Source organism: Saccharothrix sp. NPDC042600, assembly GCF_040647305.1.
Lineage (GTDB): Bacteria > Actinomycetota > Actinomycetes > Mycobacteriales > Pseudonocardiaceae > Actinosynnema > Actinosynnema mutabilis.
This window is the reverse complement of record NZ_JBEZBW010000046.1, coordinates 1-56,283: the sequence shown is the minus strand read 5'-3', so window position 1 is coordinate 56,283 and position 56,283 is coordinate 1. Positions and strand designations below refer to the sequence as shown.

Sequence of the window (56,283 nt, the reverse complement as noted above, 5' to 3'; positions counted from 1 at the left end):
TCGGCGTGGGCCTGCTCGGCGTCGGCACGCTGAAGGACCTGGCGCTGGTGCAGCTGACCGGTATGGCGATCGGCGCGCTGTCGTCGATCTTCATCGCCACCCCGGTCGCGGTGGACCTGAAGATGCGCGACCCGAAGTACCGGGCGCAGGCGGCCCGGGTCCGGGCCCGCCGGGACAACCTGGCCCGCAAGGCCTCCGGCGAGGCCGTGACCGGCGGTGACGTGGTCGGGTCGACCGACGACGAGTCCCTGAAGGCCGAACTGCGGCACGAGAAGGCCCTGGCGGCCGCCGCCGGCGCCCCGTCCCGCACGGCGAAGGCGGGCGACGCGCGCCGTCGCCCGACCGGCAAGAAGCACCGTTGAAGCTGGACAAAGCCCTAGGGCTGCTGCGTGAGGTCCCGGACTTCCCCCAACCGGGGGTCGTCTTCCGGGACCTCACGCCCGTCCTGGCCGACCCCGACGCGCTGCGGGCGGTGGTCGACGCCCTCCAGGACAAGATCCACCCGGACACGCAGGTGGTGGCGGCCATCGAGTCGCGCGGCTTCCTGCTGGGCGCGGCGCTGGGGTACGGGTGGCGGTACGGGGTCGTGCCGCTGCGCAAGCCGGGCAAGCTGCCGGCGGTGGCGCACCGGATCTCGTACGACCTGGAGTACGGGACGGCCACGCTGGAGCTGCCGGCGGAGTCCATCACCCCTGGTCAACAGGTTGTGGTGGTGGACGACGTGCTGGCCACCGGTGGGACCGCGGCGGCTGCTTGCGCGCTCGTGGAGCGTGCGGGCGGGGTCGTGACCGGGGTGTCGGTCGTCCTGGAGATCCCGGGTCTGGGTGGGCGGGAACGCCTGGCCGGCCGTTCGGTGAGCGCCCTGCTGGCCGTCTGACCCGCGGGGTCGGGCGACCGGTCGGGGCTAAGCGGCCGGTGCTGTTCGTCGTGTGAAGTTCGCCGCTCATCGGGTCGGCGCCGGAGTGTGGTCGTCTGCGGAGTTATCCTCGGTTCCTAGACCCGAGGAGCGTGGTTGAGCCAGGACATCGAGCCCGCCCAGACGACGCAGCCCGTGCCCGCACGGCCTCCGTCGGCCACCAGGCGCGTTCGCGCGCGCCTCGCCCGGCGCATCACCGCGCAGCGGGCCGCGCCGGTCAAGCAGGTGCTGGAGCCGCTCGCGGCCGTGCACCGCGACCTGCACCCCAAGGCGGACCTCGCCCTGCTCCAGCACGCCTACGACGTGGCCGAGGAGAAGCACCGGCCGCAGCGGCGCAAGTCCGGTGACCCCTACATCACCCACCCGCTGGCCGTGGCGACCATCCTCGCCGAGCTGGGCATGGACACCACGACCCTGGTCGCCGCCCTCCTGCACGACACGGTCGAGGACACCGACTACTCCCTGGACCAGTTGCGCGACGACTTCGGCAACGAGGTCGCCCTGCTGGTCGACGGCGTCACCAAGCTGGACAAGGTCAAGCTGGGCGCGGCGGCCGAGGCGGAGACCATCCGCAAGATGGTCATCGCCATGGCCAAGGACCCCCGCGTCCTGGTCATCAAGCTCGCCGACCGGCTGCACAACATGCGCACCATGCGGTTCCTGCCGCCGGAGAAGCAGGCCCGCAAGGCGCGCGAGACGCTCGAAGTGCTCGCCCCGCTGGCCCACCGGCTGGGCATGGCCACGGTCAAGTGGGAGCTGGAGGACCTGGCGTTCGCCATCCTGCAGCCCAAGAAGTACGACGAGATCGTGCGCCTGGTCGCCAACCGCGCGCCCTCGCGCGACACCTACCTCAGCGGCGTGATCAACGAGCTGTCCACGCAGTTGGAGTCGGCGCGGATCACGGCCAAGGTCGAGGGCCGGCCCAAGCACTACTACTCGATCCACCAGAAGATGATCGTGCGCGGTCGCGACTTCGACGACATCCACGACCTGGTGGGCGTGCGCATCCAGGTGGACGAGGTCCGCGACTGCTACGCCGCGATGGGCGTGGTCCACGCGCTGTGGCAGCCCATGCCCGGTCGGTTCAAGGACTACATCGCCCAGCCCCGGTTCGGCGTGTACCAGTCGCTGCACACCACGGTCATCGGCCCGGACGGCAAGCCGCTGGAAGTGCAGATCCGGACCTACGACATGCACCGCACCGCCGAGTACGGCATCGCGGCGCACTGGCGGTACAAGGAGACCCGGGGCACGCACAGCGGCAAGGGCGTCGAGGTCGACGAGATGGCGTGGATGCGCCAGCTTCTCGACTGGCAGCGCGAGGCGGCGGACCCGGGCGAGTTCCTGGAGTCGTTGCGCTTCGACCTGGCCGCGCGGGAGATCTTCGTCTTCACGCCCAAGGGCGACGTGGTGACCCTGCCGACCGGCTCCACACCCGTCGACTTCGCCTACGCGGTGCACACCGAGGTCGGTCACCGCTGCATCGGCGCCCGCGTCAACGGCCGGCTCGTCGCCCTGGAGCGCAAGCTCGAAAACGGTGAGGTCGTCGAGATCTTCACCTCCAAGGCGGAGGGGGCGGGCCCGTCGCGCGACTGGCTGTCCTTCGCCGCCTCCCCGCGCGCCAAGGCCAAGATCAAGCAGTGGTTCGCGAAGGAGCGCAAGGAAGAGGCCATCGAGGTCGGCAAGGACGCCATCGCGAAGGAGGTCCGGCGGGTCGGCCTGCCGCTCCAGCGCCTGGTGTCGGCGGACTCGATGGGCGCGCTGTCCAAGGAACTGCACTACCCGGACGTGTCGGCGCTGTACGCGGCGGTCGGCGAGGGCCACACCTCCGCCCGGCACGTCGTCCAGCGCCTGGTTGCGCAGCTCGGCGGCGTGGAGCACGCCGAGGACGAGCTGGCGGAGCGCTCCACCCCGTCCACGGTGGCGCGCCGCCGGGTGACCGGCGACGCGGGCGTGATCGTCAAGGACGCGGCCGACGTGTGGGTGAAACTGGCCCGCTGCTGCACCCCGGTCCCGGGTGACGACATCCTGGGCTTCGTGACCCGCGGCGGCGGCGTCTCGGTGCACCGGACGGACTGCACCAACGCCGACGAGCTGCTCAAGACGCCCGAGCGCCTGCTGGACGTGGAGTGGGCCCCGTCGTCCTCGTCGGTGTTCCTGGTGGCGATCCAGGTCGAGGCTCTGGACCGGCACCGCCTGTTGTCGGACGTGACGAAGGTGCTGGCCGACGAGAAGGTGAACATCCTGTCCGCGTCGGTGACGACGTCGCGCGACCGGGTGGCCGTGAGCCGCTTCTCGTTCGAGATGGGCGACCCGAAGCACTTGGGTCACGTGCTGAAGGCCGTGCGCAGCGTGGAGGGCGTGTACGACGTGTACCGCGTGACGTCAGCGTCTTGACCGGCGCCGGCGACTCGCGCGCTTGCTTTGGGGCGCGTAGCGCGTTGTCTTTGGGGCGCGCGTAGCGCGCCTGCTTTTGGGCTTTTCCGTCATCCCCGTATGGCCTGCCCGAAGGGCTACCACAGATTCGGCCGGGTGCAGCCGAAAAGTTTTGCGAGGAACGAGCAAAAGTTTTTAGCGGCACCCGACCGAATCTGTGGTCGGCTCCGCCAGGCCATACGGGGATGACGGAAAAGCCCCCTCTTTTGCTCTTCCGTCATCCTTGGTGGTCTGCCCGCCGGCGAGGCTCTTTTAAGCTTTTCAAGATCTTCATGACACGCTTCGCGCTTTCGGGAAGACGCGCTTCGCGCTCTCAGGAAGGCGCGCTTCGCGCTCTCAAGAAGGCGCGCTTCGCGCTCTCAAGAAGGCGCTCGCCGCGCGGCAGGCCCCCGGGGGGAAGGGCGTCGGTTCGTTCCCCGCACGGCCTGCCGGAGGCAACCACAGGTTTCCGGTGCTGTCCAGAAAACTTTTGCTCGTGCCTCGCAAAACTTTTCTGGACAGCACCGGAAACCTGTGGTTGGGCTGCGCCCAGGCCGTACGGGGAACGAACCGAGGCCCTTCCTGTGGGCTGGCAGCGCGGCTGGCGCTGTCCGCGCTTCGCGCGTAGAGGGGTGGGGCGTCAGCGAAACGTCAGGTGGCGCTGCGATCATCGCGACTGCCGGTCACCTCACGGCCGGCGGGGAAGACGAAGGGGCCGGCTCCAGCACTCCTCTCCCGAGTGCGTGGGCCGGCCCCTTCGGGTTCGTCCTGCTACGCGACCGTGACGGTCTCGAACTTCACTTCCTTGTTCGGCTTGCCGCCGCCCGGGGACGGGTCGAAGGAGCCGTCGTGGCCGCCGCGGGCCACCTCGTCGATCAGCTTCAGGCCGGCCTCGTCGACGCTGCCGAAGACCGTGTAGTCCGGCGAGAGTTGGGCGTCGCCGTAGACGATGAAGAACTGGCTGCCGTTCGTGCCCTTCTGCGTCTCCTGGTCGATGCCCGCGTTGGCCATCGCCAGGTAGCCGCGGCCGTAGGTCAGCTCGGGCCAGGTCTCGTTGTCGAACGCGTAGCCGGGGCCGCCGCGGCCGGTGCCGGTCGGGTCGCCGCACTGCAGCATCTGCAGGCCCTCGGTGCCGATGCGGTGGCACGTGCTGCCGTTGAAGTAGCCCTGCTTGGCCAGGCTCACGAAGCTGTTCACCGCGCACGGCGCGAGCGCCTTGTCCAAGGTCAGCTTCAGCTCGCCGATGTTGGCCTTGATGGTGGCCGTCGCGGTGCCGGTGGCGGACACGCCCGTCGCCTCGGGGGCCTTCGTGCCCTCCTTGGAGGACGGCTCCTTCGACTGCCGGTACTCGCAGGTCGCCGGGTCCGCGATCGGGGTCGGCCGCTTGGGCAGCGCCTTGACCTCGGTCGGGATCTCGATCGGCTTCGGGGTGGTCGAGGTGGCCGCCGTGTCGTCCGAGCCGCCGAAGTCGGCCGTGGAGATGAAGTAGACGCCACCGGCGACGGCGACGACCGCGATGACGGTCACCACCACCGAGACGATCCGGCGCCGCTTCGCGCGCTCCGCCCGGCGGGCGAGCTGTCGTTCCAGCTTCCGCTTGGCCTGCTCGCGGCGCTGCACGTTGGTCGGCACCTGCAACCTCCCTGTTCTCGCGTCGACCGGCGACGATCGGTGTGCAGTCTAGGGGGCACGCATATGGCTGGTGTGTGCCGGATAGGCTGGTAGCGCGGTCCACAGCGATCCGTTGCCGTTCTGTTGCCGTCGATAGCCGTCGAGGAGTGTCCGCGTGCTGGTGATCGGGTTCCCCACCGGCGCCCTCCAGGCCAACTGCTTCGTGCTGGCCGTGGAGGCCGGCGGGCCGTGCGTCGTGGTCGATCCCGGCCAGGACGCCGCCGAGCCGCTGGCGCGGGCGCTGCGCGAGCACCGGTTGACCCCGGTCGCCGCCCTGCTCACGCACGGCCACTTCGACCACTGCTTCTCCGTCGCGCCTGTGTGCGACGGCAACGACATCCCGGCGTGGGTGCACCCCGACGACCGGGCCCTGCTGTCCGACCCGCTCAAGGGCATCAGCGCCGAGTCGCGCGCGTTCTTCGGCGGGGACCTGGAGATGCGCGAACCGCGCGAGGTGCGCGAGCTGTCCGACGGGGCCGAGCTGGACCTGGCGGGCCTGCGGCTGACCGTCGACCACACACCGGGCCATACCGGCGGGTCGGTGATGTTCCGCGCCGGCACCGAGGAGGGCGGACGGCTCGTGCTGTCCGGCGACACCCTCTTCGCCGGCTCCATCGGACGCACCGACCTGCCGGGCGGCGACCACCGCGCCATGCTGGCGTCACTGCGCACCAAGGTGCTGACGCTGCACGACGACACGGTGGTCCTGCCCGGCCACGGCCCGACGACCACCATCGGCCGTGAGCGCGGGAGCAACCCGTTCCTCCTGGAACTGGGCGACGACGCGCCGGCCGCACCGCACCGAGGACTGTGAACCCCGTGACGACGTTCTCCGCCCCCAAGGGCGTGCCCGACTACTTCCCGCCGGTCTCCGCGACCTTCGCCGCGGTCCGCGACACCCTGTTGGACTCCGCCCGCCTGGCCGGCTACGGCTACATCGAGCTGCCCGTCTTCGAGGACACGGCGCTGTTCGCGCGCGGCGTCGGCGAATCGACCGACGTCGTGACGAAGGAGATGTACACCTTCACCGACCGCGGCGGCCGGTCCATCACGCTGCGCCCCGAGGGCACCGCGGGCGTGATGCGGGCGGTCATCGAGCACGGCCTGGACAAGGGCCAGTTGCCGGTCAAGCTGGCCTACGCGGGCCAGTTCTTCCGCGCCGAGCAGCCGCAGGCCGGCCGGTACCGGCAGTTCCACCAGGTCGGCGTCGAGGCGATCGGCGTGGACGACCCGGCGCTGGACGCCGAGGTCATCGCCATCGCCGACGAGGCGTTCCGGCGGATGGGCCTGACCGGCTACCGGCTGGAGCTGACGTCGCTGGGCGACTCGTCGGACCGGCCCGCCTACCGGGAGCTGCTGCAGGCGTTCCTGGCCAAGCTGCCGCTGGACGAGGAGACCCGCCGGCGGGCCACCATCAACCCGCTGCGGGTGCTGGACGACAAGCGGCCCGAGGTGCGGGCGCTGGTGGAGGACGCGCCGCTGATGCGCGACCACCTGTCCGACGCCTCCCGCGCGCACTACGAGCAGGTCAAGGACGCGCTGAACGACCTGGGCGTGAAGTTCGTGGAAAACCCGCGGATGGTGCGCGGCCTGGACTACTACACCAAGACGTGCTTCGAGTTCGTGCACGACGGGCTGGGCGCGCAGTCCGCGATCGGCGGCGGTGGCCGCTACGACGGGCTGATGGAGCAGCTGGGCGGGCAGCCGCTGTCCGGGGTCGGTTTCGGCCTGGGTGTGGACCGGTCGCTGCTGGCGTGCCAGGTTGAGGGCGTGCAGCCGGGTGACGTGGCGCGGTGCGACGTGTACGGCGTGCCGCTGGGCGACGCGGCGAAGTCGCGGCTGGTGGCGCTGTCGGCGGCGCTGCGCGGTGCCGGGGTGCGCTTCGACATGGCGTACGGCGGCAAGGGCCTCAAGGGCGCCATGAAGGGCGCGGACCGGTCCGGCGCCAGGTTCGCGCTGGTGCTGGGCGAGCGGGACATCGAGGCGGGCGTCGTGCAGCTCAAGGAGCTGGCGTCGGGCGACCAGCGCGAGGTGCCGCTGGTGGACGTGGTGATCGCGGTGCGGGAGGCGTTGGGCCGGTGAGCGACGACGAGCGGATCCCGCTGGACCTGCTGGACCCCGCGGCGGTGCGCAAGCGCGCCCGGACGGTGGCGATCGGCGCGCTGCTGGTCGCCGCCGCGTTCGGCGGTCTGCTGGGTCTGCTCGCCGGTCGCACGGCCGGTCTGGTGACGGCGGCGGTGTTCGCGCTGCCGTTGTTGCTGCTGGCGTGGTCGGAGGCGCGGCGGCGGGTGTGGCTGTCGGGGCACGTGCTGACGGTGCGGGCGTTCGGCGCGCGGTCGGTGGACCTGCACACGGCGGACCAGCTGGACCTGCTGGTGACGGACATGCGCGGCAGCCGCACCGTGGGGTTGTTCGTGCGCGGCGGCGGCAAGGCGATCAACCTGGCGCTGGCGATCTACGCGGGCACCGGTGGGCGCGAGCAGGGCGTGCTGGCGCTGCGCAAGCTGGCCGACGTGCTGGCGGGCCGCGGCGACGCCCCGGGCCTGGTGTTCTCGGAGCTGCTGGTCGCACAGCTGCGAGCGGAGGCCCGAGGCCTGGCGGCCGCGGACCGGCCGCTCTACCAGCTGGGCTCCCTGGCCCCGTCGGGCCGCTTGGCGCAGAAGCTCAACCCGGACGCCATCTCCCGCTTCGTCTCCACCCTGGACTGACCGCCGGGACGTGACGCGCCCCGGTCCCTCCCCGTGCCGGCACTAACGGTTCGGGCGGTGGTGCGACTTCTCCGGTATGAGGTCGCGTCCGGTGGTGGTGGGGCTGCTCGCGGTCGTCGTCGTGTTGGGCGCGTGGCAGTTCCGGGTCCGTGGCGACGTGCCGTCGGCGTACGGCGCGTGGCTGTGGTTGCGGTCGTGGTGGCCTGCCGTGGGTGGCGGGCTGGTGCTGCTGGTCGTGCTGGGGCTGGTCTGGCCGCGGTCCGCCACGCGGCAGCCGCACGACTGGTCGCGCACCACGGCGGTCGTCTCGGCGTTCACGGCGGTGGCGGCGCTGGTGTTCACCGCGCTGTCCCTGGACGCGACGCGCGAGCAGGTGGCGGTGTCCGAGCAGGCGCAGATCACCGACCGGTTCACCAAGGCGGTGGAGCAGGTGGGCGTGAAGGGCGCGGACCGCGTGCACCTGAGGATCGGTGGCATCTACGCGCTCGAACGCGTCGCCGACGACTCCGAGCGCGACCGGCCAGCGGTGGTCGAGCTGCTGTCGGCGTTCATCCGCGACACCAGCCCGCGCCTGCCGGACCGGCCCTGCGACAAGGTGGCGCCGGACGTCCAGGCCGCTTTCACGGTGCTCGGCCGCCGGCCGCCGCACGTCCGGGGCGACCCGATCCGCGTGGTGGACCTGCGCGGGACGTGCCTGGTCGAGCTGTGGGCGCTCGACGCGGACCTGACCTACGTCGTGCTCGGTGACGCCAACCTCGACCGGGCGTCCCTGGGGCGGGTGAAGCTCGGCCCGGTCACCTTCAACCGGACCAGCCTCCGGGGAGCGCACGCGTCCGGGGTGGACTTCCGCGGCTCGTGGGCGCTGGACGGGACCGACTTCACCGGCGCGACCCTGGGCTCCGCCAACTTCGAGGGCGTCGACCTGTCCGGCGCGAGGTTCGAGGGCGCGGACCTGACCGGCGCCAAGCACAACGGCTCCACGAAGACCACCGGTGCCACCAAGGACTCGGCCACCAAAGGAGCGTGGTGGTGACGTGCGCCCGGGTCGGATCACGCGAGGGCGCGGAGGAAGGCCTGGTAGGCCTGCTCGATGCTGCCTCCCGCGACGTGGTGGAACGTGACGCCGACTTCCGCCGCCAGTTGTTCGAGGCATCAGTCGGTGGGCAGGCCCCACGTGCCCTTCGGCGGGGACGGGGACTGGGTGGCCGTCTCGTCCGTCGTCACCGGCGCTCCGCCGATGAACCGGACCAGCGACTCGTCGTGCTCCACCCGGCCCGGGAACGGGTCGCCGGCCGTGCGCCGGACCAGGTCGGCCACCGGCAGCTCCACGTGCGAGCCGAGGATGACGAAGTTGCCGAAGCGCCTGCCCCGGAACACCGCCGGCTCGGCCAGCACGCACACGTGCCGGAACACCGCCCGTGCCGTCGCCGCCTGCGCCCGCGCGAACGCCAGCTTCCCGCCGTCGCCGATGTTCGCCGCGTACACGCCCCCGCCGCGCAACGTCCGCTCCGCCAGCTGCACGAACTCCACCGACGTCAGGTGCGCGGGGGTGCGCGCCCCGGCGAACACGTCGGTCACCACCAGGTCGAACGTGTCGGGCGGGGCCTTGGCCAGCACCTCGCGCGCGTCGCCGGTGCGGATCTTCACCCGCCACGTCCGGTCCAGCGGCAACAGGCCGCGGACCAGCTCGACCAGGGCCGCGTCGACCTCCACGACCTGCTGGGTCGAGCGGGGCCGGGTGGCCGCGATGTAGCGGGGGAGGGTCAGCGCGCCGCCGCCCAGGTGCAGCGCGCGGACCGGTTCGGCGGTCGGCGCGAGCAGGTCGGCGACGTGGCCGAGCCGCCGGACGTACTCGAACTCCAGGTGGCAGGGGTCGTCCAGGTCCACGTGCGACTGCGGGGTGCCGTTGAGGCGCAGCGTCCACGCGCCGGGGACGTCGTGGTCGGGGACGAGTTCCGCGATGCCCGAGTCGACCTCCCGGGTGATCGTCTGGTCGGTCTTCCGCGTCCGTCCCACGCGGGTGATTATCCCGGCAGCGCCTGGTTGCGCCGCCGCCGGTCGGGCAGTCGGTCGACCAGCCTGCCGAGGCGCTCGGTCGTGCCCTGCAACGGGCCGAGCGCGGCGGCCAGCACGCGGATCGACTCGTCGAGCTGCCCGGTGGTGCCGGCCAGGGCGGTGATCTTCGGGGCCAGCTCGACCAGTTGGGCGTGCACGGCCTCCATCTGGTGCAGCGCCTCGGGCAGCTCGTTGGCCAGGAAGGTCGCGAGCTGCTCCAACCGTTCCAGCGTGCCGCGCAGCTCGCCGACCTGCGGCAACGCCTCCGCCAGCGGGGTCAGCCGCTCCAGGGCGTCGGCGATGCGCGGCAGCGCCGCCACGCCGGCCACCAGCCCGCCGGCGACCCGGGTGGTCAGGTTGAGCACGGTCCGCAGCATGCCGGTACGGTACCGCCGTGCAGGTCGCCGCGAACGTCCTGACCGCGCTGGTCGCGGCCATCCACGTCTACATCCTGGTCCTGGAGATGTTCCTGTGGACCACCCCGCGCGGCCGGGCCGCCTTCGGGACGACGGCCGAGTTCGCCGCCGAGTCCAAGGTGCTCGCCGCCAACCAGGGCCTCTACAACGGGTTCCTGGCCGCCGGGTTGGTCTTCGGCCTGGTGAAGGGCGGTGAGGTCGGGTACGCGTTCGTCGTGTTCTTCCTGCTCTGCGTCTTCGTGGCGGGCGTGTACGGGGCGGCGACGGTCAGCCGGCGGATCCTGTTCGTCCAGTCGGTGCCCGCGGCGATCGCCCTGCTGTTCGCCTTCCTCGCGAGCTGAGCGCCGGGCTGGGCGTCGGGGCGAGCGCCGGGCTGGGCGTCGCCAACCACTCGATCGTGTGACGAACGGGCGGGTGGGCGCGTCCTAGCATCGGTCCCGACCTCGGGAGCTGAAGCCATGGATGCCGACTTACGCCGCCTGCTCGTGACCGCGTCCCTGCTCGCCACGACCCTCGTGCCGCCGTCGGCCGCCGCCGCGTCCCCGATCACGGAGTACGGCCCGGTGCCGTCGTCGCTCCCGATCGGCGGCGTGTGCGAGGTCGAGTTCGACCACCACGGCAAGCTGTGGGTCGAGCAGTACCTGAGCAGCCAGGTCGCCCGGTTCGACCCGGCGACCGGGCGGTTCGAGAACTTCTCCACGCCGATGCCGCTGTCCGTGCCCGGCGGCATGGACCTCGACCCGGCGGGCGACCTGTGGATGCCGCAGGTCACCGGCAACAGCCTGCTCCGCGTGGACACCGACGACGGCAGCATGACCGAGGTCCCGCTGCCCTGGGCCGACGCGTTCAGCACGCAGGCGCTGGGCATCCCGCTGCACGGCGGTCTCGGGCTGGCCAACGACCTCGCGCGCGGCGCGGACGGCGCGCTGTGGTTCACCCTCGGCGGCCTGGACTCGATCGGCCGCTACGACCCCGTGACCGGCGCGTGGAGCAGGTTCCGGGTGCCGGGGGAGGTCCTGGGCCAGGTGGGCGCGCTGTTCGGGATCATCAAGCCCGGTCCGGGCCGGACGGTGGTGTTCGACCTGCCGCAGCTGAACAAGGTCGCCACCCTGCACGTGGACACCCACGTGTTCACCCAGTACACGATGCCGACGCCGAACTCGTTCCCGGTGGGCGTGCGCACGGCGGCGGACGGCTCGATCTGGGTGGGGGAGTCGCTGGGCATGAAGATCGCCCGCATCGACCCGGTGACCGGCACGATCGTCGAGTACCCGTTGCTGGGCGTCAACGGCCTGCTCACGAGCGTCCTCGGCGGCCTGCCGGTGGGCAGCGTCGGCAACCCGCTGCCGATGGTCGGGCCCATCGCGGAGGCGGGTGACGGCAACATCTACTTCTCGGTCAGCTTCCCCGCGGCGTTCGGCCTGGGCAACCAGGTGGCCCGGTTCAACCCCACCACGCACGAGGTCCGCATGTGGGCGACGCCCTCTTCGGCCTCGTACCCGTGCGACATCAACGTCCACCAGCCGGGCGCGGTGTGGTTCGGCCTGTTGACCGCGAACAAGATCGGGAGGCTGGACATCGCCGCCGCGTGAGGTCAGACGCGCCGCCAGGGGCCCTTGGCGGGGTCGTACCCGGTCCGCAGGTCGCCCGTGACCCGCTCGAACCGCGAAGGCGGCACGTCCTCCGCCTCCACTTCCTCCTCGAACTCCTCGTCGGGCTCGTCCTCGGGAGCGTCGTCCACCGGGACGTCCTCGCGCCCGGCGACGAACGCGGCCAGCGCGGTGGTGATCGGCACCGCCGCGACCAGGCCGATGCTGCCGACCAGGGTCCGCACGACCTCCTGCGCGACCTGTTGGGCGGTGAGGATCTCGCCGAGGTCCCGGCCGGACAGGGAGAACGCGAGCAGCAGCGGCAGCGCGGCGCCGGCGTAGGCCATGACCAGGGTGTTCACCACGGACGCCAGGTGGTCGCGGCCGATCCGCGAACCCGCCGCGTACAGCTCGCGGAACCCCAGGGCCGGGTTGGCGCGGCGCAGTTCCCACACGGCGCTGGTCTGGGTGACGGTGACGTCGTCCAGCACGCCCAACGCGCCGATGATGGTGCCCGCGAGCAGCAGGCCGCGCGTGTCGATGCCGTGGCCGAGCAGGGACACCAGGTTGGCGGTGTCCTGGTCGAGGCCGGTGAGCTTGCCGAACGCCGTGAACAGCACGCCCAGCAGGCAGATCAGCGCGAGGCTGACCAGGGTGCCGAGCACGGCGGTGGACGTTCTCGCGGAGACGCCGTGGGTCAGGTACAGGACGATGAACATGATCAGCCCGGCCCCGACGACCGCGACCGTCACCGGGTTCTCGCCGGCCAGCAGCGCGGGCAGCACGAACAGCACCAGCACCACGAAGCTCAGCGCCAACGCGCCCAGCGCCGCCAACCCCTGCCACCGCCCGAGCAGCAGCACCGCCGCCGCGAACACGACCGCCAGCAGCACCATCGGCGTGCCGCGCTGGAAGTCGGCGAGCTGGTAGGACGTGTCCGACGTCGGGTCCCCGCCGCCGAAGGCCAGCACCACCTCGTCCCCGACGGCGAACGTCGGCGAGGACGGCTGCTCGGGCATGGGGATCCGCACCTCGCGCCCGGCGGCGGCCCCGTCGGACATCTTGACGGCGACCAGCACGCACCCGCTCGCGCCGGGCTGGTCCCCTTCGGGCCCGCACCCGCCCTTGGTGACGGCGGTGACCTCGCCCCGGACGGGCGTCTGGACGATCCCGACCTCGGAGCCGGTGGGCTGGTCGCGGCCGAACGGGTAGAGCAGGAACGCGCCGACGACGGTCGCGAGGACCAGCGGCAGCAGCAGGACCAGCAGCAGTCTGCGGACGGGCGCGGAGGCGGGTTCGGCGTGACGGCCGTGCCCGTGGCCGTGAGCTGCGAGGAGGTCCTTGGCGTGCACGGGCACATACTGCCCGACCGGAACTGTCGGTACCGCGTGAGATGATCGAACCGGGGGCCGGAGGCCACCACCGCTCGGAGCCGGGACCACCCCGCGCCGCCGAACGCCGCCCCCGCGCCGCCGGGGCCACCCCCGCGCCGCCGGAGTCCACCCCCGCGCCGCCGAACGCCACCCCCGCGCCGCCGGAGTCCGCCACCGCGCCGCCGAACGCCACCCCCCGCGCCGCCGAGGCCGTGGTACGCCAACGGCCGGGGGTGCGGGAGGCACCCCCGGCCGTTGACGAGCGGGTCGGCCGGCGCGCGGAGCGCCGGGCTCGGCCGGCGTGGTCTCCGTGACCGGGTCGGTCAGTTGTGGCAGAGCTGGTCCTTCTTGAAGAGCAGCAGCCGGGTGATGGTCGCGCCGCCGAACCCGTACCGGACGTCGCCGCCGATGTCCGCGCTGTCCCAGTTGTGGCCGTCCACGAACCCCGGGTAGGCCGCCCGCGCCTGCTCGATCGTCGACCCGGTCCGGATGCCCTCCGGCGTGCGCACGTTCCCCTCGACGATGATCGAGACCACGCCCCGGTCACCGTGGCGCTGCACGAACACACCGCCGTCGAAGTCCTTCATCCGGTAGAACGCGCAGTACGCCCCCTCCTGGTCCTCACCCTCCCGCACGACCTTGCCGGTGGCCAGCAGCTCGGCGTCGGTCATCCCGAGCCGGATCGCGCCGAAACCGCCGTGGTCGAGCAGCGCCGCCGGGTCCGCCACCTTGCCCGTCACCGGTTCCGGAGCGGGCTCGACGGTCGGCGTGCCGGTCGGCGCGACGGTCGGCGCGACCGAGGAGGGCACGGTCGGCGACGCCGTCGTGGTCGTGGTCGTGGTCGACGTGGTGGTGGGCGCCGCCTGCGGCGGAGTGGACGTGCACGCCACCAGGCCGGCCCCCAGGACCGCCGCCACGAGCACCGGGCGAATCGCCTTCATCTGTCTGCCCCCTCGGTTTCCGGGCAACCCGAACAACCGTCCTGATTGGACGGTCCGACTCCGGTTGCTCCCCCTGTGTCGGCCACACCGGCCGCTCACGGAACAAGGGATGCTTGACCCCGACCATCGGTTGCGAGACCGCGCGTAACGGATCGGACACGGGGCAACCGTCCGCACAGCGGACACTTCGCACCGAATTTCGGGCCAACCCCTTCAACCCGCCCGACGCCGGTGCCACAGTCGAGCCCGTGACGAACTGGACTCCCATCCACGGCCGGCCGTTCGAGCCCGTCCCCTACCGGCCCGCGCGGATGCCGGTCGAGCAGTCCCTCGCGACCGCCGCCGACCTGCGCCGCCGCATGGACGAGCGCCGCACCGTGCGCATGTTCTCCACCGACCCCGTGCCCGCGCAGGTGGTGCTCGACGCGATCGCCGTCGCCTCCACCGCGCCCAGCGGCGCCCACCAGCAGCCCTGGACGTTCGTGCGCGTGGTGGACCCCGAGGTGCGCAAGGCGATCCGCGAGGCCGCCGAGAACGAGGAGCGCATCTCCTACGGCGGCCGGCTGGGCGACGAGTGGCTCGACGCCCTGCGCCCCCTGGGCACCGACGACGTCAAGCCGCACCTGACCGACGCCCCCGAGCTGATCGTCGTCTTCCAGCAGCGCTACTACCTGGACGAGAACGGCGAGAGCCGCAAGCACTACTACGTGGACGAGTCGGTGGGCATCGCGGTCGGCATGCTGCTCACCGCCCTGCACCTGGCCGGCCTCGCCGCGCTCACCCACACGCCGTCCCCGATGAAGTTCCTCGGCGAGGTGCTGAACCGGCCGCGCAACGAGAAGGCGTTCGCGGTGATCCCGATCGGCTACCCGGCGGAGGACTGCGTGGTGCCGAACCTGGTCCGCAAGTCGCTGGACCAGGTCCTGGTCACCGTCTAGCCCAACGGGTCGGCGAAGGTGAAGTGGTCGGCCAGCACGGGGGCGCACGCCGCCAGCGCCCCGCGCAACCGCGCCTCCGGCGACCCGGTCACCTTCACCCACGGCACGCCCCGCGCCGCCAACCGCTCCTCGAACAGCCCGGTCATCCACGCCCGGAGGTGCTCGCCGTCCCGCCACCCGTCCTGCTCGAACGGCACGCCGTCGTGGTCGGTCAGGACGTACAGGGCGGGGCGGCGCGCCTCGACCGCCACCGGGCGCCCCAGGTACCGGTGACCCCACACTGACGCGGCCCAGGAGTCGTTGTCGCACACCAGGACCGGGCGCGACACGGCCGCCGCGTCGGCCATCTCCCCCTGCCGCCGCGCCACGTCGTGGAAGTCGCCGACCGTCCACACGAGACCGTCGAGCGTCGCGAAGGCCGAGAAAGCCCGTGCGGCGGCCAGCTTGTGCTCGGTGTGCTCGCGCCCGTACTCGGGGATCCACGCCGCGTCCAACGCCGAGGCCAGCGCACGGGACAACGTCGTCGTGCCGGTGCTCTCGGCACCCACCACGACGATCCGCGCGCACAGCCCCGCCCGCACCGCCGGGGCCAGCAGGTCCCAGTGGTCGGCCACCGACGCCCGCACGGCCGTCCCGGACACCGGGAACGCCACCCGGTCCGGGTCCACCGACACGTGCCGCGCCCCCAGCCGCTTGGCCATCTCGTCGCCGTACGCCTCGCTGGTGAACACCGCGTCGATCACCGCCGACTCCGGCGAGCCGTCCATGATCGCCCGCCGCGCCAGCACGGCCCGCGCCACACCCATGTGCAGTTCCCACACGGTGTCGCTGTGGAAGTCCATGGGGTGGTCGTCGAGGTCGCCGAGCACCACGACCCCCGGCGTGTCGGCGTGCTCGGCCCGCAGCCACGCCACCCGCGACTCCACCGGGATCGACTCGACGCTCGACGCCAGCACCGCCACGGTCACCCGGGCGCTGCGCGCGGCGGCCGTGCGGATGAGGTGGTGGTGACCGCGGTGGGGCGGGTAGAACTTGCCGAGGACCAGGGCGTGGTCGAACTCACTCATGCCGCGACCGCGTCCGCGCGCAGCGCGCGTGACCAGTTGCGCAACCCCAGCACGCACAACGCCATGAAGCCCACGTACAAGATCGCCGTGAGCCAGAGGTCCTTGTAGGCGTACAACGGAACGTAGATCACGTCGGCGGCGATCCACAGCCACCAGCACTCGACCTTCTTGCGGGTCTGGCCCCAGGTGGCGAGCAGGGACAGCACCGTCGTGACCGAGTCCGCCCACGGCACCGTCGAGGTGGTGAACGTCATCAGGACCCAGGCGATCAGCAGCGTCCCCGCCACACCCGCGGCCAACAGCCACCACCACTGCACGGCGGTGGTGCGGCTGACCGGCAGCGGTGTGCGCTCCGTGCCGCCGCGCAGCCACGCCCACCAGCCGTACAGCGCCAGTGCGATGTAGACGACCTGCAACCCCGAGTCCGCGTAGAGGCCGCCGGTCGCGAACAGCACGAGGAAGGCCAGGTTGTTGAGGATGCCGATGGGCCAGTTGAGCGGGTTCTGGCGGGCGACGAGCCACACGCACAGCGCGCCCGTGACGAAACCCGCCACCTCCCCCCAGCTGGTCGAAACCCCGCCGACGGTGACCGCGGGGGTGTTGAAGGGCACCAGGATGACGTCCAGTAGCGACACCAGAACTCCGTTTGACGCTTGTTCGAACACGTGTTCGAATGTGGGCATGCGATGGGACGGTCAGAAGGACGGGGCGGACCGGCAGCAGGCTCTGCCGGGGTTGCCGGGACTGGTTCGCAGCGTACGAACTCCGGACTTCGCCGACGTCGTGTTCCACGAGGTGCGCGCCAAGTCCGTGCTCAACAAGGTGCCCGGCGGGCGGCTCCCGTTCTCCTGGACGGTCAACCCGTACCGCGGCTGCACGCACGGCTGCACCTACTGCCTGGCCGGCGACACCCCCGTCCTGCTCGCCGACGGCCGCACCAAGCCCATCGCCGAGCTGTCGCTGGGGGAGGAGGTGTTCGGCACGCACGAGGGCCGTTTCGTCACAACCCGTGTCCAGGCGCACTGGACCACGGTGAAACCGGCCTACCGCGTGACCCTGGAGGACGGCACCCGGGTCGTCTCCAGCGGCGACCACCGGTTCCTGTCCGAGGAGGGCTGGAAGCACGTCACCCCGGGCCGGTGCGCGGACTTCGAGGAGCGGCCGTTCCTGACCAAGGGCACCCGGCTGGTCGGCACCGGCCGGTTCGCCGCGCCGCCCGCGCGCACCGGGGAGTACCGGCACGGCTACCTGTGGGGCGTGGTGCGCGGCGGCCTGCCCGCCGACCCGGACGTGCTGGCGCGGGCGCACGAGTACGCCGGCGGCCGGATCCCCCGCGAGAGCGAGTTCGTCGAGTGGCCGACCACGCCGGACGACGAGTGGTCCAAGGGGTTCCTGGCCGGGCTGTTCGATGCGCGCGGCACGGCGACCGGCGGCGAGCTGGTGCTGTCCTCTTCGGACAGTGCGGTGTTCGAGGCGGCCGTGTTGGCGTTGACGCGCTTGAAGGTCGCGCACGTGGTGGAGGTGCGCGGGGTGCGCATCACCGGCGGGTTGGCCGAACGGCTGCGGTTCCTGCACCTGGTCGGCCCGGCCGTGGCGCGCGGCAACGCCGTGGAGGGCATGCCGGTGCCGGCGTCCGCGCGGCTGGGCGTGGTGTCGGTGGAGGCGCTGGGCGTGAGCCGGACGCTGTACGACATCAGCACCGGCACCGGGGACTTCGTGGCCAACGGCCTGGTCAGCCACAACTGCTTCGCCCGCAACACCCACACCTACCTCGACCTGGACGCCGGCCACGACTTCGACTCGCAGGTCGTGGTCAAGGTCAACGCGGTCGAGGTGCTGACCGGTCAGCTGCGGTCCCGGCGGTGGCGGCGGGAGCACGTCGCGATGGGCACCAACACCGACCCGTACCAGCGGGCCGAGGGCCGGTACGCGTTGATGCCGGGGATCATCAAGGCGCTCGCGCACTCGGGGACGCCGTTCTCGATCCTCACCAAGGGCACCGTGCTGTCCCGGGACATCCCGCTGCTGGCCGACGTGGCCGCCGACGTGCCGGTGGGTCTCGGCGTGTCGATCGCCCTGCTCGACCGCGACCTGCAGGCCGGCCTCGAACCGGGCACGCCCACCCCGCAGGCGCGGCTGGAGCTGGTGCGCAGGGTGCGGGAGGCGGGGTTGCCGTGCGGGGTGTTCGTGGCGCCCGTGCTGCCCGGTCTCACCGACTCCGAGGAGCGGCTGGACGGGTTGCTGGCGGAGATCGCCGCGGCGGGCGCGAGCGGCGTGACCGTGCTGCCGCTGCACCTGCGTCCCGGCGCGCGCGAGTGGTTCGCGAAGTGGCTGGTGGCGCGGCGCCCGGACCTGGCCGACACCTACCGGCGGCTCTACGCGCGCGGGTCCTATGTGGACGCCCGCTACCGGAGGTGGTTGACGGACCGCATCCAGCCCCTGCTGCGCCGGCACGGCCTGGACGTGAAGGGTGGTCGCGACGCGGTGGGCGTGCCCGGCGACGACGACGGCGTGTGGCCGGAGGGCAGCCTGCCCGGCACGGCCCCGTCCCCGCGCGGCCTCGACCGGGAGCAGCTCACCCTCCTCTGACTCGATCGATGGGAAGTCGTCACCGGTTCGGGTGGTTCTACCGGACCGCGCGTCGCTGACCTGGCGGAACTGTGGTCAAGCTTCAGGGTCGAACCTCCCCGGCCGCCGTCCCCACCGGCAGCCCGCCGCGCGTCGGTGCGCGGCGGGCCGGAGCCGACCTTGGAGGACGACGTGCGCACGACCATCACCCGGGCCTTCCAGTTGGCGGCCTGCCTGTTCGCCGCCGGTGTGGTGTGGTTCGGCACCGCCGGCGCGACCCCACCCGCGGGCGACCCGCCCCCCGTCTCCGGCGACCCCCGCGCCACCGCCTACCCCGGCAACGCCACGACGTGCCCGGACGCCAAGCTGCCCGGCGAGATCATCAGCGTCACCTCGAACGACGACGGCACGTACCTCGACGTCACGGCCGTCCCGGAGGGCTACACGCTGACCGGCGTGGTGGTGAAGGGCTCCAACGCCTACAACGTCTACACCGGTCTGGGTGACCTGCCGTGGCTGGACCTGCACGCCCCGCTGGCCAGTTCGGGCAAGCCGGCCGAGATCAGCCACTGGTACGCCTGCGGCACGAAGTCCCTGGGCACCACGACCTCGACGACCACCACCACGACCTCGCCCACGACGACCACCACCTACGACACGACGACGAGCACCACCACGACCACGACCTACCCCACGACCACGACGACGTCGAGCACGACCACGACCACGACCACGTCGGACACGACCACGACGACGACCGACAGCACCACGACCACGACCGACAGCACCACGACCACGACGCCGCCCCCGACCACCACGTCCGGCACGACGACCACGTCGGGCACCACGACCACGACCACGGCCCCGGCCTCGACCACGACGACCACCGCGCCGGCCCAGACCACCACGACCACCACCCCGCCACTGGCCGCGGACCGGCGGGAACCGCTGGCGGCCACCGGTTCCCGCACGGCCTGGCTGGTGCCGGTCGGCACCCTGGTGGTCCTGCTCGGCGGCGCGGGTGTCGCCCTGGCGAGGCGGCGGCGCTTCCAGCGCTGAGCCGGGAGCGGAGCGCCTAGGCCCAGGGGAGGAGGTCCGGGCGCTTCGCGGTCCGGCCGTCGCCGGAGGACCGGCCGCGCAGGCGGCGCAGCAGCCACGGGGCCAGGAAACCGGCCAGCCAGCGCGCCTCGGCGAGCACGGTCGTCCCGGCCGCCGCGTCCGGGAACGGCCGTCGCCACGCGTCGTCGGCGTCGGGCAGCCCCAGGGCGTGCGCCACGGCGTCGGCGATCACGGCGTGCCCCCGGGCGTTGGCGTGCAGGCGGTCCGCGCTCCACAGCCGGGCGTCGCACACCGCCGGGTACGGGTGGGTGTCCACCACCGTCACGCCGTGCCGGGCCGCCGCCGCGCGGATCGCGGCGTTGAGCGCCAGCACGCGGGGCCGCAGCGGTCGCGCCAGCGGGGTCACCGCGCCGACGTCCGGGAAGGTCACCGTGACCACGTGCGCGCCCACCCCGGTCAGCGCCGCGAACATCGCCTCCAGGTCGTCCACCACGGCCGCGGCGGAGAACTTCGGGCGCAGCATGTCGTTCATCCCCGCCACGACGCTCGCCAGGTCCGGCCGCAGCGCCACCGCCGGCGCCAACTGCTCCCGGCGCACGTCGGCGGCGAGCTTCCCGCGCACGGCCAGGTTCGCGTAGGTCAGGTCCGGGTTCGGCACGGCCAGCCGTGCGGCCAACCGGTCCGCCCAACCGCGCAGGCCGGTCACGCCGTCGCCGAGGCCCTCGGTCTGACTGTCGCCCAGGGCGACGAAGCGGGAGTACGTCACGACCGGAACCGTAATATGCGCTCAGTTGCTGTGCAACGAGTTGCATAGCGACAAACCAGGTCTTGAACATGTTCAAAAACCAGGCGTACGCTCGGTCCGACAAGAGTTGAACACGTTCAAAAGGGGGAAGCGTGGACGCCCTGGTCGTCACCTACGTCCTGTACCTGCTGATCAGCATCGGTCTGACCGTCTGGGTCGGGCACACCCTCAGCCGCAACGGCAGGGTCTTCCTCGTCGACGTCTTCGGCGGCGACCGGGAGCTGGCCCGGACCGTCAACCACCTGCTGGTGGTCGGCTTCTACCTGGTCAACTTCGGGTTCGTCGCCTGGTACCTGCGCACCGCCGACGCCGTCGGGGAGACCCGGCAGGTGTTCGAGACGCTGTCGGTCAAGGTCGGCACCGTGCTCATCGTGCTCGGCGTCCTGCACCTGGGCAACGTCTTCGTCCTCGGCCGCATGCGCCGCCGCGGCCTGCACCAGGCCCGGGACCTCCCGCCGGTCGGCCCCGACGCCTACACGAGGCTCGCATGACCGCGCTGACCGTCCTCTACGACGCGAACTGCGCGTTCTGCCGCCGGGCCAAGGGCTGGCTGGCCCGGCAGGAGCAGCTGGTGCGGCTGGAGTTCGTCCCGGCGGGCTCCGAGCCGGCGCGGCGGCGGTTCCCCGCCCTCGACCACGCGGGCACGCTGAACGTGATCACGGTCATCGGTGATCGGGGGGAGGTGTACCGCGGGGAACGGGCGTGGCTGGTATGCCTGTGGGCGTTGCGCGCGTGGCGGCCGATGGCCGGCCGGATGAGCCGGTCCGGGCACCGGGTGTTCCTGCGCGCGGCGACGGAACTGGCCGACCGGCTGCGGGCGCTGACCAAGGACGAGGACTGTGGAGAAACCTGCCAAGAGTGAGCAGACGCGGGCCCTCATCGTGGACACGGCCCTGCGGTTGTTCCGCGAACTCGGTTACGACCGCACCACCATGCGGGCCATCGCGAAGGAAGCGGGGGTGTCGGTCGGCAACGCCTACTACTACTTCCCGTCCAAGGAGCACCTGGTCCAGGGGTTCTACGACCAGATGGCGGAGGCCCACCGCCGGGCCTCCGCGGCCGTGTTCGACGCCGACGCCGACTTCACCTCCCGGCTGACCGCCGTGCTGCTGGCGTGGCTGGACGTGTCCGCGCCCTACCACGAGTTCGCGGTGCAGTTCTTCAAGAACGCGATCGACCCGAACAGCCCGCTCAGCCCGTTCTCCACCGAATCCGGCAACGCCCGCGAGGCCGCCATCGCGATCCACCGCCGGCTGCTGGACGGGGTGAAGGTGGACCCGCAGCTGCGCGCGGACCTGCCCGAGTTGCTGTGGCTGTTCCAGATGGGCGTGGTGCTGTACTGGGTGCACGACAAGTCCGAGGGGCAGCGCAACACGCGGACGTTGATCAAGCGCAGCGCGCCCCTGATCGGCAAGCTGCTCACGATGTCCCGCGTGCCCGGTCTGCGGTCGGTGACGCGCGAGGCCGTGCAACTGTTCCGCGACATCGGGTTGAGCCGGCTGGGTTGACGCTTGGCTGGACCGGTGATCGGGCGGGTTGACGATCGGGGCGGTTCTCGCCATCCTGGAAGCGCGGCCGAGAGGCGCTGCGACGGACCGGGAAGGTCCGCCACGCTCGGTCCGCGATCACTCGACCCAAGGGCGCCTCCTGACCACAGGAGGTTCTGTTTTGGGCAAGCTCCCGAACTGACGGCTCGTCCCGTCACACCCCACCGCCCGCGCCCGCTCGCGGGTGGGTTCGGCATGCCCGAGCAGACCCTCCACATTGGACTGAGGGACACATGAGTGAGAAGCTGAGGACGGTCGGTGGCATCGAGTTCGCGGTGGCGGACCTCACCCTGGCCGAGGCGGGCCGGCACCAGATCCGGCTCGCCGAGCACGAGATGCCCGGCCTGATGGCGTTGCGCCGCGAGTACGCGGCGACCCAGCCGCTGCGCGGGGCGCGCATCGCGGGCTCCCTGCACATGACGGTGCAGACCGCCGTGCTGATCGAGACCCTGGTCGCGCTGGGCGCGGAGGTGCGCTGGGCGTCGTGCAACATCTTCTCCACCCAGGACGAGGCCGCCGCGGCGGTCGTCGTCGGCCCGGACGGCACGGTCGACGAGCCGAAGGGCACGCCGGTGTTCGCCTGGAAGGGCGAGACGCTGGAGGAGTACTGGTGGTGCTCGGAGAAGATCTTCGGGTTCCCGGAGGGTCCGAACCTGATGGTGGACGACGGCGGCGACGCCACCCTGTTGGTGCACAAGGGGGTCGAGTTCGAGGCCGCCGGCGCGGTGCCCAGCGCGACCGAGGAGGACGGCGAGGAGTACCGGATCATCCTCTCGACGCTGGCCGCGAGCCTCGCCGAGGACCCGAAGCGGTTCACCCGGATCGCGGCGGGCATCCGGGGCGTGTCGGAGGAGACCACCAACGGCGTGAACCGGCTCTACAAGCTGGCCGAGGCCGGCGAGCTGCTGTTCCCCGGGTTCAACGTGAACGACTCGGTGACCAAGTCGAAGTTCGACAACCGGTACGGCATCCGGCACTCGCTGGCCGACGGCCTCAACCGGGCCACGGACGTGATGCTGGGCGGCAAGCTCGCCGTCGTGTGCGGGTACGGCGACGTCGGCAAGGGCGCGGCGGACTCGCTGCGCGGCCAGGGCGCGCGGGTCGTGGTGACCGAGATCGACCCGATCTGCGCGTTGCAGGCGTCGATGGACGGGCTGGAGGTGCGGCGGCTGGACGAGGTGGTGGAGCGCGGCGACATCTTCATCACCACGACCGGCAACGTCGACGTGATCGGCGTCGAGCACATGGCCCGGATGAAGCACAACGCGATCGTCGGCAACGTGGGCCACTTCGACCACGAGATCGACATGGCCGGCTTGGCGAAGGTGCCGGGCATCCGGCGGATCGAGATCAAGCCGCAGGTGCACGAGTGGGTGTTCCCGGACGGGCACTCGATCCTCGTGCTGTCCGAGGGTCGCCTGATGAACCTGGGCAACGCGACCGGGCACCCGAGCTTCGTCATGTCCAACTCGTTCACCAACCAGGTGCTCGCGCAGGTGGAGCTGTTCACCAAGCCGGGCCACTACGGGCGGGCGGTGTACCGGCTGCCGAAGCTGCTGGACGAGAAGGTCGCGCGGCTGCACCTGGACGCGCTGGACGTGCACCTGACCGAGCTGACCAAGAAGCAGGCGGAGTACGTCGGCGTGGACGTCGAGGGCCCGTACAAGCCCGACCACTACCGTTACTGAAAGTAGTTGTGCGGTTGCCGTACACCGTACCGTACTGTGTACGGCATGGGCAGTGTTCCGGGTAGTGGTGCTGGGTTCGTGGCGTCGGACGAGGACGTGAAGGGCGTCCTCGACTGGTTCGAGCGGTGGGACGCGTTGGCCGTGGCCAAGGACGTCGAGGCGATGGCCGACATGTCGTTGTTCCCGGTCAACGCGGTCACCGACGGGTCGGCGGAGCAGTGGGACCGCGCGCGGTTCCTGCGCGACATGGCCGCCAACCTGGGGGAGGGGGACGTGCGGATGGAGTCTGTGCGGACCCCGGTGTTCATCAACGCCAACCTGGTCTTCGTGATCACGGACGCGACGATCACCCTTGGTGAGCACTCGCAGGTCGTGCGGTACGGCGACCTCTTGGTGAAGACCGACGGTCGGTGGTTGTTCCAAACGATGGCCCAGGGCGGCTGGTGACGGCGTTCCGCGCCACTAACAATCAGTCTTGACTGTTTGTTAGTGGCGCGGAACACTCCGCTGCATGGGTACCGAGACCAGGCAGCGGCAGGCCGACCGCAGCCGCGAGACCCGGCGCAAGCTGATGGCGGCGACCGTCGAGTGCTTGGTGGAGCTGGGCTGGTCGGGCACGACGACGACGGTGGTGGCGGAGCGCGCGGGCGTGTCCCGGGGCGCGCAGTTGCACCACTTCAGGACCCGCGGCGAACTGGTGGCCGCCGCGGTGGAGCACCTCGGCGCGGAGAGCGTGCAGGTGCTCAAGGAGCGCGCCGCCGGGCTGGACGGCGTGGCGGCGGGGGAGCGCATCCCGGCGGTCGTGGAGCTGATCGCCGACTTCTACGCCAGCGACCTGTTCACCGCGGCGCTGGAGCTGTGGGTCGCGGCGCGCACCGACCCCGAGTTGAAGACGGTCGTGGTCCCGCTGGAAGTCCGGCTGGGGCGGGAGACCCACCGTCTGGCCGTGGAGCTGCTGGGTGCCGACGAGGCGAAGCCGGGCGTCCGCGAAGCCGTGCAAATCACCCTGGACCTGGTGCGCGGCTTGGCCTTGGCCAACCAGCTCACCGACGACCGGAAGCGGCGCGCGCGGATCGTCCGGCACTGGGCGACGATGCTGGAGGACGCGCTCTGATGATCACTGCCGTGGTGAACGACCTGCGGGCCGAGAGCCAGGTCTTGGACGACCTGGTCGGGTCGTTGGACGATTGGACGATCCCCACGCCCGCGCCGGGCTGGACGATCGCGCACCAGATCAGCCACCTGCGCTGGACCGACCGCATCGCGACGCTGGCGGCGACCGACCCCGAGGCGTTCGCGGAGGCGTTGCGGAGCGCCACCCCGGACCTGGTGGACCGGGGCGCGGAGGAGCCGGTGACGCTGGCGCAGTGGCGTGCCGGGCGTGCCGAGCTGGAACGGGCGCTGCTGGGGGTGCCGGCCGGGGTGAAGGTGCCGTGGTTCGGCCCGCCGATGAGCCCGGCGTCGATGGCGACCGCGCGGCTGATGGAGACGTGGGCGCACGGTCAGGACGTGGCCGACGCGCTGGGCGTGACGCGTGAGCCGACCCACCGCCTCAAGCACGTGGCGCACATCGCGGTGCGGGCGATGGGCTACGCGTTCCTGGTCAACGGCCTGCCGGTGCCGACCGCGCCGGTGCGGGTCGAGCTGGTCGGGCCGGGTGGCGAGCGGTGGACGTGGGGGCCGGAGGACGCGCCGGACCGGATCACGGGGCCGGCGCTGGACTTCTGCCTGCTGGCGACCCGGCGGCGGCACCGGGACGACCTGGACGTGCGCGCGGAGGGCGAGGTGGCGACCGCCTGGCTGCCCATCGCGCAAGCCTTCGCCGGACCGCCCGGACCGGGCCGCGAGAAGGGCGGACCGCCGGCACCGGACGCGGGCGGTGTGGGCGCGGGCGGGATGGGGTCGGGCGGGGTGGGGTCGGCGTGATCCGGATCGGCAACGCGTCGGGGTTCTACGGGGACCGGTTCGCCGCCGTCCGCGAGATGCTCCAGGGCGGTGACCTCGACGTCCTCACCGGCGACTACCTGGCCGAACTCACCATGCTCATCCTCGGCCGCGACCGCATGAAGGACGCCAACCTCGGCTACGCCCGCACGTTCCTGCGCCAGCTCGAAGACGCCCTCGGTCTCGCCCTCGAACGCGGCGTGAAGATCGTCTCCAACGCGGGCGGCCTCAACCCCGCCGGGCTCGCGCAAGCGATCGACAAGCTGGGCCTGAACGCGAAAGTCGCCCATGTGACCGGGGACGACCTGCGGCCCCGCTTCCCGGAAGCCCTGACCGCCAACGCCTACCTCGGCGCGTGGGGCATCGCGGAGTGCTTGAAGGCCGGCGCGGACGTCGTGGTCACCGGGCGGGTCACCGACGCCTCGCTGGTCGTCGGCCCGGCCGCCGCGCACTTCGGGTGGGGACGCGACGAGTGGGACGAGCTCGCCGGGGCCACCGTCGCCGGGCACGTCCTGGAGTGCGGCACCCAGGCCACCGGCGGCAACTACGCGTTCTTCGCCGAGATCGACGCGACCCGTCCCGGTTTCCCGATCGCGGAGGTCGACGCCGACGGCTCGGCCGTGATCACCAAGCACGACGGGACGGGCGGCGCGGTCACCGTCGACACGGTCACCGCCCAGCTCCTCTACGAGATCGGCGCGCCGGCCTACCTCGGCCCGGACGTCACCAGCCACTTCGACACCATCCGGCTGGAGGACCACCCGAGCGGCGTCCGCATCTCCGGCACGAAGGGCTCGCCGCCGCCGGACACGCTCAAGGTGTGCCTGAACCACCTGGGCGGCTTCCGCAACGCCACCACGTTCGTCCTCTGCGGGCTCGACGTCGAGCGCAAGGCGGACCTCGTGCGCCGGCAGCTCGAAGACGCGATCGGCGACGACGGCCTGACCTGGACCCTCGCTCGCACCGACCACGCCGACGCCGACACCGAGGAGACCGCCTCCGCCCTCCTCCACGCGACGATCAGGACCGCGGACCCCAAGCGGGCCAAGGCGTTCTCGCGCGCGGGCATCGAGCTGGCGTTGGCCTCCTACCCCGGGTTCCACGTCACCGCGCCACCGGGCGACGGAACGCCGTACGGCGTCTACAAGGCCGCGTACGTCAACCGGAACGAAGTGCGCCACCAGGCTGTCCTGCCCGACGGGGAGGTGATCGACGTATGAGGCTCCCGTTGGGCACGATCGCGGGCGCGCGGTCCGGTGACAAGGGCGGTGACGCGAACCTCGGCGTGTGGGTGCGCACCGACGCGCAGTACGCGTGGCTGGTCGAGGAGCTGACCGTCGCGCGGCTCAAGGAGTTGCTGCCCGAGGCGGGCGAGGTGGACCGGTACGAGCTGCCCAACCTCCGGGCCCTGAACTTCGTCCTGCACGGCCTGCTCGGCGAGGGCGTGGCGTCCTCGACCCGGTTCGACCCGCAGGCCAAGGCGCTGGGCGAGTGGCTGCGGTCCCGGCACGTCGAGATCCCGGAGGACCTGCTGTGAACACCACCTCGGACCTGTTCGGGACGCCGGAGCGCCGCGACCTGCGGGCCACCGTGCGGCGGTTCACCGAGCAGGAGGTCGTGCCGCACCTCGCGGACTGGGAGCGCGCCGGCGAGGTGCCGCGCGCGCTGCACCGGACGGCGGCGAAGATCGGCCTGCTGGGCATCGGGTTCCCCGAGCACGTGGGCGGCGCGGGCGACCTGCTCGACACCGTCGTGGTGACCGAGGAGCTGATCCAGGCGGGCGGGTCGTCGGGCCTCGTCGCGGCGCTGCTCACGCACGGCATCGCCATCCCGCACATCGTGGACGCGGGCAGCCCCGACCTGGTCGACCGGTTCGTGCGCCCCACCCTGGAGGGCGAGCTGATCGGCGCGCTGGCGGTCACCGAACCCGGTGGCGGGTCGGACGTGGCGGCCCTGCGCACGCGAGCGGTCCGGGACGGCGACCACTACGTCGTCAACGGGTCCAAGACGTTCATCACCTCCGGCGACCGCGCGGACTTCGTGACCACGGCGGTGCGCACCGGGGGTGAGGGTTACGCGGGCATCAGCCTGCTGGTCATCGAGAAGGGCACGCCGGGCTTCACGGTCGACCGGCGGCTGGACAAGATGGGCTGGCACTGTTCGGACACCGCCGAGTTGTCCTTTGTGGATGCACGCGTGCCGGTGAACAACCTGGTGGGCCCGGAGAACGGTGGGTTCGGCCTGATCATGCGGCAGTTCCAGGTCGAACGGATCTCGCTCGCCGTGCAGGCGTACGCGACGGCCCAGCGCTGCCTCGACCTCGCGATCGCCTACGCCCGGCGGAGAGAAACGTTCGGCCGACCGTTGATGGGCCGCCAGGTCGTGCGGCACAAGCTGGTGGAGATGGCGCAACGCGTGGACCTCGCCCGCACCTACACCCGCGAGGTGGCGGTGAAGGTGGCGCGCGGCGAAGAAGCGGTGGCACAGGTCTGCTTCGCCAAGAACGCCGCCGTCGAGGCGTGCTCGTTCGTGGTGGACGCGGCGGTCCAGCTGCACGGCGGCGCGGGCTACCTGCGCGACAGCGAGGTGGAGCGGCACTACCGGGACGCGCGCATCCTCGGCATCGGCGGCGGCGCCACCGAGGTGATGGTGGAACTGGCCGCGAAGCGATTGGGGTTCACGGCATGACGACGTTGGGCACGAGGCTGGACACGCGGGCGGTGGAGTACCACGAGAACCGCGAGGCGCTGCTGGCCAAGCTCGCCGACTTGGGGAACGAGCACGCCAAGGCGCTCGCGGGCGGCGGGCCCAAGTACACCGAACGCCACCACAAGCGCGGCAAGCTGTTGGCGCGCGAACGGATCGAGCTGCTGGTGGACCAGGACAGCCCGTTCCTGGAGCTGTCCCCGCTGGCCGCGTGGGGCACCGACTACCCGGTGGGGGCGAGCGTCGTCACGGGCATCGGCGTGGTCGAAGGCGTCGAGTGCGTGATCGTCGCCAACGACCCGACCGTGCGCGGCGGCGCGAGCAACCCCTACACGTTGCGCAAGACGTTCCGCGCCAACGACATCGCCCTGCAGAACCGGTTGCCGCTGATCGGCCTGGTCGAGTCGGGCGGCGCGGACCTGCCGAGCCAGAGCGAGATCTTCATCCCCGGCGGGCGGGCGTTCCGCGACCTGACCCGCCTGAGCGCGGCCGGCGTCCCGACCATCAGCACGGTGTTCGGCAACGCCACCGCCGGCGGCGCGTACGTGCCGGGCATGTCCGACTACGTGGTGATGATCGACCAGCGCTCCAAGGTGTTCCTCGGCGGCCCGCCGCTGGTGAAGATGGCCACCGGTGAGGAGTCCGACGACGAGTCGCTGGGCGGCGCGCGGATGCACGGCGGCACGTCGGGCCTGGCGGACTTCGTGGCGACCGACGAGGTGGACGCGATCCGGCTGACCCGCCGCGTCGTCGCCCGCCTGAACTGGCGCAAGCTCGGACCGACGCCGAAACCGTCCGAACCGCCGCTCTACGACGAAGAAGACCTGCTCGGCCTGGTCCCCACCGACCTGCGCGTCCCGTTCGACCCGCGCGAGGTCATCGCCCGCATCGTGGACGGCTCGCGGTTCGACGAGTTCAAGCCCGACTACGGCACCAGCCTGGTCACCGGCTGGGCCGACCTGCACGGCTACCCGATCGGCGTCCTGGCCAACGCCCGGGGCGTGCTGTTCAGCGCGGAGGCCCAGAAGGCCACCCAGTTCATCCAGCTCGCCAACAAGACCGACACCCCGCTGCTGTTCCTGCAGAACACCACCGGCTACATGGTCGGCGCGCAGTACGAGCAGGGCGGCATCATCAAGCACGGCGCGATGATGATCAACGCGGTGTCCAACAGCCGCGTCCCGCACCTGACCGTCGTCATGGGCGCGTCCTACGGCGCGGGCAACTACGGCATGTGCGGCCGGGCCTACGACCCGCGCTTCCTGTTCACCTGGCCCAACGCCAAGTCCGCCGTCATGGGGCCGGTGCAGCTCGCGGGCGTGCTGTCGATCGTGGCGCGGCAGGCCGCCGCCGCGAAGGGGCAGGAGTACAACGAGGAGCACGACGCGGCCATGCGGCAGATGGTCGAGGGCCAGATCGAGCAGCAGTCCCTGGCCGCCTTCCTGTCCGGCCGGCTCTACGACGACGGCGTGATCGACCCGCGCGACACCCGCACGGTGCTCGGCCTGTGCCTGTCGGCGATCCACAGTGGACAGATCAAGGGCGCCGACGGCTACGGCGTCTTCCGGATGTGAGGTCACCCGTGATCAGCAGGCTCCTGATCGCCAACCGGGGCGAGATCGCCCGCCGCGTCGCGCGCACGTGCCGCGCGGTCGGGGTCAGCCCGGTGGCGGTGTTCTCCGACCCGGACGCCGACGCGCCGCACGTCCGGGAGGCCGACGCGGCGGTGCGGCTGCCCGGCGCCGCGCCCGCCGAGACCTACCTGCGCGTGGACGCGCTGGTGGCCGCGGCGAAGGCGGCCGGCGCGGACGCCGTGCACCCCGGGTACGGGTTCCTGTCCGAGAACGCCGGGTTCGCCCGGGCCGTCCTCGACGCCGGGCTGACCTGGGTGGGCCCGGACCCCGACGTCATCGAGGCGATGGGCTCCAAGGTCGCCGCGAAGAAGCTCATGGCCGAGGCGGGCGTGCCGGTGCTGCCCGAGCTGGACCCCGAGGCCGCGACCGAGTTCCCGTTGCTGGTCAAGGCGTCCGCCGGCGGCGGCGGCCGGGGCATGCGGGTGGTGCGGGCGCGAGACGAGTTGGCCGACGCCGTCGCCGCCGCCCGCCGCGAGGCCGAGTCGGCGTTCGGCGACGGCACGGTGTTCTGCGAACCGCTGCTGGAGAACGCCCGGCACGTCGAGGTGCAGGTCCTCGCCGACACGCACGGCACGGTGTGGGCGTTGGGGGAGCGGGAGTGCTCCATCCAGCGCAGGCACCAGAAGATCATCGAGGAGACGCCCAGCCCCGCCGTCCGACCTGACGCGCGCCGGCGCCTCTTCGCCGCCGCGACCGCCGCCGCCCGCGCCATCGGGTACGTCGGCGCGGGGACGGTCGAGTTCCTCTTCACCGACGACCAGCGGTTCCACTTCCTGGAGGTCAACACACGCCTCCAGGTGGAGCACCCGGTGACCGAGGAGGTGTCCGGCCTGGACCTGGTGGCCTGGCAACTCGCCATCGCCGAGGGCGCGCGACTGCCCGCCGAACCGCCCGCGCCGAACGGCCACGCCATTGAGGCCCGCCTGTACGCCGAGGACCCCGCGCACGACTGGCGACCGGCTTCCGGCACGCTGCACCGGTTCCGCGTCCCCGACGGCGTCCGCGTGGACAGCGGCGTCGAGGACGGCAGCGTCGTGGGGGTGCACTACGACCCCATGTTGGCCAAGGTCGTGGCATGGGGCGAGACGCGCGCGGCGGCCGTGCGCAAACTGGTCAACGCGCTGGACCGTGCGGAGGTGCACGGCTTGGTCACCAACCGCGACCTGCTGGTGCGCACGCTGCGCCATCCGGCCTTCGCGGCGGGCGAGACCCACACCGGGTTCCTCGACCAGCACGGCCTGACAAAGCGCCCTGACGTGGACGTTCACCCCGCCGCGCTGGCCGCCGCCCTGGCCTTGGCGGAGAATCGTCGGACGAACCTACCGCTGGGCTGGCGCAATGCGCCCGCACAGCCGCAAAAAGCGGAGTTCGAATTCGACGGTGAAACAGTCGTCGTGACCTATCGCCACACGCGCGATGGAGTCATATGCAGTCCGGAACTCGAAGTCGTGCGCGCCGCTAAAGATTTCGTGACGCTCGCCCGTGACGGTGTCCAGGTCACATACCCCGTCGCCGTATACGGGGACCGGGTCGAGGTCGGCGGGTGGTCACTGCGCGTGCTCCCGCGGTTCCCCGAGCCCACGTCCAGGGTCGCCGAGGGCGCGACCGTGGCGCCCATGCCGGGCACCGTCGTGCGCGTGTCCGTCGAGCCCGGCCAGGTGGTCGCGGCGGGCGCGGAGGTGTTGGTGCTGGAGGCCATGAAGATGGAGCACCGCGTGCTCGCCGCGGCCGGTGGCACGGTCGCCGAAGTCCTTGTACAGCCCGGGAACCAGGTCGATGCGGGCGATGTGCTCGCCGTAGTGGAGGCAGGGGCATGACGAACTTCGTGGAGAGCGAGGAGCGGCGGGCGCTGCGCAGGGCCGTCGCGGACCTGGCCGCCAAGTACGGGCACGAGTACTTCGTCGCGAAGGCGCGGGCCGGCGAGAAGACCGACGAGCTGTGGGCCGAGGCGGGCAAGCTCGGCTACCTCGGCGTGGCCGTCCCGGCCGAGTACGGTGGCGGTGGCGGTGGCATCGGCGACCTCGCGGCGGTGTGCGAGGAGCTGTCCGCCGCGGGCTGCCCGCTGCTGCTGATGGTGGTGTCACCGGCCATCTGCGCCACCGTGATCGCCCGGTTCGGCACCGAGGAGCAGAAGCGGCGGTGGCTGCCCGGGTTCGCCGACGGCACCACCAAGATGGCCTTCGCGATCACCGAGCCCGACGCCGGGTCCAACTCCCACAAGCTGGCCACGGCCGTGCGCCGCGACGGCGACGAGTGGGTGCTGTCGGGCGGCAAGTACTACATCTCGGGCGTGGACGAGGTGGACGCGGTGCTGGTGGTCGCGCGGCACGTGGCCCCGGACGCGGGTGCCCCGCGGGACACCGCGACCGGTCCTCAGTTGTTGCTGCCCTCTCTCCTGATCGTTCCCACGGACGCCGAAGGGTTCACCTTCCGACACATCCCGATGGAGATCGTGTCGCCGGAGAAGCAGTTCACCTGCTTCTTCGACGACGTGCGCCTCCCCGCCGACGCGCTCGTCGGCGCGGAGGACGCCGGGTTGGCCCAGCTGTTCGCCGGGCTCAACCCGGAACGCGTCATGGCTGCCTCCCTGGCCACCGGCATGGCCCGCCGCGCGCTCGACCAGGCGTCGGACTACGCCCGCACCCGCACCGTCTGGGACAAGCCGATCGGCGCGCACCAGGGCGTCGCGCACCCGTTGGCGCAGTGCGCGATCCAGGTCGAGCTCGCTCGGCTGATGACCCAGAAGGCCGCGGCTCTCTACGACGCTGGAGAAGACCGGGCTGCGGGCGAGGCGGCCAACATGGCCAAGTACGCGGCGGGGGAGGCGGTGGCGGCGGCGGTGGACCAGGCCATCCAGGTGCACGGCGGGAACGGGTTGTCCTCCGAGTACGGCCTCGGGGCCCTGCTCGCCGCGTCGCGGCTGTCCCGCATCGCTCCGGTCAGCCGCGAGATGATCCTGAACTACGTCGCGCAGCACACCCTGCGGTTGCCGCGCTCTTACTAGATCACGTCCAGTCCCAGCGCAGTCCCACGACGCCCGGACCGAAGTCCAGGGCCACCGCGTACGCGTAACCCCAGGTGTCCACCGGGGTCTCGCGGACGTCGGACGGCTCGCCGCCGGACAGGTCCGTCGTGAACTGCTCGCACCGCACCGGGCGGCACCGGGAGTCGTACCTGACCTCCAGGACGTACTCCCGGACCGCGTGCCGGAACCGGCGCGAGTAGGTGTTGTCGTGCGTGGGGTGGTGCGGGGCCATGTGGATCAGCTCGTACTCCACCGCGGTCCGCTCACCGCGGCGCAACGGTCGTTCGAACAGCAGCTCGGCGATCATCAGGCCGTTGCGCGGGTCGGCGGAGACCCGCCCCAGTCTGCACGACCGCAGCGTGCCGATCACCGGCAGCGGGTCGCCCGGCAGCCGCGTGTCGTAGCCGAGCAGGACGCGGTCCACGCCCGCCCGTTCGGCCCGCAGCACCTGCCGGGAACGCACCCGCCGGGTGCTGCCGTCCATCGCCAGCTCCACCTGGTCCCGCAGGCTGAGCCGGGTGAGGTCCTGGTCGGTGCTCGTGTCCACGTCCGCGAGCAGCTCGGCCATCGTCTCGTAGTCGCTGCGGTGGACCCACCCCTCCGGGCCGCTCAGGCGCGACCGCGGTCGTGCCTTGCCTCGCGGACGCGGCGGTCCCAGCAGGGTGCTCAGGCCTCCTTCGCCGACGTCGAGGATCTCCTCCAGGTGCCCGACCGCGGCCAGCGAGTCGGGTCGCTCCGGGCGCCGCCGCCCGGACTGCCAGTAGCTCAGCGCGGCGATGCTGACCGCCACGCCGCGTGACCGCAGCTTGTGCTGGATGCGCTCCAGGCTCAGTCCTTTCGCCCGGATCGCCGATCGTAGTGCGTCCGCGAAGGGGTCTGCTCCTCCGTCGATCCGTCGGGGTTCGCGCACCCGCGAATCCGGCCCGACGACTGGCGTTGGCATCTCCACTCCGTTCTCCCGAGGACAAGGCGAGCGACGTTATCGTGCGAAATCGCCCCGGCGGTACAGCCGATCGGGTTTCCCGACGTGAATTTAACCGAATCGGCGGGCAAAATCCCCCTCGGCCGTGGAATGTTTGAATTCTCATTAACAGCGGGGGTGTGAAGGCACCGGTTCCCTGCGATCGTCGCAGGGCTGCTGGGTCAACCGGCCGCTTCCCGGTACGCGAACCGCCCCATAGCCTCGGGTACGTGGGGTGATGCAGCCCACACCACGCGGTTCGCGGCCCCTCCCCTTGCCGCAACACGGGCGCCGCGCGCCGTTCCCTGCGAAGAACGGACAAGGTATGCGCAAGCTCAGTTGGATCGCCACGGTCGGGGTGAGCGCCGCTGTGGCGGCCGTCACCGCGACCCCCGCCCACGCCGCCGAAGGGACCATCCTGTCGGCCGGGAGCCCGGACGCCATCCCGAACAGCTACATCGTCACGCTGAAGGATTTCTCCACAGCGGATGCCAACTCCGTGGCGGCGCGCTTCGGCGGGCGCGTCGACCGCATTTTCTCCACGGCGTTGAACGGTTTCTCGGCCACGATGTCCGAGCGCGCGGCCCGCCGGCTGGCCGCCGACCCGGCCGTCGAGCGGGTCGAGCAGGACCAGGTCGTCCGCCTCGCGGCTACGCAGAGCAACCCCCCGTCGTGGGGCCTGGACCGCGTCGACCAGCGCAACCTGCCGCTGGACCGCGCCTACACCTACAACACCACCGGGTCGGGCGTGAACGTCTACGTCATCGACACCGGCGTGCGGATCAGCCACTCCACGTTCGGCGGCCGGGCCCGCAACGGGTTCGACGCCGTGGACAACGACAACGTCGCCCAGGACGGCAACGGCCACGGCACGCACGTGGCGGGCACCATCGCGGGCAGCCAGTACGGCATCGCCAAGGGCGCGACCGTCTACGCGGTGCGCGTGCTGAACAACTCCGGCAGCGGCACCACCGCCGGCGTCGTGGCGGGCATCGACTGGGTGACCCGCAACCACGTCAAGCCCGCCACGGCCAACATGAGCCTGGGCGGCGGCGTGTCCACCACGCTGGACAGCGCGGTGCGCCGGTCCATCGCCGCCGGCGTGACCTACGGCGTGGCGGCGGGCAACAGCAACGCCAACGCGTCGGGCTTCTCGCCCGCCCGCGTCGGCGAGGCGCTCACCGTCGGCTCCACCACCAACACCGACGCCCGCTCCAGCTTCTCCAACTACGGCTCGCTGGTGGACGTGTTCGCGCCCGGCTCGTCGATCACCTCGGCCTGGCACACCAGCGACACCGCGACCAACACCATCTCCGGCACCTCGATGGCGACCCCGCACGTGGTCGGCGTCGTGGCCCGCTACCTCCAGGCCAACCGGGCGGCCACGCCCGCGCAGGCGCACGCGGCGGTGGTGAACGCGGCGACCACCGGCAAGGTCACCAACCCCGGCTCGGGCTCCCCGAACCGACTCCTGTACTGGGCCCCCACGGCCTGACGGTCGCACCCACCCCGACCCCGGCGCGCGACCCGCGCCGGGGTCCCACCCCTGCGAAGGACGACATCCATGCGCACTCTCTTACCCGGCCTGGCCGCCGCGGTGCTCACCGCCGCCGTCGTGGCCACGCCGGCCGCCGCCGAGGGCACGGTCCTGCACGCCGGTTCCCCCACGGCGGTGCCCGGCAGTTACATAGTGAAGCTCAAGCCCGGTGCCACCGCGCCGGCCGTCACCGCCGACCGCACGTTCGCCGGCGGGTTCACCGCCCGGTTGGGCGTGCGCGAGGCCCGGCGGCTGGCCGCCCACCCGGCGGTCGCGTACGTGGAGCAGGACCAGCACGTGCGGGCCAACGCGACGCAGTTCAACGCGCCCTGGGGGCTGGACCGCATCGACCAGCGCTCGCTGCCGCTGGACACCACCTACAGCTACACCTCGACCGGCGCGACGACCTCGGTCTACGTCGTGGACACCGGCATCCGGACCACGCACGAGGAGTTCGGCGGGCGAGCCTTCCACGGCTACGACGCGGTGGACCGGGACAACGTCGCCCAGGACGACAACGGCCACGGCACGCACGTGGCCGGCATCATCGCCGGCAAGACGTACGGCGCGGGCAAGGCCGTGGACGTCTACGGCGTCCGAGTGCTCAACGGGTCGGGCAGCGGCACGATCTCCGGCGTGATCGCCGGGGTCGACTGGGTGGCCGCGCACGCCCGCAAGCCCGCCGTCGCGAACTTCAGCCTGGGCGGCGGGGCGTCCACGGCCCTCGACGACGCCGTGCGCCGCCTGATCGCGTCCGGTGTCACGGTCGTGGTGTCGGCGGGCAGCAGCGGCAGCGGCACCGTGAACACCTCGCCGGCCCGGGTGGCGGAGGCCATCACGGTCGGCGCGACCACGCAGACCGACGCGCGGGCGTCCTCCTCCAACTACGGCCCCGGCGTGGACCTGTTCGCGCCCGGCGTGAACATCAAGTCGGCCTGGAACTCCGGCGACACGGCGGTCAACACGTTGAGCGGCACGTCGATGGCGACCGCCTTCGCCAGCGGGGTGGCCGCCCGGTACCTCCAGTTCACCCCGACCGCCTCACCCGCCCAGGTGCACGCCGAACTGGTGCGCGAGGCGACCCCGCTGCCGTGGGGCGGGAAGTTGCTCTACTGGAACCCCGCCCGCTGACCCCTGCCTGTTCACCCCCTGCGAAGGAACGCACCCATGCGCAAGCTCATCCCCGGCGCGGCGACAGCGGCCCTGCTCGCCACCCTGCTCGCCACACCGGCCCACGCCGAGGGAACCGTCCTGCACGCCAGTTCCCCGAGCGCCATCCCCGGCAGCTACGTCGTCAAGCTCAAGGACAACGCCGCGACCCCGGCCAACGTCACCGCCGACCGCGTCTACAGTGGACCGTTTCGCGGCTTCTCGGTGCGGCTGAACCCCGCCCAGGCCCGCAGGCTCGCCGCCGACCCGGCGGTGGAGTACGTGGAGCAGGACCAGGTCGTGCGCGCCCACGCCACCCAGTACAACCCGCCGTGGGGCCTGGACCGCATCGACCAGCGCGCGCTGCCGCTGGACGGCAAGTACAGCTACACGTCCACCGGCCTGGGCACCACGGCGTACGTGATCGACACCGGCATCCGGGTCACCCACACCGAGTTCGGCGGCCGGGCGTGCAACGGCTGGGACGCGGTGGACAACGACGCCATCGCCCAGGACGACAACGGGCACGGCACGCACATCGCGTCGCTGATCGCCGGCCGCACCTACGGCGTGGCCAAGCAGGCACGGGTGTGCGGCGTCCGGGTGCTCAACGGCACGGGCAGCGGCACGACCTCGGGCGTCGTCGCGGGCATCGACTGGGTGGCGCGCAACGCCGTCAAGCCCGCGGTGGCGAACCTGTCGTTGGGCGGCGGGCCGTCCACGGTGATCGACGACGCCGTGCGGCGGCTGATCGCCTCCGGCGTCAGCGCGTCCGTGACGGCCGGCGGCAGCAACGCCAACGCGGCGAACTACTCCCCGGCGCGGGTGGTCGAGGCGATCACGTCCGGCTCGTCCACCACCACCGACACCAAGGCGACCTTTTCCAACTACGGCGCCGTGGTGGACCTCTACGCGCCGGGCGTCTCCATCCTGGGCGCCTGGCACACCGGTGACACGGCGACCAACACGATCAGCGGCACGTCGATGTCCACCGGGTACGTCACCGGTGTGGCGCTGCGGTACCTGCACCTGAACCGGAGCGCCACCCCGGCCCAGGTGCAGGCGGAACTGGTCCGCGAGGCCACGCCGCTGTCGTGGGGCAAGCTCCTGTACTGGTCACCCCTGCGGTGAGCGGGCGGGGGCGAGGTCGTGCCGCATGACGATCTCGTCCCCGTCCTTCTCGCCGGTCTCCTTGAAGCCGAAGGCCGCGTACAGGCCGTGCGCCACGGCGTTGCCCGGCACCAGGCTCAGCGTCAGCTGCGTCCGGCCCTCGCCGCGCGCGACCTCCGCGATGGCGGCCAGCCCCTTGCGCCCGAGCCCGCGCCCCTGCGCCCTCCGGTCGATCATGAACCGGACTATGTGGAGGTCGTGCGGCTGGTCCCGGTAGAGCAACGTGAAGCCCACCAGTTCGTCGCCGGCGTACAGCGCGAGCGGTTGCATCCTGGGCCGGTGGATCCACGCGTCCGCGATCGACTTGAGGTTGGTGGCCACGAAGCCGCGCTGCTCCTCGTGGACCTCCAGGTCGATGACCGCGCGGTAGTTGTCCTCGGTGACGGGTTCCAGACGCATGCGGGGAAGGTAGCGCCGGGACCCGTAGCAGGTCTCCCGGAATACGGGAAAGCCCACGTCCAGGGATTTCTTCACGCAGTGTGATAACTGGCAATCTTTCACACTTCCGGCAGTACGGACGTCCCGGTTAGCGTTGGTGACTGTCAGCGAGGGCAAGGTGGCCCTGCGTCACACCCGATTCCCTGCGCGAGTCCCACTCGGGGGTGACGGTCCGAGCCACCGTCAGCGAGAAGGAAGACCCATGCGACAGTCACGACAGGTCCGGTTCCTGGCCGGTGTCGGCGCGACGGCGATCGTCGCCGCGGCGAGCTCCCTGTTGGCGTCCCCCGCCCAGGCGGCCGAGGGCGAGATCCGCGCCGCCGACGCGGCCGAGAAGGTGCACAACAGCTTCATCGTGAAGCTGAAGGACGGCTCCGCCGCCTCCGCCGAGAAGCTGGCGAACCAGTACGGCGGCAAGGTGGACCGCGTGTTCCGCAGCGCGCTCAACGGCTTCACCGTCAGCCTGCCCGAGTCCGCCGCCAAGCGCCTGGCCGCGAACCCCGCGGTCGAGTACGTCGAGCAGGACCAGGTGTTCCACGTCCAGGCGACGCAGACCAACCCGCCGTCGTGGGGCCTGGACCGCATCGACCAGCGCAACCTGCCGCTCAACTCGTCCTACAGCTACACCTCGACCGGGTCGGGCGTGAACGTCTACGTCATCGACACCGGCGTGCGGATCAGCCACAGCACGTTCGGCGGCCGGGCCCGCAACGGCTACGACGCGGTCGACAACGACAACGTCGCCCAGGACGGCAACGGCCACGGCACGCACGTGGCGGGCACCATCGCGGGCAGCCAGTACGGCGTCGCGAAGGGGGCCACCATCTACGGCGTCCGCGTGCTGAACAACTCGGGCAGCGGCACCACCGCCGGCGTCGTCGCGGGCATCGACTGGGTCACCGCGAACCACGTCAAGCCGGCCGTGGCGAACATGAGCCTGGGCGGCGGCGCGTCCACCACGATCGACAGCGCGGTCCGCCGCTCGATCTCCGCCGGCGTCACCTACGCCATCGCGGCGGGCAACAGCAACGCGAACGCGTCGAACTACTCCCCGGCCCGCGTGACCGAGGCCATCACGGTCGGCGCGACCACCAACACCGACGCCCGGGCGAGCTACTCGAACTACGGCTCGGTCCTGGACATCTTCGCGCCGGGCTCGTCCATCACGAGCGCCTGGCACACGGGCGACACGGCCACCAACACCATCTCGGGCACGTCGATGGCGACCCCGCACGTGGCCGGCGCAGCAGCCCGCTACCTGCAGAACAACCGCGCGGCCACCCCGGCCCAGGTGGCGACCTACCTGACCGGCCAGTCCACGCCGAGCAAGGTGACCAACCCGGGCACCGGCTCCCCGAACCGCCTCCTCTACCTGGCCCCCACCGCCTGACAACCACACGAAGCGGGGCCGCCTCCCCAGAGGCGGCCCCGCTTCGCGCCGCAGGCGCGCGCTTTGAAGGGCTATCAGCCACAGGAAGGGCCTCGGTTCGTTCCCCGTACGGCCTGGGCGCAGCCCAACCGCCCTTTGGTCTTCTCCGCAACCAGCTTTTCCGGTTGCGGAGAAGACCAAAGGGTGGTTGCCTCCGGCAGGCCGTACGGGGAACGAACCGACGCCCTTCCACCCCCGGGGGCCTGCCGCGCGGCGAGCGCCGCTTTTGATCTTTCCGCTCTTCGCTCTCCGCTCTCCGCTCCTGAGAGCGCGAAGCGCGTCACTCCACGCTCAAAGTCACGAACTTGAGAGGCAGAACAGGCCGACCATCGGTCTCCGAAAACCCGGTCCCCGGCACAACCCCACCCGCCGCCACCTTGTCGATCACGTCCATCCCCTCGACCACCCGCCCCAGCACGGGGAAGTCGGGGTCGAACGAGCTGTCCTTGTGGACGATGAAGAACTGGCTGCCGTTGGTCCCGGCCTGCTGCCGGTTGGCCATCGCGATCACCCCGCGGTCGTAGCCGCCGGTCTTCGCGTCGGGGTCGTCGAAGTGGTAACCGGGGCCGCCCTGTCCGGTGTCGGTGGCGTCGCCGCACTGGAGGACCCACAGACCGTCCACGGTCAGCCGGTGGCAGGCGGTTCCCTCGAAGAACCTCTCCTCGACCAGGTGCCGGAAGTTGTGCACCGAGCACGGGGCGCTCGCCGCGTCGAACTCGAACTCCAGGTCACCCTGGCTGGTCTTCACCTCGACCACCACCGTGCCCTCGGACTCGGCCTTCGCCGACGGCGGGTCCACGTCCTTCTTCGGGCCGTCCGCGGGCAGGCTGTAGTCGCAGGTCACGGTGGGCACCACGGGCAACGGCCCGGCAACCGGCCGCCCCGGCACGGCCGCCGTGCAGCCCGCCAGCAACCCCGACACGACCACCGGGACGACCACCCGGACTACCAGACGTCTGGCCACGCGGCGATCCTAAGCGGAAGAACCACGCCGCCCTCACAACTCCTCCCACGCCACCGCTCAACGCGCCGCCCTCCGCCCCGCCCTCCACCCCAGCCGCCCGCCCCGGCCGCCCCACCCGCCCCACTCGCCGCCCCGCCCTCGCCCCACTCAACGCCCCGCCCTCCACCCCGCCCGCCGCCTCACCCTCCGCCCCGCCCTCCACCCCCACCCGCCCCCTCCACCCCCACCCGCCCCGATCGGGAAACCTGCCGGCGTGCGCCCAGGGGTCGTTGGCTAGCCTTGACGACCAGTCGCCGTTCAGCTAGCACGAGGAGAGCAGTACCCGTGATGCGCACGCACGAGGCCGGGACGCTCCGGGCCGAGCACGCCGGGCAGTCCGTCACCCTGACCGGGTGGGTCGCCCGCCGGCGCGATCACGGGGGCGTGATCTTCATCGACTTCCGCGACGCCTCCGGGGTCGCCCAGGTCGTCTTCCGCGAGGGCGAGATGGCCGAGCGCGCCCACAAGCTGCGCTCCGAGTTCGTCATCAAGGTCGTCGGCGACGTCACCCGCCGCCCCGAGGGCAGCGAGAACCCCGACCTGCCCACCGGTGACATCGAGGTCTACGCCACCGAGCTGGAGGTCCTCAACGAGGCCGCCCCGCTGCCCTTCCAGCTCGACGAGCACCTGGAGGTCGGCGAGGAGGCCCGCCTCAAGCACCGCTACCTGGACCTGCGCCGCTCCGGCCCGGCCAAGGCGATGCGGCTGCGCAGCGAGGCCAACCGGATCGCCCGCGAGGTGCTGCACGCGGAGAAGTTCGTCGAGGTCGAGACGCCGACCCTGACCCGCTCGACGCCCGAGGGCGCGCGCGACTTCCTGGTGCCCGCCCGCCTGCGGCCCGGCTCCTGGTACGCGCTGCCGCAGTCGCCGCAGCTGTTCAAGCAGCTGCTGATGGTCGGCGGCCTGGAGCGGTACTACCAGATCGCCCGCTGCTACCGGGACGAGGACTTCCGCGCCGACCGGCAGCCGGAGTTCACCCAGCTCGACATCGAGATGAGCTTCGTCGAGCAGGACGACGTCATCGCGCTCGGCGAGAAGATCATCACCGCGCTGTGGAAGAACCTCGCCGACCACGACATCCCGACGCCGTTCCGCCGCATCTCCTACGCCGAGGCGATGGCCAAGTACGGCTCGGACAAGCCGGACCTGCGCTTCGACCTCGAACTCACCGAGCTGACCGAGTACTTCAAGGACACCCCGTTCCGCGTCTTCCAGGCGCCGTACGTGGGCGCGGTGGTCATGCCCGGCGGCGCCTCGCAGCCGCGCCGCACGCTCGACGCGTGGCAGGAGTGGGCCAAGCAGCGCGGCGCGAAGGGCCTGGCCTACGTGCTGGTCCAGGAGGACGGCACGCTCGGCGGCCCGGTCGCCAAGAACCTCTCCGACGCCGAGCGCGACGGGCTGGCCAAGGCGGTCGGCGCGAACCCCGGTGACTGCGTGTTCTTCGGCGCGGGCGACCCGGACGGCGCGCGCGCCCTGCTCGGCGCGGCCCGCGTGGAGATCGCGAACCGGATCGGCCTGATCGAGGAGGGCTCCTGGTCCTTCGTGTGGGTCGTGGACTTCCCGATGTTCGAGGCCACCGACAAGCTCGCCGAGGGTGACGTGGCGGTCGGCGGCGGCAAGTGGACCGCGCTGCACCACGCGTTCACCTCGCCCACCCCGGAGTGGATCGACCGCTTCGAGGAGGACCCGGGCAACGCCAAGGCCTACGCCTACGACATCGTCTGCAACGGCAACGAGATCGGCGGCGGCTCCATCCGTATCCACCGCGCCGACGTGCAGCAGCGCGCGTTCAACGTGATGGGCATCGGCGCGGAGGAGGCGCAGGAGAAGTTCGGCTTCCTGCTCGACGCGTTCAAGTACGGCGCTCCGCCGCACGGCGGCATCGCGTTCGGCTGGGACCGCATCGCCATGCTGCTCGCGGGCGCGGACTCGATCCGCGAGGTCATCGCGTTCCCGAAGAGCGGCGGCGGCTACGACCCGCTGACCGCGGCCCCCGCGCCGATCACCGCGCAGCAGCGCAAGGAAGCCGGCGTCGACGCGAAGCCGCAGCAGAAGCAGTAAAAACACACACCCAAACAACAACACAACACGACACACACGCGGTAACCGAACAGATCGGGCACAGTTGTGGCCATGCTGCACCTGCGTGCCGTGTGCCCGGTCGACCACACCGACCAGGTCCTGGCCGCGCTCAAGGAGCACCCCGGCGTCACCCACGTCGTGCTGCTCCGGGGCGCGGCCATCGACCCGGCCGGTGACATGGTCGAGGCCGACATCGCCCGGGAGGCCACCGACGAGGTGGTCGCCGCGCTGTGCGGGCTGGGCATCGACCGCACCGGCGGAGTGACGCTGGAGCAGATCGACACCGCCCTGTCCGACGCGGCGGACCGCGCCGAGGAGGCCGCGCCCGGCGAGGCGGCGGACGCCGTGGTGTGGGAGGAGTTGATCTCCCGCACCGGCGAGGAGTCCCGGCTCAACGTCACCTTCCAGTCGTTCCTGACCATCGCGTGCCTGCTCGCGGCGGTCGGCGTGGTGACGAACTCGCCGGTCACGATCGTCGGCGCGATGGTGGTCGGCCCCGAGTTCGGGCCGCTGGCCGCGATCGCGGTCGGGTTGGTGCTGCGCCGCTGGGACCTGGTGCGCCGCGCGTCGGCGGCGTTGGCGATCGGCTTCCCGCTGGCGATGGTGATCACCTTCGCGGCGGCCGTCGTCGGCTCCTACACCGACCTGTTCGACCGGGACATGGTGCTGGCCGCCCACCAGGTGGACTTCGTGTTCCAGGTCGGCCCGTTCTCGCTGATCGTGGCGTTGCTGGCGGGCGCGGCGGGGATGCTGTCGATGACCTCGGCGAAATCGGCGGCCCTGGTCGGGGTGTTCATCTCGGTGACCACCGTGCCCGCCGCGGGGTACGCGGCGATCGCCGCCGTGCTGGGCGAGTGGGCCATCTGCGGGCAGTCGGTCCTGCAGTTGGCGGTCAACCTGGTGGGCATCGTGGTGGCCGCCTCGGTGGTGCTGGCGCTGCGCAGGCGACGCGGCCGGATGGCCGCCACCGGCCGGCCCCTGTCCAACGGGTAGGCGGCGGTTCCACCAGTTGGTCGGTTCCGTTATCGACAAATGGTGGTCCAACCATGCATATGAGCACTACCGTCACGGTGCCCGGACGGGTTCTGTCAGGTCGGTGGCCACCGGGGTAGGGTCGGAGGGGATGAGCGTGGAGATCACCGCCGGCCCAGCGGACGTCGACGACGCGGACCACTCCGACCTGCTCGCGGCGGTGGCCGCCGCCGAGTCCGTGCTGAGCGGGCGGTTCGGAGCCCAGGTCAGACTGGCCGACCCCGAACGCCTCGGCGGAGCGGGCCGGTCCGTCGTCGTGCGGGTGCGGGTCGCCGCGACGCCGTTCTCCCTGCCGCGCACGCTCGTGGTCAAGCGCTACCCCTCCGCCGTCGCCGACCGCGACCCGTTCGCCCACGAGGCGGTCAGCCACAAGCTGCTCACCGCGCTGCCCGGCGAGGACCGGTTGACCCCGGAGCTGGTCGCCCAGGACTCCGCCGAGCGGCTGGTGGTCCTGGAGGACCTGGGCAAGGCGCCCCGGCTGGCCGAGAAGCTGCTCGGCTCCGACGCCCGCGCCGCCGAACGCGGCCTGCTGTCGTGGGCGCACGCCATGGGTCGCCTGCACGCCACCACGGCGGGGCGGGACGCCGACTTCGACGCGTTGATGCGCCGGCAGGGCAGCCAGTGCTGCGCCGACCCGATCGCGGTGGACGTGCACGCGGCGCTGGCCGGGTTACCGACCCTGCTGGCGGAGGCCTGGGACATCGACACGCCCGGCCCCGTGGTCGAGTTCGCCGAGCGCGCGGTGCGCGGGTTCGTCACCTCGCGCCGGCGGGCGTTCTCGCCGTCCACGTCCTGCCCGGACAACCACCTGGTGACCAGCAAGGGCGTGCGGTTCCTGGACTTCGAGGGCGGGTGCGTGCGCGACATCGTGTTCGACGCGGCGTGCCTGCGGGTGCCGTTCCCGTCCTGCTGGTGCCCGTACGGGCTGCCGGCGGGCATGTCGGAGGCCATGGTCGCGGCGTGGCGCGCCGAGGTCGGCGGCGTGTGGCCCGACCTGGACGACGACGCGGTCTTCCTGCCCAAGCTGCTGGAGGCGCAGCTGCTGTGGGTGTGGCTGGCGACCTGGCGGGGACTGCCCCGGTTGGACCTGGCGCTGCCGTCGGGGCACCGGCCGCTGGACTCGCCGCCGCGCAGCACGGTGCTGGCCTCGCGGTGGGTGCGCCTGCGGGCCGACGCGCTGGCCCTGGGCGTCAAGCCGGTGGCGGCGCACGCCGAGGCCGTCGTGGACGCCCTGGTGTCCCGGTACGGGCACGCGTCGGTGGATCTCCCGCTCTACCCGGCATTCCGTTGATAGCCATTCCGTTAAAAGCACGGAGGGCTTACGGAAGCGTTCCGCCCGCTGTTCCCGCGTGGACACGTCGTTGCGCGATGGTCGTCGGGTGGCCGATGTGGTGCGCAGCCTTGTGGTCCTGGGTGACTCGACCACGGTGGGCGTCGGTGATCCGGTTCGGGGCGGGTGGCGGGGTGTCGGGCCGTTGCTGGCGGCGGCGTTCCCCGGCGCCCGGTACGTGAACCCGTCGTTCCAGGGGGCGCGGGTGGCGTCCGTCCGGTTCGAGCAGTTGCCGGTGGCGTTGCGGGCGCGGCCCGACGCCGCCGTGGTGCTGGTCGGGATGAACGACACCCTGCGGTCGGACTTCGACCCCGTCCGGGTGCACGAGGACCTCGACGCGGTCGTGGGGGAGTTGACGCGGGCCGGGGCGCGGGTGGTGACGGTCCGGTTCCACGACCACAGCCGGGTGTTCCGGTTGCCGGGGCCGTTGCGGCGGGCGTTGTCGGCGCGGGTGGCCGAGTTGAACGAGGTGATCGACGCCGTGGTGCGGCGGCACGGCGTCGGCTGCGTGGACCTGGACGGGATGGACGGCGCGTACTCGCTGGAGACGTGGGCGGTGGACCGGTTGCACCCGTCCGAGCTGGGGCACCGGAAGCTGGCCGCGGCGTTCGCGGAGCGGTTGGCGGAGCAGGGGTGCGCGGTCGGGCGGCCGGTCAGCCTGGTGTGCACGGGCGGGTTGCGGGTCACGCCGCTGCACCACGCCGCCTGGCTGGTGTTCAAGGGCGTGCCGTGGTTGTGGCGGCGCGGCAAGGACTTCCTGCCCTACGCGGCGTCGATCGTGTGGCGCTCCTGGCTCGCCCCGGAGGACCGGCCGATGACCGCGGACCGGCCGGCAACCCCGAACCGACCGGCAACCCCGAACCGGCCGATCACCGCGGACCGGCCGATGACCCCGAACCGGGCGGCGACCCGGAAGGCGACCGCCGCCCGGGCGGCGGGAGCGGCCACCGCCCGGGCGCGGACCACCAGCGCGCTAGCCGAGTTCGTAGACGGTGGTGCCGTCCACGGTGGTCGCCTCGAAGTTCGCCGCGACCCAGCTTGAGATGTCGTCGTCACCGCGGTCCGGGCCGACCTGCTTGCCGGCGACGAAGTAGCCGATCCGGCCCTCCGCCACGTACCGCTGGAACTCCTCCAGCGTCGGCGCGGGGTCGCCGCCGCTCCAGCCGCCGATCCCGATGACGGCCTTGCCGCTGGCCAGGGACAGGCTCGCGGCCGACTGCGCGCTCACCGTCGCCGCCGCCCACGTGCCGGTGGTGGCCCGCAGCAGGTCGGCGACCTGCGAGGACGTGCCCGGACCGCGCAGGCCGCCGCCCAGGTCGGCGGCGTAGTCGGCGGGGCCGGACATGGGGATCGAGCCGCCGTGCGGGGTGGCCGCCGTCGCCACCGCGAACGCGGCCGACGACAGCAGCGCGGTGGCGGCGGTCAGGGCGGCGACCCGCCCGGCCCCCATGACGATCGCGGTGGTGAGCAGGACCGTCAGCACCAGGACCGTCCAGCGGATCGCGGGCTGCCAGTCGCCGAACCGCGCCAACAGGACGAACCCCCAGAACCCGGCCGCGGCGACCACGACCGCCAGCGCGATCCGGACCGGCCGGTGGGCGCGGCCCCGCCACATCTCGCGGCCGGCGATGGCGACGACCGCGGCGACGCCCGGTGCGACGGCGACCGTGTAGTACGGGTGCGTGATGCCGCTCATGAAGCTGAACACGACCCCGTTCCCGACGATCCACAGTCCCCACAGGACCAGCGCGGCCCGGGTGCGGTCGGTGCGCGGCGCCTTGCGGGTGAACCAGAGGCCGGCGACGAGCGCGACGAGGGCGGCGGGCAGCAGCCACGAGATCTCCGCGCCCATGCTGGCCCCGAACAGCCGGCTGATGCCGGTCTCGCCGCCGAAACCCAGGTTGGCGTTCGCCGCGCCGGCGATCGTGCCGCGCCCGGAGCCGCCGCCGAAGATGCGGCCCAAGCCGTTGTAGCCCATGGCCAACTGCCACAGCGAGTCGTTGGTCGAACCGCCGACGTACGGGCGGGACCCCGTCGGCCACAGCTCCACGAGCGCGATGAACCACCCCGCGGACACGGCCACGGCGACGCCGGCGCCGACGACGTGCAGCAAGCGCTTGCCCAGCGAGGTCGGCGCGGCGAGCAGGTAGGCGGCGACGAAGGCGGGCAGGACCAGGAACGCCTGCCCCATCTTGGCCAGGAACGCGAAACCGACCGCCACGCCCGCCAGCGCGAGCCACTTGAAGGATGCGTTCTCCAGCGCCCGGACCGTGCAGTACGCACCGGCCACCATGAGCAGCACCAGCAGCGCGTCCGGCAGGTTGAACCGGAACATCAGCACCGCCACCGGCGTCACGGCCAGCGCCGCGCCCGCCAGCAGCCCGGCCACCGGGCCGGACGTGCGCTTCACCGTGGCGTACAACAACCACACCGCCAGCACGCCCTCGACCGCCTGCGGCGCGAGCACGGTCCAACTGGAGAAGCCGAAGACCCGCGCGACCAACCCGCTCACCCACAGCGCCGCGGGCGGCTTGTCCACGGTGATCACGCCGCCGGCGTCCAGCCCGCCGAACAACCACGCCGTCCAGCTCTGGCTGCCGGCCTGGGTGGCGGCGGCGTAGTACTCGTTGCCCCACCCGGAATCGGTGAGGTTCCACAGGTACAGCACCGCCGTGCCGGCCAGCAGCACGACCAGCGCCGGCGTGGTCCACCGCCGGTGGGCGCGCGGCGGCGCGGTGCCGGGGGAGGGGGCGGTCAGGGTGGCGGTCATGAGGTGGACTCCTGGGGACGGTTGCGGAAGACCCAGTTGCGCAGCAACAGGAAGCGCAGGACGGTGGCGAGCAGGTTCGCGCCGACGACGGCGGCCAGCTCGGCCCCGCCACCCGGGTCGGTGACGTGGTGCAGCAGGGCCAGCGCGCCGCTGGTCAGCGCCAGGCACAGGCCGAAGACCAGCAGGCCCTCGAACTGGTGGCGGCCCGCGCCGGGCCGGCCCCGGACGCCGAAGGTGAACCGGCGGTTCGCGGCGGTGTTGGCCACCGCGGTGACCAGCAGCGCCACCAGGTTCGCGCCCTGCGCGCCGAGGCCGCCGCGCAGCAGGACGAACAGCAGCAGGTAGGCCAGGGTGCTGGCGACGCCGACGGCGGCGAACCGGACAAGCTGCCGGAACAGGCCCGCGGGGACACCCGGCGTGACCGGTTCCAGCGGGGCGCGGCCGAGCTGGGCGCGCAGCTCGCCGACCGGGATGCGGCCGGTCAGCAGCCCGCGCCCCACCCGGGCGATGCCCTTGAGGTCCGCGACGGCGGTGGCGACGACGTCCACCCGGCTGTCCGGGTCGTCCACCCAGTCCACCGGCACCTCGTGGATGCGCGCGCCCGCCCGTTCGGCCAGCACCAGCAGCTCGGTGTCGAAGAACCAGCCGGTGTCCTCGACGTGCGGCAGCAGCCGCCGCGCCACGTCCGCCCGGATCGCCTTGAACCCGCACTGGGCGTCGGAGAACCGGGCCGCCAGCGCGCCGCGCAGGATCAGGTTGTAGCAGCGGGAGATGATCTCGCGCTTGGGGCCGCGCACGACCCGCGCGCCGCGGGCGAGCCGGGTGCCGATCGCGATGTCGGAGTGCCCGGAGATCAGCGGCGCGACCAGCGGGGCCAGCGCGGCGAGGTCCGTGGACAGGTCCACGTCCATGTAGGCGAGCACCGCGGCGTCCGACGCCGACCACACCGCGTTGAGCGCCCGGCCCCGGCCCTTCTGCTCCAGGTGGACGGCCTCGACCTGCTCGATCTCCGCCGCGAGCGCGTCGGCGATCCCGCGGGTGCCGTCCGTGCTGGCGTTGTCGGCGATGGTGATGCGGAACCGGTACGGGAAGGTCTGGGTCAGGTCCGCGTGCAGCTTGCGCACGCAGGGGGCGAGGTCGCGTTCTTCGTTGTGCACGGGGACCACCACGTCGAGCACGGGGGTCGTCGTGAGCGTCGCGAGTGTCATGGCCCCACCCTCGGGCGCGGTGCTGGGTGGTTCGTGTGTCATCCCTGTGCCCCCGCTGTGAGGTCGTAGACGGTGACGTCGTCGACCGTGGTGGCTTCGAAGGTCGCCTCGACCCACTCGGCGATGCGCTCGGAGGCGTCGCTGCCGGTCTCGGCGGGCATCCCCGCGCCGCCGAGGAAGTAGTGGATCCGTCCACTGTGGACCAACTGTTGGAACCGCTCCAGCGTCGGCGCGGGGTCGGTGCCGTTGAACCCGCCGACCGCCATCACCGGCACGCCGGCGGCCAGTTGGAAGCCTGCCGCGTTGTTCGACCCGACCGCGGCCGCCGCCCAGGTGTGCCGGCCGCTGTTGCCGCGCAGCAGTTCCACCAGGTTCGGTCCGGGGGTGGGAGCGGTGAGCAGGGTGCCCATGCCGCCGGGGGTGGGGCCGCCGCCGTTGAACAGGACCACCCCGCCGCCGCGGCCGTCGGCCGGGCCGGCGCTGGGGATCGCGCCGGAGTGCGGCGTCGCGGCCGTCGCCACCGAGTAGGCGCCCGGCCCGAGCAACGCCGCCACCGCCGCGACCGGCACCACCAGCGCCGGCGGCGCGGCGGCGGACAGGAACAACCCGACCGCGCCCAGCAGGCCGAGCACGAGCACGACCGTGGCCAGGGCGGGCGACCAGCCCAGCAACAGCAGGTAGCACTGGAGGGCGGTGACCGCCAACGCTCCCGAAAGCGCCGCCGCCGCGACGGGTTCGTGCCGCCGACGCCAGAGCACCACCGCGCCGGTTCCGGTGATCGCGCCGATCGCCGGGGCCAGCGCGACCGTGTAGTAGGCGTGGATGATCCCGTTCATGAAGCTGAACACCGCCGCCGTGACGACGAGCCAGCCGCCCCACAGCCCGAGCCCGACGCGCTCCCGCCGCCGTCCCGCCCACAGCCCGGCGACCAGCAGCACCAGCGCGGTGGGCAGCAGCCACGCGATCTGACCGCCCATCTCCGCGCCCAGCAGGCGGCTCCACCCGGTGGACCCCCACCCGCGCCCGCCGCCGACGCTGCCGATCTCCTCACCGGTCAGGCGGCCCAGGCCGTTGTAGCCGAGGGTCAGTTCGAGCACGCTGTCGTGCTGCGACCCCCCGATGTAGGGCCGGTCGGGGACCAGTTCGACCGCCACCACCCACCAGCCGCCCGCGACCACCACGGCCGCCGCCGCGCCGAGCAGGTGCACGGCCTTGCGCCCCCACCCGGCGGGCGCGGCGAGCAGGTAGACCAGCCCGAACGCCGGGAGCACCAGGAACGCCTGCAACATCTTGGTGAGGAACCCGAACCCGACCGCCACGCCGGCCAGCGCCAGCCACCGCCAGGACGCCGTCTCCGTCGCCCGCACCGCGCAGTACGCGCCGGCGACCAGCAGCAGCACCAGCAGGGCGTCGGGGTTGTTGAACCGGAACATCAACACGGCGACCGGCGTCAACGCCAGCACCGCGCCCGCGATCAGGCCGGCCGCCTCCCCGGCCGTGCGCTTGACCGTGGCGTACAACAACCAGACGCCGGCCACGCCCATCAAGGCTTGCGGCACCAGGATGCTCCAGGCGTTCACCCCGAAGAGCCGGGCGGAGAGCCCCATGACCCACACCGAGGCCGGGGTCTTGTCCACCGTGATCGACCCGGCGGAGTCGGTGGCCCCGAAGAACCACGCCCGCCAGCTCTCCGCACCGGCCTGGGCGGCGGCCGAGTAGTAGGCGTTCGCCCAGCCGGAGTCGCCGAGCCGCCACAGGTACAGGACGGCCGTTCCGGCCAGCAACAGCAACAGGGGTAGTCGCGCTCGCATACGGCGACCCTGCCCACGAACCCTGGGCACCCCATGTGCCGATCCTGTGAACCGGCTGTGCGCCGCGGGGCGCCGGGTCAGCGGGGCAGGAGCACCGTGAAGCGGGTCCGGCCGGGCCGGGAGTCCACCGCCACCTCGCCCTGGTGGGCGGCCACCACCGCGGCGACGATGGACAGGCCGAGGCCGGTGCTGCCGGCCGCCCGCGACCGGGACGTGTCACCGCGGGCGAAGCGTTCGAAGACCTCCGGCTGCAACTCCCTCGGGATGCCGGGGCCGTCGTCGGTGACCGTGAGGGAAGCGCGCGCGCCCCGCACCGACAGGGCCGTCGTGACGGTGGTGCCGGGCGGGGTGTGGGTCCGGGCGTTGGACAGCAGGTTCACCAGGACTTGCTGGAGCTTGTGCTCGTCACCCCGCACGACCACCGGCGACGCGGGCAGCTCCAGGCGCCAGTCGTGGTCCGGGCCGGCGATGCGGGCGTCGCTCACGGCGTCCACCACCACCCGCGAGAGGTCCACCCGCTCGCGGGCCAGCGGGCGGCCGGCGTCCAAGCGGGCCAACAGCAGCAGGTCCTCCACCAACGACGTCATCCGCACGGCCTCGGACTCCACCCGCCGCATGGCGTGGGCGACCTGCTCGGGCACCTCGCCCGGCGACCGGCGGGTCAGCTCCGCGTAGCCCCGGATCGCGGCCAGCGGCGTGCGCAGCTCGTGGCTCGCGTCCGCGACGAACTGCCGCACCCGGGTCTCGCTCTCGTGCCGCGCTTCCAGGGCGCGGCCCACGTGCCCCAGCATCCTGTTCAGCGCCAGCCCCACCTGGCCGACCTCGGTGTGCGGGTCGGCGTCGGCCTCCGGCACGCGTTCGGCGAGCGCCACCTCGCCCTCGTGCAACGGCAGCTCCGCCACCCTCGACGCGGTCGCCGCCACGCGTTCCAAGGGCCGCAACGTCTTCCGGATGATCAGCGCGCCGGCGATGCTCACCGCCACCAGACCCGCCAGCGCCACCCCGCCCAGGATGAGGCCCATCTGGAAGACGATGTCGTCCACCTGCGCCATGGGCAGCGCCGTGACGATCTTCGCCCCGTCCCGCGCCCGGAACGACAGCACGCGGTAGTTCCCCGACTCGCCCAGCGCCGCCGTGCGCGGTTGGGCGTCGGCGGGCACGGCCAGCAGGGCGTCCTGCTCGTCGGTCGGCAGGTTCTCGGTCTCGCGGCCCAGCAACCGGTCGGCGTCCCGGACCAGGTCGCCGTAGGTGATCAGGACGACCGTGCCCTGCCCGAAACCCGGCCCGTCCAGGGGGTTCTTCGGCGGACCGGGCAGCGGGCCCGGCACCGGGACCGCGTGCACCCGCTCCACCCGGCCGGCCGCGTCGCGCAGGTCGTCGTCCAGCTTGTCGATCAGGAAGTCCCGCAACGCGAACCCGGTCACCAGGCCGATCCCGGCGCACACGATCGCGATCAGCACCACCTGCTCCACGATGAGCCGGGTGCGCAGCGGCCACCGCTCAGGGTGCAGGCTTGAGGACATACCCCGCGCCCCGCATCGTGTGGATCATCGGGGCGCGCCCGGCGTCGATCTTCTTGCGCAGGTAGGAGATGTAGAGCTCCACGATGTTGGCCTGCCCGCCGAAGTCGTAGCTCCACACCCGGTCGAGGATCTGCGCCTTGCTCAGCACCCGCTTCGGGTTGCGCATCAGGAACCGCAGCAGCTCGAACTCGGTCGCGGTCAGCTCGACGGCCCGCCCGCCCCGGCGCACCTCGCGGGTCTCCTCGTCCAGCACCAGGTCGCCCACGACCAGCTCCGTCCCGGCCGACGCCGCCGCGACCCCGGTCCGCCGCAGCAGACCGCGCAGCCGCAGCACGACCTCCTCCAGGCTGAACGGCTTGGTCACGTAGTCGTCGCCGCCTGCCGTGAGGCCCGCGATCCGGTCCTCCACGGCGTCCCTCGCGGTCAGGAACAGCACCGGCAGGGCGGGGGCGTCCGCGCGCATCCGGCGCAGCACCTCCAGGCCGTCGAAGTCGGGCAGCATGACGTCCAGCACGACCACGTCCGGCCGGAACTCGCGCGCCACGCGCACCGCCGCGGTCCCGTCCAGCGCGGTGCGGACCTCCCACTTCTCCATGCGCAGCGCCATCGACATCAGCTCGGCCAACGTCGACTCGTCGTCGACCACCAGCACCCGCACCGGGCTGCCGTCGGGTCGACGGATCTCGGGGGAAGTCACCGCACGCATGGTCCGATCGTCCGCCGGGTGGTTGAGCCCACCCTGTGCCGACCCTGTGTACCAGCTGTGAACCGCCGCCGCACAAGCCACACCCGCCGTACAAGCCCCCCGCCGCACAAGCCCCCCGCCGCACAAGCCCCCCGCCGCACAAGCCCCCCGCCGCACAAGCCACAGCCGCCACCCAACGCGCGCACAGCCCACGCACAGGATCCGCCGACACGGTGGGCGCCATGACTACCGAAACCGAGAACCCGACCTGGGGCGAGGACCCGCCGCCCCGGGCCGATGCTCCCGGACCGCGCTGGTCCGGCCGCAAGACCCTGGTCGCGGTCGCGATCGCCGTCGGCATCGCCGCCGTGGGCGGAGGGGTCATCTACGCGGCGAGCAACTCCGAGGCGGCCCAGATGATGGGCGGGCCGCGCGGCTACGGCGGTCCCGGCGGCGGGCTGCGGATCGTGGGCGGGCCGGGCCCGTTCGGCGACACCGCGCACGGCGAGTTCCAGACCGGCGAGATCACCGCGGTCGCCGACGGCTCCGTCACGGTCAAGAGCGCCGACGGGTTCGGCCAGACCTACCGGCTGGACGACAAGACCGAGGTCAGCGGGGCCAAGGGCGACACCGGGAGCCTCGCCACCGGCGACAAGGTGATGGTGGTGGCCCAGGACGGGGTGGCCAAGTCGATCATGACGGGTGACTTCCAGGCCGACGCCGGCAGGCGCGTGGGCACGCCGGGGCAACCGGGCGGGCGGCCGGGCGACGGGCAGCAGGCGCCGCCGACCCGGTAGAACTGTCAGGCATGAAGCGACTGGCGCTCTCGGCACTCGTGGCACTGGGACTGCTCGCCGCCGCACCCGCGGCGTGGGCGCACACCGAACTGATCGGCAGCGACCCGGCCGACGGGGCGAGCCTGCCCCAACCGCCGACCCGGTTGACGCTGACGTTCAGCGAGCCGGTGCCGGCCGAGAGCGCCACCGTCACCGTGACCGCGCCCGACGGCACCGCGTGGACCGTGGGGGAGGTGTCCGCGTCCGGCGCGACGCTGGCCGTGCCGGTGACGCCGGGCGCGTCGCCCGCCGGGCAGTACGTGGTGAGCTGGCAGGTGGAGAGCCTGGACGGCGACTTCGTCAGCGGCAAGACGACGTTCACGCTGGCCGGCGCGCCGCCCGCGCCGCCGGCGGTGACGACCACCGCCGCGCCGGCGACCTCCGCTCCGCCCGCCGCCACCTCGTCGTCGGTCGCGCCGACCGGGACGGCCGCTCCGGCGGCCACCGCGTCGTCGACGGCCCGAGCCGTGCCCGCCGAGGGGGGTGGCGGGTTCCCGGTCTGGGGGTGGGTCGTCGGCGCGCTGGTGGTCGTCGCGGCCGGGGTGGCGTTGGCGCTGCGGCTGCGGGGCCGGTCGGGGTGAACCTGCCCGACCTCGTCCGACCCGGCCTGGACGTGCTGTTCTGCGGGATCAACCCGGGCCTGCTGTCGGCCGCGACGGGCCACCACTTCGCGCGCCCCGGCAACCGCTTCTGGCCTGCGCTGCACCTGTCCGGCTTCACGCCGCGCCGGTTGACGCCGGCCGAGCAGGAAGAGCTGCTGGAGTTCGGCCTCGGCATCACGAACCTGTCCGACCGGCCGACCGCGAAGGCCGACGAGCTGACCGCCGAGGAGCTGCGGGCGGGCGGGGTCCGGTTGACGTCGTTGGCGGCGGAGCACGCGCCCCGGGTGGTGGCGGTCGTGGGGATCACCGCGTACCGGACGGCGTTCGGGCGGCCCCGGGCCGTGGTCGGGCCGCAGCCGGAGCGGATCGCGTCGTCGCGGCTGTGGGTGCTGCCGAACCCTTCGGGGTTGAACGCGCACTACCGGTTGGACGACCTGGCGGAGGTGTTCCGGCGGTTGCGGTCAGAGGTTGCGGAGGCCGTGTAGGACGCGTTGCATCAGCGCGAGGTCGGGGCCGGCGGCGGCGTTGACGGACGTGACGGCCACGACGCCCATGTCGATCAGGTCGCCGAGCAGGACGCGGACGACGCCGAGCGGCAGGGTGAGCAGGGCGGAGACCTCGGCGACCGACCGGGTGGTGGCGCACAGCTCGACGATGGCGCGTTGCTCGGGGGTGGTGTCGCGCATGGCCTTGGCGATGCCGTGCTCTTCGAGGGAGACCAGGGTCTCGATGCGCAGGTCGTGCTGGGAGGAGGTGCGACCGCGGGTCCAGGCGTAGGGGCGGACGAGCGGCCCGGACCACTCAAGGGCCGGGACCTCCTCGTCCTCGAAGTGCCCGCTGAACGGCGCGGTCTCTTCCAGTTCGGCCGGCTCTTCCGGCTCTCGCGGTTCCTCGCGTTCGGTCGGTTCGGCTTCGGTCGGTTGCGCTTCGAGACTGCGGCGCAGGGCGGCCGACCCGAACCGCGCCCCGGTGGCCCCGACCTCGCCGCGCAGGGACCGTCGCCTCCTCGGCGGCGGGGGCGCTTCGACCGGCAGTTCCTCCAGGCTCCGCCGCAGGGCGGGCGACCCGAACCGGGCCCCGGTCGTGCCCACTTCACCGCGCAGGGACCGGCGGCGCCTCGGCGCCGCGTCGGGGGAGTCAGAGCCGGCGGTGCTCACACCTCGGGAACGGTAGACCTCCGGGCGGCCGGCTCGTGTCGGCCGTGTTTCAACCTCGTGCAAACCTGGTTACCGGATGCACGTGCAGCCGCCGCGGACGGGTTGGGCGATGATGGCACGATGCGCATCCGCGAGGTGGAGATCTCCGACGACATGATCCGGCTGGGGCAGTTCCTGAAGCTGGCGGGCCTGGCGGAGAACGGCGCGCACGCGCGGGAACTGGTGGAGGACGGCGAGGTCACGGTCAACGGCCGCGTCGAGGTCCAGCGGGGGAAGCAGCTGCACGGCGGCGACGTGGTGGCGGTCGGCCCGGACAAGGTCCGCCTGGTCGCCAACGCCTGAACGGCCGACACCCGCGGTTCCGCCGCGAGCGCCGACTCCTGTGCTCGGCCCGCTGAGACCCACCCCGGCGGCCCCCTGGTACCGCTTGAGCTGCTCGTCGTTGGCCACCGACGCGATCGCCGCGTTGCCCAGGCCCTGGCGCGGCATGCTCAG

Annotated in this window: 52 protein-coding genes, 1 pseudogene and 1 riboswitch (1 of these 54 only partly in view); of the genes and pseudogenes, 36 read left to right on the top strand and 17 right to left on the bottom strand. The window is 72.3% G+C overall.

Features of this window, described 5'->3' with window-relative positions:
* From secF to AB0A74_RS25220, 3 genes are all read left to right on the top strand, one after another.
* A protein-coding gene (gene secF, locus AB0A74_RS25230; protein WP_358253077.1) for a protein translocase subunit SecF crosses the window boundary here: on the top strand, positions 1 to 362 show its end. It extends 811 nt beyond the left edge of the window; 362 of the gene's 1,173 nt are visible here — the last part of the coding sequence; the start codon falls outside the window, past its left edge; it ends in the stop codon at positions 360 to 362.
* Positions 359 to 877 (top strand): adenine phosphoribosyltransferase, encoded by a 519-nt coding sequence (locus AB0A74_RS25225; protein WP_358253075.1) that lies wholly within the window; start codon positions 359 to 361, stop codon positions 875 to 877. Before secF ends, AB0A74_RS25225 begins: the two co-directional genes overlap by 4 nt.
* A 135-nt stretch (positions 878 to 1,012) precedes the next feature.
* Positions 1,013 to 3,313, top strand: a complete 2,301-nt coding sequence (locus AB0A74_RS25220) for a bifunctional (p)ppGpp synthetase/guanosine-3',5'-bis(diphosphate) 3'-pyrophosphohydrolase (RefSeq protein ID WP_121220321.1) — start codon at positions 1,013 to 1,015, stop codon at positions 3,311 to 3,313.
* A 789-nt stretch (positions 3,314 to 4,102) separates the two neighbouring features.
* Here the strand turns inward: AB0A74_RS25220 and AB0A74_RS25215 are convergent.
* Positions 4,103 to 4,963 carry a peptidylprolyl isomerase gene (locus AB0A74_RS25215; protein WP_358253073.1) on the bottom strand — a complete coding sequence of 287 codons (861 nt, stop codon included), beginning with the start codon at positions 4,961 to 4,963 and terminating at the stop codon, positions 4,103 to 4,105.
* 154 nt (positions 4,964 to 5,117) lie between these two features.
* On the opposite strand from AB0A74_RS25215, the gene AB0A74_RS25210 reads away from it, so the two are divergent.
* The 4 genes from AB0A74_RS25210 (at position 5,118) to AB0A74_RS25195 (ending at position 8,743) form a co-directional block, all read left to right on the top strand.
* On the top strand, positions 5,118 to 5,816 hold the full coding sequence (locus AB0A74_RS25210; RefSeq protein WP_358253071.1) for an MBL fold metallo-hydrolase: 699 nt from the start codon (positions 5,118 to 5,120) through the stop codon (positions 5,814 to 5,816).
* Between the two features lie 5 nt (positions 5,817 to 5,821).
* Entirely contained in the window at positions 5,822 to 7,084 is a 1,263-nt protein-coding gene (gene hisS, locus AB0A74_RS25205) for a histidine--tRNA ligase (protein ID WP_358253069.1), read from the top strand.
* Complete coding sequence (locus AB0A74_RS25200) at positions 7,081 to 7,710, top strand: hypothetical protein (protein WP_343938836.1); 630 nt, start codon at positions 7,081 to 7,083, stop codon at positions 7,708 to 7,710. The genes hisS and AB0A74_RS25200 overlap by 4 nt, the downstream gene beginning before the upstream one ends.
* 76 nt (positions 7,711 to 7,786) lie before the next feature.
* Positions 7,787 to 8,743: a pentapeptide repeat-containing protein gene (locus tag AB0A74_RS25195; RefSeq protein ID WP_358253067.1), complete on the top strand. Its 957-nt coding sequence runs from the start codon at positions 7,787 to 7,789 to the stop codon at positions 8,741 to 8,743.
* Between the two features lie 119 nt (positions 8,744 to 8,862).
* Here AB0A74_RS25195 and AB0A74_RS25190 read toward each other — a convergent pair whose 3' ends face one another.
* A complete protein-coding gene (locus AB0A74_RS25190; protein WP_358253065.1) occupies positions 8,863 to 9,726 on the bottom strand; it encodes a fused MFS/spermidine synthase in 864 nt (287 codons plus the stop codon).
* A gap of 8 nt (positions 9,727 to 9,734) precedes the next feature.
* Positions 9,735 to 10,142: a hypothetical protein gene (locus tag AB0A74_RS25185; protein WP_358253063.1), complete on the bottom strand. Its 408-nt coding sequence runs from the start codon at positions 10,140 to 10,142 to the stop codon at positions 9,735 to 9,737.
* A 17-nt stretch (positions 10,143 to 10,159) separates the two neighbouring features.
* On the opposite strand from AB0A74_RS25185, the gene AB0A74_RS25180 reads away from it, so the two are divergent.
* Both AB0A74_RS25180 and AB0A74_RS25175 read left to right on the top strand, forming a co-directional pair.
* Entirely contained in the window at positions 10,160 to 10,522 is a 363-nt protein-coding gene (locus tag AB0A74_RS25180; RefSeq protein WP_358253061.1) for a DUF1304 domain-containing protein, read from the top strand.
* A gap of 117 nt (positions 10,523 to 10,639) precedes the next feature.
* A complete protein-coding gene (locus tag AB0A74_RS25175) occupies positions 10,640 to 11,773 on the top strand; it encodes a hypothetical protein (RefSeq protein WP_358253059.1) in 1,134 nt (377 codons plus the stop codon).
* Positions 11,774 to 11,775: 2 nt separating this feature from the next.
* Here AB0A74_RS25175 and AB0A74_RS25170 read toward each other — a convergent pair whose 3' ends face one another.
* The gene (locus tag AB0A74_RS25170) at positions 11,776 to 13,122 is read right to left on the bottom strand and encodes a YibE/F family protein (RefSeq protein ID WP_358253057.1); all 1,347 of its coding nucleotides are present in this window, start codon (positions 13,120 to 13,122) and stop codon (positions 11,776 to 11,778) included.
* Positions 13,123 to 13,466: 344 nt separating this feature from the next.
* Positions 13,467 to 14,084 carry a hypothetical protein gene (locus tag AB0A74_RS25165; protein WP_358253056.1) on the bottom strand — a complete coding sequence of 206 codons (618 nt, stop codon included), beginning with the start codon at positions 14,082 to 14,084 and terminating at the stop codon, positions 13,467 to 13,469.
* A gap of 311 nt (positions 14,085 to 14,395) precedes the next feature.
* Between AB0A74_RS25165 and AB0A74_RS25160 the strand changes: the two genes are divergently transcribed.
* On the top strand, positions 14,396 to 15,022 hold the full coding sequence (locus AB0A74_RS25160) for a nitroreductase family protein (RefSeq protein WP_358253085.1): 627 nt from the start codon (positions 14,396 to 14,398) through the stop codon (positions 15,020 to 15,022).
* Here the strand turns inward: AB0A74_RS25160 and AB0A74_RS25155 are convergent.
* Complete coding sequence (locus AB0A74_RS25155; protein WP_358253054.1) at positions 15,019 to 16,089, bottom strand: AAA family ATPase; 1,071 nt, start codon at positions 16,087 to 16,089, stop codon at positions 15,019 to 15,021. The two genes, AB0A74_RS25160 and AB0A74_RS25155, sit on opposite strands and share 4 nt — an antisense overlap.
* The gene (gene pnuC / locus AB0A74_RS25150; protein ID WP_358253053.1) at positions 16,086 to 16,724 is read right to left on the bottom strand and encodes a nicotinamide riboside transporter PnuC; all 639 of its coding nucleotides are present in this window, start codon (positions 16,722 to 16,724) and stop codon (positions 16,086 to 16,088) included. Before pnuC ends, AB0A74_RS25155 begins: the two co-directional genes overlap by 4 nt.
* A gap of 46 nt (positions 16,725 to 16,770) precedes the next feature.
* Here pnuC and AB0A74_RS25145 point away from each other — a divergent pair, with 46 nt between their 5' ends.
* Both AB0A74_RS25145 and AB0A74_RS25140 read left to right on the top strand, forming a co-directional pair.
* On the top strand, positions 16,771 to 18,678 hold the full coding sequence (locus AB0A74_RS25145; RefSeq protein WP_358253051.1) for an intein-containing Rv2578c family radical SAM protein: 1,908 nt from the start codon (positions 16,771 to 16,773) through the stop codon (positions 18,676 to 18,678).
* 171 nt (positions 18,679 to 18,849) lie between these two features.
* On the top strand, positions 18,850 to 19,716 hold the full coding sequence (locus tag AB0A74_RS25140) for an LPXTG cell wall anchor domain-containing protein (protein ID WP_358253049.1): 867 nt from the start codon (positions 18,850 to 18,852) through the stop codon (positions 19,714 to 19,716).
* Between the two features lie 16 nt (positions 19,717 to 19,732).
* Here AB0A74_RS25140 and AB0A74_RS25135 read toward each other — a convergent pair whose 3' ends face one another.
* On the bottom strand, positions 19,733 to 20,482 hold the full coding sequence (locus tag AB0A74_RS25135; protein WP_358253047.1) for an SGNH/GDSL hydrolase family protein: 750 nt from the start codon (positions 20,480 to 20,482) through the stop codon (positions 19,733 to 19,735).
* A 131-nt stretch (positions 20,483 to 20,613) separates the two neighbouring features.
* On the opposite strand from AB0A74_RS25135, the gene AB0A74_RS25130 reads away from it, so the two are divergent.
* The 12 genes and pseudogenes from AB0A74_RS25130 to AB0A74_RS25075 all read left to right on the top strand — a co-directional run bounded on the left by AB0A74_RS25130 (position 20,614) and on the right by AB0A74_RS25075 (position 33,044).
* Positions 20,614 to 21,012 (top strand): hypothetical protein, encoded by a 399-nt coding sequence (locus AB0A74_RS25130; RefSeq protein WP_358253045.1) that lies wholly within the window; start codon positions 20,614 to 20,616, stop codon positions 21,010 to 21,012.
* Positions 21,009 to 21,383 carry a DCC1-like thiol-disulfide oxidoreductase family protein gene (locus tag AB0A74_RS25125; RefSeq protein ID WP_358253043.1) on the top strand — a complete coding sequence of 125 codons (375 nt, stop codon included), beginning with the start codon at positions 21,009 to 21,011 and terminating at the stop codon, positions 21,381 to 21,383. The genes AB0A74_RS25130 and AB0A74_RS25125 overlap by 4 nt, the downstream gene beginning before the upstream one ends.
* Positions 21,361 to 22,029, top strand: a complete 669-nt coding sequence (locus AB0A74_RS25120; protein WP_358253041.1) for a TetR family transcriptional regulator — start codon at positions 21,361 to 21,363, stop codon at positions 22,027 to 22,029. Before AB0A74_RS25125 ends, AB0A74_RS25120 begins: the two co-directional genes overlap by 23 nt.
* 63 nt (positions 22,030 to 22,092) lie before the next feature.
* Positions 22,093 to 22,174: riboswitch (S-adenosyl-L-homocysteine riboswitch) on the top strand.
* Between the two features lie 127 nt (positions 22,175 to 22,301).
* Complete coding sequence (gene ahcY / locus AB0A74_RS25115) at positions 22,302 to 23,756, top strand: adenosylhomocysteinase (RefSeq protein ID WP_358253039.1); 1,455 nt, start codon at positions 22,302 to 22,304, stop codon at positions 23,754 to 23,756.
* 45 nt (positions 23,757 to 23,801) lie between these two features.
* Positions 23,802 to 24,203 carry a nuclear transport factor 2 family protein gene (locus AB0A74_RS25110; RefSeq protein WP_358253037.1) on the top strand — a complete coding sequence of 134 codons (402 nt, stop codon included), beginning with the start codon at positions 23,802 to 23,804 and terminating at the stop codon, positions 24,201 to 24,203.
* Between the two features lie 64 nt (positions 24,204 to 24,267).
* The gene (locus AB0A74_RS25105) at positions 24,268 to 24,870 is read left to right on the top strand and encodes a TetR/AcrR family transcriptional regulator (RefSeq protein ID WP_358253036.1); all 603 of its coding nucleotides are present in this window, start codon (positions 24,268 to 24,270) and stop codon (positions 24,868 to 24,870) included.
* On the top strand, positions 24,870 to 25,682 hold the full coding sequence (locus AB0A74_RS25100; RefSeq protein WP_358253035.1) for a TIGR03084 family metal-binding protein: 813 nt from the start codon (positions 24,870 to 24,872) through the stop codon (positions 25,680 to 25,682). The genes AB0A74_RS25105 and AB0A74_RS25100 overlap by 1 nt, the downstream gene beginning before the upstream one ends.
* Positions 25,683 to 25,738: 56 nt before the next feature.
* Positions 25,739 to 27,237: pseudogene (locus AB0A74_RS25095) on the top strand (acyclic terpene utilization AtuA family protein).
* Entirely contained in the window at positions 27,234 to 28,388 is a 1,155-nt protein-coding gene (locus AB0A74_RS25090; protein WP_358253033.1) for an acyl-CoA dehydrogenase family protein, read from the top strand. The pseudogene AB0A74_RS25095 and the gene AB0A74_RS25090 overlap by 4 nt, the downstream one beginning before the upstream one ends.
* Entirely contained in the window at positions 28,385 to 29,980 is a 1,596-nt protein-coding gene (locus tag AB0A74_RS25085) for a carboxyl transferase domain-containing protein (RefSeq protein ID WP_358253031.1), read from the top strand. Before AB0A74_RS25090 ends, AB0A74_RS25085 begins: the two co-directional genes overlap by 4 nt.
* Positions 29,981 to 29,988: 8 nt before the next feature.
* Positions 29,989 to 31,857 (top strand): biotin carboxylase N-terminal domain-containing protein, encoded by a 1,869-nt coding sequence (locus tag AB0A74_RS25080; protein ID WP_358253029.1) that lies wholly within the window; start codon positions 29,989 to 29,991, stop codon positions 31,855 to 31,857.
* On the top strand, positions 31,854 to 33,044 hold the full coding sequence (locus tag AB0A74_RS25075; RefSeq protein WP_358253027.1) for an acyl-CoA dehydrogenase: 1,191 nt from the start codon (positions 31,854 to 31,856) through the stop codon (positions 33,042 to 33,044). Before AB0A74_RS25080 ends, AB0A74_RS25075 begins: the two co-directional genes overlap by 4 nt.
* A 1-nt stretch (position 33,045) precedes the next feature.
* Here AB0A74_RS25075 and AB0A74_RS25070 read toward each other — a convergent pair whose 3' ends face one another.
* Positions 33,046 to 34,008 (bottom strand): hypothetical protein, encoded by a 963-nt coding sequence (locus AB0A74_RS25070; protein WP_358253025.1) that lies wholly within the window; start codon positions 34,006 to 34,008, stop codon positions 33,046 to 33,048.
* Between the two features lie 343 nt (positions 34,009 to 34,351).
* On the opposite strand from AB0A74_RS25070, the gene AB0A74_RS25065 reads away from it, so the two are divergent.
* The 3 genes from AB0A74_RS25065 to AB0A74_RS25055 all read left to right on the top strand — a co-directional run bounded on the left by AB0A74_RS25065 (position 34,352) and on the right by AB0A74_RS25055 (position 37,843).
* Positions 34,352 to 35,521, top strand: a complete 1,170-nt coding sequence (locus AB0A74_RS25065; RefSeq protein WP_358253023.1) for a S8 family peptidase — start codon at positions 34,352 to 34,354, stop codon at positions 35,519 to 35,521.
* A 69-nt stretch (positions 35,522 to 35,590) separates the two neighbouring features.
* Positions 35,591 to 36,694 (top strand): S8 family serine peptidase, encoded by a 1,104-nt coding sequence (locus tag AB0A74_RS25060; protein WP_358253021.1) that lies wholly within the window; start codon positions 35,591 to 35,593, stop codon positions 36,692 to 36,694.
* 36 nt (positions 36,695 to 36,730) lie between these two features.
* The gene (locus AB0A74_RS25055) at positions 36,731 to 37,843 is read left to right on the top strand and encodes a S8 family peptidase (protein ID WP_358253019.1); all 1,113 of its coding nucleotides are present in this window, start codon (positions 36,731 to 36,733) and stop codon (positions 37,841 to 37,843) included.
* Here AB0A74_RS25055 and AB0A74_RS25050 read toward each other — a convergent pair.
* Complete coding sequence (locus AB0A74_RS25050; RefSeq protein WP_358253018.1) at positions 37,829 to 38,281, bottom strand: GNAT family N-acetyltransferase; 453 nt, start codon at positions 38,279 to 38,281, stop codon at positions 37,829 to 37,831. The two genes, AB0A74_RS25055 and AB0A74_RS25050, sit on opposite strands and share 15 nt — an antisense overlap.
* A gap of 241 nt (positions 38,282 to 38,522) precedes the next feature.
* On the opposite strand from AB0A74_RS25050, the gene AB0A74_RS25045 reads away from it, so the two are divergent.
* Positions 38,523 to 39,710, top strand: coding sequence for a S8 family peptidase (locus AB0A74_RS25045; RefSeq protein WP_358253016.1), 1,188 nt, complete (start codon positions 38,523 to 38,525; stop codon positions 39,708 to 39,710).
* 319 nt (positions 39,711 to 40,029) lie between these two features.
* On the opposite strand, the gene AB0A74_RS25040 is transcribed toward AB0A74_RS25045, so the two are convergent.
* Entirely contained in the window at positions 40,030 to 40,713 is a 684-nt protein-coding gene (locus AB0A74_RS25040; protein WP_358253015.1) for a peptidylprolyl isomerase, read from the bottom strand.
* A gap of 324 nt (positions 40,714 to 41,037) precedes the next feature.
* Here AB0A74_RS25040 and aspS point away from each other — a divergent pair, with 324 nt between their 5' ends.
* The 4 genes from aspS to AB0A74_RS25020 all read left to right on the top strand — a co-directional run bounded on the left by aspS (position 41,038) and on the right by AB0A74_RS25020 (position 46,238).
* Positions 41,038 to 42,813, top strand: a complete 1,776-nt coding sequence (aspS, locus tag AB0A74_RS25035) for an aspartate--tRNA ligase (protein WP_358253013.1) — start codon at positions 41,038 to 41,040, stop codon at positions 42,811 to 42,813.
* A 72-nt stretch (positions 42,814 to 42,885) separates the two neighbouring features.
* Positions 42,886 to 43,827: a DUF389 domain-containing protein gene (locus tag AB0A74_RS25030; RefSeq protein ID WP_358253011.1), complete on the top strand. Its 942-nt coding sequence runs from the start codon at positions 42,886 to 42,888 to the stop codon at positions 43,825 to 43,827.
* A 130-nt stretch (positions 43,828 to 43,957) separates the two neighbouring features.
* Positions 43,958 to 45,157: a hypothetical protein gene (locus tag AB0A74_RS25025; RefSeq protein WP_358253009.1), complete on the top strand. Its 1,200-nt coding sequence runs from the start codon at positions 43,958 to 43,960 to the stop codon at positions 45,155 to 45,157.
* 88 nt (positions 45,158 to 45,245) lie between these two features.
* Complete coding sequence (locus tag AB0A74_RS25020) at positions 45,246 to 46,238, top strand: SGNH/GDSL hydrolase family protein (RefSeq protein ID WP_358253008.1); 993 nt, start codon at positions 45,246 to 45,248, stop codon at positions 46,236 to 46,238.
* Here AB0A74_RS25020 and AB0A74_RS25015 read toward each other — a convergent pair.
* From AB0A74_RS25015 to AB0A74_RS24995, 5 genes are all read right to left on the bottom strand, one after another.
* Positions 46,170 to 47,966 (bottom strand): glycosyltransferase family 39 protein, encoded by a 1,797-nt coding sequence (locus AB0A74_RS25015; protein WP_358253006.1) that lies wholly within the window; start codon positions 47,964 to 47,966, stop codon positions 46,170 to 46,172. The genes AB0A74_RS25020 and AB0A74_RS25015 overlap by 69 nt on opposite strands.
* Complete coding sequence (locus AB0A74_RS25010) at positions 47,963 to 49,174, bottom strand: bifunctional glycosyltransferase family 2/GtrA family protein (protein ID WP_358253004.1); 1,212 nt, start codon at positions 49,172 to 49,174, stop codon at positions 47,963 to 47,965. The genes AB0A74_RS25015 and AB0A74_RS25010 overlap by 4 nt, the downstream gene beginning before the upstream one ends.
* A gap of 38 nt (positions 49,175 to 49,212) precedes the next feature.
* Positions 49,213 to 50,985 carry a glycosyltransferase family 39 protein gene (locus AB0A74_RS25005; RefSeq protein ID WP_358253002.1) on the bottom strand — a complete coding sequence of 591 codons (1,773 nt, stop codon included), beginning with the start codon at positions 50,983 to 50,985 and terminating at the stop codon, positions 49,213 to 49,215.
* A 77-nt stretch (positions 50,986 to 51,062) separates the two neighbouring features.
* Positions 51,063 to 52,508, bottom strand: coding sequence for a HAMP domain-containing sensor histidine kinase (locus AB0A74_RS25000; protein ID WP_358253000.1), 1,446 nt, complete (start codon positions 52,506 to 52,508; stop codon positions 51,063 to 51,065).
* Positions 52,486 to 53,214: a response regulator transcription factor gene (locus AB0A74_RS24995; RefSeq protein ID WP_358252998.1), complete on the bottom strand. Its 729-nt coding sequence runs from the start codon at positions 53,212 to 53,214 to the stop codon at positions 52,486 to 52,488. Before AB0A74_RS24995 ends, AB0A74_RS25000 begins: the two co-directional genes overlap by 23 nt.
* Positions 53,215 to 53,435: 221 nt before the next feature.
* On the opposite strand from AB0A74_RS24995, the gene AB0A74_RS24990 reads away from it, so the two are divergent.
* From AB0A74_RS24990 to mug, 3 genes are read left to right on the top strand one after another with little or no spacing between them, the layout of a single operon-like run.
* Positions 53,436 to 53,990, top strand: a complete 555-nt coding sequence (locus tag AB0A74_RS24990) for a DUF5666 domain-containing protein (RefSeq protein ID WP_358252996.1) — start codon at positions 53,436 to 53,438, stop codon at positions 53,988 to 53,990.
* Positions 53,991 to 54,001: 11 nt separating this feature from the next.
* Positions 54,002 to 54,610: a copper resistance CopC family protein gene (locus AB0A74_RS24985; protein WP_358252994.1), complete on the top strand. Its 609-nt coding sequence runs from the start codon at positions 54,002 to 54,004 to the stop codon at positions 54,608 to 54,610.
* Positions 54,607 to 55,116 carry a G/U mismatch-specific DNA glycosylase gene (gene mug / locus AB0A74_RS24980; RefSeq protein ID WP_358252993.1) on the top strand — a complete coding sequence of 170 codons (510 nt, stop codon included), beginning with the start codon at positions 54,607 to 54,609 and terminating at the stop codon, positions 55,114 to 55,116. The genes AB0A74_RS24985 and mug overlap by 4 nt, the downstream gene beginning before the upstream one ends.
* On the opposite strand, the gene AB0A74_RS24975 is transcribed toward mug, so the two are convergent.
* Positions 55,093 to 55,722: a DUF742 domain-containing protein gene (locus tag AB0A74_RS24975; protein WP_358252991.1), complete on the bottom strand. Its 630-nt coding sequence runs from the start codon at positions 55,720 to 55,722 to the stop codon at positions 55,093 to 55,095. The genes mug and AB0A74_RS24975 overlap by 24 nt on opposite strands.
* Positions 55,723 to 55,908: 186 nt before the next feature.
* Here AB0A74_RS24975 and AB0A74_RS24970 point away from each other — a divergent pair, with 186 nt between their 5' ends.
* Entirely contained in the window at positions 55,909 to 56,130 is a 222-nt protein-coding gene (locus tag AB0A74_RS24970; RefSeq protein ID WP_343938749.1) for an RNA-binding S4 domain-containing protein, read from the top strand.
* Positions 56,131 to 56,283: the final 153 nt, after the last annotated feature.

Excerpts from the sequence above, each read along its gene's own strand:
- AB0A74_RS25110 (WP_358253037.1), top strand. The coding sequence starts at position 23,802 with ATGGGCAGTGTTCCGGGTAGTGGTGCTGGGTTCGTGGCGTCGGACGAG.
- AB0A74_RS25000 (WP_358253000.1), bottom strand. The coding sequence starts at position 52,508 with ATGTCCTCAAGCCTGCACCCTGAGCGGTGGCCGCTGCGCACCCGGCTC.
- AB0A74_RS25010 (WP_358253004.1), bottom strand. The coding sequence starts at position 49,174 with ATGACACTCGCGACGCTCACGACGACCCCCGTGCTCGACGTGGTGGTC.
- AB0A74_RS24985 (WP_358252994.1), top strand. The coding sequence starts at position 54,002 with ATGAAGCGACTGGCGCTCTCGGCACTCGTGGCACTGGGACTGCTCGCC.
- AB0A74_RS25055 (WP_358253019.1), top strand. The coding sequence starts at position 36,731 with ATGCGCAAGCTCATCCCCGGCGCGGCGACAGCGGCCCTGCTCGCCACC.
- AB0A74_RS25060 (WP_358253021.1), top strand. The coding sequence starts at position 35,591 with ATGCGCACTCTCTTACCCGGCCTGGCCGCCGCGGTGCTCACCGCCGCC.
- ahcY (WP_358253039.1), top strand. The coding sequence starts at position 22,302 with ATGAGTGAGAAGCTGAGGACGGTCGGTGGCATCGAGTTCGCGGTGGCG.
- AB0A74_RS25015 (WP_358253006.1), bottom strand. The coding sequence starts at position 47,966 with ATGACCGCCACCCTGACCGCCCCCTCCCCCGGCACCGCGCCGCCGCGC.
- AB0A74_RS25030 (WP_358253011.1), top strand. The coding sequence starts at position 42,886 with ATGCTGCACCTGCGTGCCGTGTGCCCGGTCGACCACACCGACCAGGTC.
- AB0A74_RS25125 (WP_358253043.1), top strand. The coding sequence starts at position 21,009 with ATGACCGCGCTGACCGTCCTCTACGACGCGAACTGCGCGTTCTGCCGC.
- AB0A74_RS25075 (WP_358253027.1), top strand. The coding sequence starts at position 31,854 with ATGACGAACTTCGTGGAGAGCGAGGAGCGGCGGGCGCTGCGCAGGGCC.
- AB0A74_RS25105 (WP_358253036.1), top strand. The coding sequence starts at position 24,268 with ATGGGTACCGAGACCAGGCAGCGGCAGGCCGACCGCAGCCGCGAGACC.
- AB0A74_RS25165 (WP_358253056.1), bottom strand. The coding sequence starts at position 14,084 with ATGAAGGCGATTCGCCCGGTGCTCGTGGCGGCGGTCCTGGGGGCCGGC.
- AB0A74_RS25070 (WP_358253025.1), bottom strand. The coding sequence starts at position 34,008 with ATGCCAACGCCAGTCGTCGGGCCGGATTCGCGGGTGCGCGAACCCCGA.
- AB0A74_RS25005 (WP_358253002.1), bottom strand. The coding sequence starts at position 50,985 with ATGCGAGCGCGACTACCCCTGTTGCTGTTGCTGGCCGGAACGGCCGTC.
- AB0A74_RS25100 (WP_358253035.1), top strand. The coding sequence starts at position 24,870 with ATGATCACTGCCGTGGTGAACGACCTGCGGGCCGAGAGCCAGGTCTTG.
- AB0A74_RS25065 (WP_358253023.1), top strand. The coding sequence starts at position 34,352 with ATGCGCAAGCTCAGTTGGATCGCCACGGTCGGGGTGAGCGCCGCTGTG.
- AB0A74_RS25160 (WP_358253085.1), top strand. The coding sequence starts at position 14,396 with ATGCCGGTCGAGCAGTCCCTCGCGACCGCCGCCGACCTGCGCCGCCGC.
- AB0A74_RS24995 (WP_358252998.1), bottom strand. The coding sequence starts at position 53,214 with ATGCGTGCGGTGACTTCCCCCGAGATCCGTCGACCCGACGGCAGCCCG.
- AB0A74_RS25175 (WP_358253059.1), top strand. The coding sequence starts at position 10,640 with ATGGATGCCGACTTACGCCGCCTGCTCGTGACCGCGTCCCTGCTCGCC.
- AB0A74_RS25155 (WP_358253054.1), bottom strand. The coding sequence starts at position 16,089 with ATGAGTGAGTTCGACCACGCCCTGGTCCTCGGCAAGTTCTACCCGCCC.
- AB0A74_RS25145 (WP_358253051.1), top strand. The coding sequence starts at position 16,771 with ATGCGATGGGACGGTCAGAAGGACGGGGCGGACCGGCAGCAGGCTCTG.
- AB0A74_RS25085 (WP_358253031.1), top strand. The coding sequence starts at position 28,385 with ATGACGACGTTGGGCACGAGGCTGGACACGCGGGCGGTGGAGTACCAC.
- AB0A74_RS25025 (WP_358253009.1), top strand. The coding sequence starts at position 43,958 with ATGAGCGTGGAGATCACCGCCGGCCCAGCGGACGTCGACGACGCGGAC.
- AB0A74_RS25045 (WP_358253016.1), top strand. The coding sequence starts at position 38,523 with ATGCGACAGTCACGACAGGTCCGGTTCCTGGCCGGTGTCGGCGCGACG.
- AB0A74_RS24990 (WP_358252996.1), top strand. The coding sequence starts at position 53,436 with ATGACTACCGAAACCGAGAACCCGACCTGGGGCGAGGACCCGCCGCCC.
- AB0A74_RS25185 (WP_358253063.1), bottom strand. The coding sequence starts at position 10,142 with ATGCTGCGGACCGTGCTCAACCTGACCACCCGGGTCGCCGGCGGGCTG.
- AB0A74_RS25195 (WP_358253067.1), top strand. The coding sequence starts at position 7,787 with ATGAGGTCGCGTCCGGTGGTGGTGGGGCTGCTCGCGGTCGTCGTCGTG.
- AB0A74_RS24970 (WP_343938749.1), top strand. The coding sequence starts at position 55,909 with ATGCGCATCCGCGAGGTGGAGATCTCCGACGACATGATCCGGCTGGGG.
- AB0A74_RS25050 (WP_358253018.1), bottom strand. The coding sequence starts at position 38,281 with ATGCGTCTGGAACCCGTCACCGAGGACAACTACCGCGCGGTCATCGAC.